The sequence below is a fragment of the Nostoc sp. genome, assembly GCF_036917455.1.
In the GTDB taxonomy this organism is placed as follows: Bacteria; Cyanobacteriota; Cyanobacteriia; order Cyanobacteriales; family Nostocaceae; genus Nostoc.
Map to the genome: position 1 here is coordinate 1 of NZ_JBALDK010000073.1, position 57,671 is coordinate 57,671.

A 57,671-nucleotide genomic window follows, 5' to 3' on the forward strand; every position below is an offset into this window, starting at 1 on the left:
GGTTTTAGCCTCATCCGATTTCAAGTCGGACGCAATCGACCACTCTGCCACCTCTCCAGTAAATCTGTCAAACTTGTGCCGTACCCTACTTTCAAACGCTATTTAGGCGCTTTTGTTGGTTAGCAAAAAAGCTGACAGATAATACTATACCCTATCATCTACGCAGATTGCACTACTGGATTTGATCGCTCATACAAAATTTCCTCTGAAGCCACCTGAAAGTCATTCCCCACCCAAACTAGGGAAACTTGCAAAACCACACCTGCCTCTAGGGTGACAATGGAAAAATTACGCAACTTCTCGCCGTCATTTTCCACAATCCTGGGGACACTAGCCGCATTTAAGTAAATTGTTCCCTCTGGACTTCTAAAGATGGGCTTGCGCTGCACCTTCTTGGTATGGCGTAAATCTCGGTGCATGTGACCAAATGTTACTAGGGGAATAGTTTTACCAGCAGTCAAGGCAAGAGATATCGCCTCGCCAAAATCTGGATCGCCAAAGTCGCCGCCAATTGGATGCCAGTCTTTGCCGCAGGGGTCTTCGGGGCGATCGCCTAACCCACTAGGCCCATTGTGACCCAAAAATATAATCGTCTCGTAAGCGGCGCTTTTGACTGCTTTGAAGATGCGATCGGCAGATTCTTCCAAACTCGTCACACCATAACGTTCTTTACAGATTTCCGCGAATTTCCACTCTGGGCCACCCCAAGTAAAGGGACGACCGCCCACTACAGTTAAATTCCAAGCGGGAAAATCCAGCTTACCGTAACCGACATGGGACGGGCCTAATAAATCTAGTTGTTCCTGTACCCAGTCTTCCTTAGAGCGGTCATAAGGAGCCTTTTTACGTCCCCATTCGGTGGCGCTATACCAGGCATCGTGGTTGCCCATTACGGCTGCTTTGGGAATATCGAGGGATGCGATCGCTCTGACCACTTCCACCGACTCGTTGCCAAAATCCCCGACAAACAGCACTAAGTCAACACCCAAATGCTTGAGTGCAACGCCATCTTCCACTTCCCATTGGTCGTGAATATCTCCAACTACAGCAATTTTCAGGGTTATCGATTGAGTTTCTTGACTGGTCATGCCACTTTCCTTGCCGTCTATCTCCAGGATATGAAACTCAGCCGGATTTGGACACAATCCCAAAATATCAACCGTCCACTATTTTTGGTAAAAACTACTATAATTGAATCCACAGGACATACATTTGCAACATAAAGCACCCTTAAACTGTGTTTACTACTGCACTAGCTCAACGAGAAAACACCCAACTGGGTGAACTACCACTAGATTTGTTTGCCGCCATTCAGAATCTTAAAAAAGAACTCAACGCAGTTATCCTGGCACATTATTATCAAGAGCCAGATATTCAGGATATTGCCGATTTTATTGGGGATTCATTACAACTAGCAAGAGCCGCTGAAAAAACCAATGCAGATGCGATCGTCTTTGCTGGTGTTCACTTCATGGCAGAAACCGCAAAGATCCTTAATCCCGATAAATTAGTACTTTTACCAGATTTGGATGCTGGTTGTTCTTTAGCAGATAGTTGTCCACCAGAAGCGTTTGCAGCTTTTAAGGCAGCGCATCCAGATCATTTGGTGGTGTCTTACATCAACTGCTCTGCTGATATTAAGGCGATGAGCGATATTATTTGCACCAGTTCCAACGCTGTGAAAATTGTGCAGCAGATACCAAAGGAACAGCCGATTATTTTTGCCCCAGATCGGAATTTGGGGCGGTACGTCATGGAACAAACGGGACGAGATTTGGTGCTATGGCAAGGTAGCTGTGTTGTCCATGAAACCTTCTCTGAGAAGAAAATTGTCCAGTTAAAAATTGCCCACCCAGAAGCAGAGGCGATCGCACACCCAGAATGTGAAAGTAGTGTATTGCGCCACGCCAGCTTTATTGGCTCCACAGCCGCTTTACTCAAGTATTGTCAAAGCAGCCCCACCAAGGAATTTATCGTTGCGACAGAGCCGGGAATCATTCACCAGATGCAAAAACTAGCTCCTGACAAGCACTTCATCCCTGCACCGCCGATGAATAACTGCGCTTGCAACGAATGTCCGTTTATGCGGTTAAATACCCTAGAAAAGCTCTACTGGGCAATGAAAAATCGTACTCCCGAAATTACCATGTCAGAGGATATCCGCCTTGCAGCACTGCGACCAATGCAACGAATGCTGGAGATGAGCGTGTAACTAGTTATTTTTATCAGATGGTAGAGACGCAAGATTGTTGCGATCTCTACCCATAAGTTATTTTTTCTAAGCACTTGCTATTTCTAAAAGGTGGTGCTAAGATTTTAAATCGTGAGACAAATCGGGTCGGTGTCCGAGTGGTTAATGGAGACGGACTGTAAATCCGTTGGCTAGCGCCTACGCTGGTTCAAATCCAGCCCGGCCCACCACTTACGAAGTTATAAGTTATAATGACTGGGTGAGCATCAAAACCCCCAGCATTTTAACTTTTAGCTGATAAAATTAGATCATAGTTTCGCCCGTGTGGCTCAGTGGTAGAGCACACCCTTGGTAAGGGTGAGGTCACGAGTTCAATCCTCGTCACGGGCTTTAGTTACTCAAAATTAAAGTTTTTATTCATATTAAGCTTGTAAAGCTACCAAAGGTTTTTGGAACTTACAAAATTTTTCTGCTTTATTTTCATGCATTGAGTATAAAAATAATGCTATTAATAAGTTTCTAAAATTTTGTGTGTACTACAAAAATGAGTTTAAGTATTTCCCTAGAAATATCTACAGTTTCAGACCAGAATCAATCTGCTCAAAATTTAGGGAATTGGGGTAATAAAATTATCCTTGGCGACTGTTTGCATATACTACAATCTGTCCCTTCCAATATTGTTGATCTTATAGTAATAGCCTTGGTGGTTAGGACATTAACAGATGATGAAACTTAGACACAAGAAGACTTTTCACCCAGTCCCCATCGCCCCTAATCCCCAGAGGGGGCCCCGAGTTCCCCAGTACCCAGTCCCTTGCTATATTGTCACCTCGCCTCCTGATGCTGATAGGAAAAAAAATACGTATGGAGGGAGGTTCATCCTGATAAATATGTGGAATGGTTTTTACCCATATCTCAGGAATTGAAGCGAGTTTTGAAGGATGATGGAACATTTATTTTAAACATCAAGGAAAGAGTTGTTTATAGCAAACGCCACACCTATATTTTAGAACTTATATTGGAGATGAAAAAACAAAGTTAGTTGCGGACAGAAGAATTTATGTGGCATAAAAGAAACTGTTTTCCTGGGAAATGGTCAAATCGTTTTCGTGATGCTTGGAAGAGATATCTACAGTTCAATAAATAAAAAATTTCATATTTACCAATTAGAAGTTAGCTGAAATTTTTCTTTGACCGGAGTAATGGAGAATCGTTAGTTAAGCGACGTTTTTCAACTTCGCTAACAGGAACAACAAATTGACTAAAGAGTTACTTTTCTAAGCGAACTGCATACCATTGCAAATATTGCCCAGTACCAATATCTAATTCGCAACTTGTGTCTAGTAAATACTGTGCTTGAGCTTCAAAAGTATCAAATTTTTGCACATCAGGTGGTAAGTCTTGACTTGTGAGCTTTTGGAGAGTTATTTTAAGTTTCTCTAATAACTCAGGCTGTGTTAAAAACTGTTCTTGTTGATTTGTTTCTAGAACAACAAAATTATCTTGGTGATACATTAATGGATCTGGCATTTTTAAGAATTTGGTAAATGTAAATATATTTTGATTGTTTTGTAAGAACTTCTGGTTGTTGGCGTGGTCAAAAAATGGCGATTTTAATTTTATATAGTGTCTGTAAATTAATTATAGTATTTAATTGTTGAAAATTATTGATCTGTATTTAGGATGTTTATCTAATTTTAGCTAATAAATTGCTGTTTTGAATTATTAAAAACTTATTGTTTTAATAATTCAACCCATATACTTACTGGAATTAAATAATAGTTTTTGCTAAACTTATTAAACAATAAAGAATAAATTAAAGTAAGCTTTGCACCAAGCAGAATACCAAGTTTATGTAATTATACTAAACTTTCATAGACCTTACCTAATAAACTAAATAAATTTGAGTCAAGTGAGAGTAGTATTTAGTATTAGCTATCTTCTAAGCGCACTTTGGCAATGGCTTTGCCCTGCCTCACGAGGTTTATAAACTAATTACAGAACTACATAATTAAGGTGTGTATTTGCAATTCTCAAAAAAACTGTAATTTAACTTTAACAATAGGGAAATATAAAAGTAACATTTTCTCCCATAATCAAAGCCGAACAAAAAGGTAACAATTGCCTTCGTGTTCCAATTATAGATTGTCTATGCAACTTAATTATCTACCGCTTACTTGGCTCAAGAACATTGAGCAGTCTATTGTCAAACAACAGTTGATTTTGAAGCCAGACACACCTTTGCCGCAAATCCTGGCATTGACGGAAAGAGCGATCGCCCCCATGCGATTGAGTTGTACAGCCTTTTTCAGAATAATCCCGCAATTGGAAGGCAACTCATGTCAGGCATAAGCCCATTTTCTGTTTCTAAGCAACCACCACTGATCTTAGTGGCTGATGATGACAAGGCCATCCGAGTATTGTTGCGTAAAGCTATGGAACAAGAAGGTTATCGAGTGGTTGAGGTCAATGACGGTAAGCAATGTTTGGATGCTTACGAGACTATCAGACCTGATATAGTTTTGCTAGATGCTATAATGCCTGTCATGGATGGCTTTACGTGCTGTAAGCACTTGCTCCAAATTGCCAGGAATAATTTAATCTCAGCTCTTGCAACCTTTGATACTGACTCGACCCTTAATAATACTGTCATCTCCAAAATATGGGAGCGTACTCCCATATTGATGATCACATGCTTGGACGATGAGGACTCTGTAAACCGTGCTTTTGATGCAGGGGCAACTGATTATGTTACTAAGCCAATTCACTGGCCTGTATTGCGTCAAAGGTTGCGGCGATTGCTACAGCAAGCGCAAGTATACAAGCAATTAGGGGCGGCAAACCAAGCTTTGCAGCACCTGGCCAATGTAGATGGCTTAACTGAGTTGGCTAATCGTCGCCGTTTTGACGATTATCTCAATACTCAGTGGATTAATCTCGTACAGCAGGGATCTCCTTTGTCAATGATTTTGTGTGATATCGACTATTTTAAATTTTATAACGATAAGTATGGCCATCCTGCTGGGGATATCTGTTTACAAAAGGTGGGTGCTGTTTTAAACATGAAGGCGCAAAAACATCAAGATTTAGTCGCACGTTATGGTGGCGAGGAATTTGCTGTAATTATGCCATACACCCATGCCTCTGGTGCAGTTCACGTGGCCGAAGTGATACAGGCGGGAATCAAGGATTTGCAAATTGTTCATGATGGATCTGCCGTGAGTCAGTATGTCACTCTCAGTATGGGGGTGGCGACTGTTGTCCCTACTTGGGAATCTTCACCTTCAGATTTAATTGTGCAAGCAGATAAAGCACTCTACCAAGCAAAGGCAGGAGGACGCGATCGCATTGTTTCAAGTGATTAATTGTCATTTGTCATTTGTGAATGACTAATCCTTACTTAAGAAGGATAAACTGGCAGTGTGAAGTGGAACCAGGCTCCGTTATTGGGAGCAGAGTCCACCCAAATTTGGCCATAATGTGCCAAGATAATACGCTGGCATAAACAAAGACCAATGCCGTAACCTTCTTTACCTTCATCCCGTTGCAGGCGGAAGTGGTTTTCAAAAATGCGATCGCGATTCTCTACAGGAATCCCAGGTCCAGTATCGCCAATACTAAACTGAACTTTTTGAGTAGTGCGGTGCAATCCGGCTACGCTAATCTTGCCACCTTCTGGCGTGTATTTTATGGCATTATCCAACAGATTCACTACCACTTGGCGGATGCGTTCTGGGTCAGCATATACATAAGGTAGGTCATTAGGAATATCTGTTTCTACCTCTTGGGCTTTGGCAGTGTAGCGATCGCACAATTCTTCGAGTACATCTAAAAATACTTTACCTAGTTGTACCTTTTGTGGTAGAACGGGAAACTCTGTATCTTTTCCACGACCTACCTGCAAAAGGTCGGCAATCATTCGGTCAATGATCTTAGTTTGATTGCGGGCTTGTTTTAATAAATGCGCCGTCATCGTTGGTTTGAGGCGCAGAAATTGCCCTGTCTCTAGATTATAATTAGATTGGAGGGTTTCAATTGCGATCGCGGCCGCAGTTAGGGGATTGCGAAGATCGTGCGCTAGCATAGCAATCACCCGATCTTTAAACTGTAGCTGCTCTTGGAGATTATCTTTTTCCTGTTTCAAGCGAAAAATTTCGTCTGAAAGTCGGATTAGTTCAGCAGAAACAGCAACTGAATGGATAGTGGATTTGGGTAATGTCACCCGACCATTTTCGTCCATACGTTCTTGCAAGTCTTCCTGTAATTTTGAATAAGCGTCTACAGCGACTTGCCAGCGAGGCCACCAGTTTTTCAATTGCGCTATGATATTACTCCCAGCTAAAACCTGCCGTGGTTCAGGATGGATTTTGATTAAAGCTGGCGTTGCTACCAACTTAAAGTGTTCTGCTAAGTAGGGTTGTTGTCCAACATCAATAATTTGAATTTCAAAACTATACTTAGCCTGCAATTCTTTTAAGTAAGCGCGTATTCGCTGCACCTGTTGTCGGGACTTTGGGCGACCATCGACAAATAGTAACAGCTGGAGTGGAGCCTCAGAATAAATAGGCTGATCCTGGGAAACTTGCATGTAATCGTGTTTCAGCACTGGTAACAACCCGGTGACGCTTTACAGAAAGTAAAATGGACTGACGGTTGTCAATGGTTGTTGTTTTCTCTTCAATTTAATATCTATTTTAGATTTTTAATCCTCTTATCAGTTGTGCGCTTTGACATAAGACATATCTTTTCAGCCTTTTGCGCTTTATTAGGTAACTTCGTCTCCAAAAAACACCCTTGTCCTTGAATCTAAGTCTTAATTTGCCCTAGATAAAAATTTTTCGCTAGAGCTAGCACGTGAAAAGCTTAATACTATGTCAAATCAGCTAGTCGATCGGCATGTCAATTTGAGTACTCGCTTTGAACAAGCCATCGCCCAACCAAACGCAGATGCTAATTGTATCTAATCTATCAGGAAGCTGTTGACTGTTCAGACCAAATTTATAGATGGTTATTCTCAACCGCCAGTGCATCAGATGAAGTGTTTTTTGCCTTTACCCAATCATTAGTAAGATTGAGAAAACAGCTATAGCTGACCTTTGCACTGCCTCTATAACTTGCGAAACATACTCTGTAGCTAGCTTTTATTTTAAGAACCGCTACCCTATCCCAGAAGAAAAGGGAGAGATTTCCTAAGAGAAAGCTTGGGATAACATTGAGGCGATCGCACTTTTAGAGTTAGTACTCACTGCTTTCGAGACTTCCAGGAAGCTCTTGACTGACAGGACAAGTAACACTTTCCCCAGGAAATCTATTTATAGATATAAGGGAAACTGCTGCGACACTTGACTGCTTTGCCTATAACCCCAGTCGCCAATAAGAACGAACTTACGCCAAGTTCCGGGAATTGCTTAACACTGGCACTTTCCAGCTATTGCCTTATTCAGCTTACCATCGTCAGATGAATAATTTCCAGAATCGATTGTAAGCCAATATTTAGCAAACTCTATTTGTTCCCCTCCTTGGGTTATGCTAAGGGGGGCTTTAGCCCTAGTCTATCACTTCAGTTGCTTGGCGATCGCATTAAGCTAGTGCATCTAGAAGTAGATCAAAGCTTTTGGTTGCTAAACTGTTCTTTGGCGAATTCTCACTCAGTTCTCCCCTCTGCCAATTGAATATTTCCAGAACTATCTAAAAAATGGATTCTCAATTTAGTACTTTAGCCCATTCTGGCTCCTGACTCCGAATTCTGTTTGATAAAACTCTTGTATAGCAAGTATTTCAGATTTATTTCTATTTTTTTTCCAAAAATGTTAGTTTGCCAGAATTTTAGGGAATTCTATAAATAAGCATGGGAATTATCAAAACCTAATGGCTGTAAAACAAAGACAATACGGTAGCTTTTGCTACCGTTTACTCATTTCTAGAGATATAATCTTTACCAACAGAGATATTTGCTAAGAATGAAGTGCTGAGTCGGTAGTGTCTTTGGATGATATTGAGAGGCAAAGGAGCAGAAAAGAGCCGGGAGAGAAAATTCCCAATGCCCAATTAATGAACAGTCTGCGCTAGGGTAGGAATTGAAACTCAATTTGTGATTTCCTGTGCTTCCCTGTAAACGTTCAGCTGTATTTCTAATTTGGGCTGTTCTACTGACTTCTTTAACAGCCTGTGCTAATAGTCCAGTCGCCAAAAATCTTGAGGAATCTTTGGCGGCAGATCCTAAGCTGCAAACCAATCCAGTTGTCTTTGAATCTCAGAGTAACCAACCACAAGCACAGTCAAACGCATCAGCAGTTCAGTTACCATCTGATTTTCCTAAAGATATCCCACTATATTCCAATGCCAAACTACAGGAAGTTACACCTGCAAGCGGCTCAGAAAACAAAGTCTCAACTCGCTGGTTGACTTCCGATCCCAGCAACTTTATTGCTAGCTTTTATCGCAGCCAGTTTCAAACAAATAACTGGCAGATTTTGCAACAGCCAACAGATGATGCGGGAGGCGCTTTTGAGGCACGTCGCAACGATTTGCTGTTGAAGGTTTCTATTCAGCCTAAATCAGTTACTAACGCCACACCCAATCAACCCCAAACCGCCACTGAATTACTGATTAACTACGTACCAAATAGTATTGTTACAGCACAACCTACCCCAACTATAAATTCTAACGAAACTAGTAACGCCGTTCCGCAACCAGGAAATTCACAGTTCATAGGCCCAGTACCACCTGCAAACTTAGCAGCACAGCCACCAAATACGGCTAATAACCCAACAACTCCTACAGCCACAGCCGAATCTCAGGAATTTAACGATCTGAATAAGGTACCGCAAGAATGGCGGCAACATATCCAAGACTTAGCCAAATTAGGTGTTTTGTCTATAGAGCCAGAGGCAACTAAGAGTAATTCTACTACCACAAATAACCAGTTTGAACCCGGTAAAATCGTTACACATCGGGAATACGCCCGTTGGTTAATTGCTGCTAATAATGCTCTGTATACCAGCAATCCAGCTAAACAAATTCGCTTGGCATCAGAAAGCATTCAACCCGTTTTTAGTGATGTTACCGCAAAAGACCCTGATTTTCCAGCAATTCAGGGATTAGCCGAAGCTGGGTTAATTCCCAGTCCTTTGTCTGGAGATTCTACAGTAGTTTTGTTTCGTCCTGATGCACCCCTAACACGCGAACAGTTGCTGCTGTGGAAATTACCTTTAGATACTCGCCAAGCTTTACCCTCTGCTAACTTAGATACGGTTAAACAAACCTGGGGTTTCCAAGATGCAGCTCGAATTGACCCCAAGGCTTTAAGAGCAGTGTTGGCTGATTACCAAAATGCTGAACAATCGAATATTCGGCGGGTATTTGGCTATACGACTCTGTTTCAACCCAAAAAATCAGTAACTCGTGCTGAGGCTGCTACAGTTTTGTGGTATTTCGGCACTCAGGGTGAGGGTGTATCGGCTGCTGAGGCTTTGAAATTAAAGCGAAGTTAAAGCGATATCTATCAAGGGTTACGCAATTCTGTTGCGGTTAGTTGATAGCCAGCCTGCATAAAAGTGGGCAATTCTATATCTAGGATGAAAACTTTGCTATTTCTTTTTTAATACACTTATTTTTATCAAGAAAATGTAAATCTAAGTATTTACAGCGTTTTTATTTGTGTATGATGAATTTTTAAGGCATAGTTAGGTGTAATAACGCAAATTAACTCATTAAATATGCCTGGTTTTGAAGTAACTCAAGAAAAGACTAGTTGTCATATTGCCCCTTGATTACTTTTAAACAGATTAAAAAATACCAGGGGTAAAAAAAATATGAAAAAACAAGCTGTAGCGGCAGGATTTGTTCTATTTTCTTTCATGTTGCCAACCAAAGCTTCGGCTGCGAGTTTTGATCAACTTTATGTATTTGGCGATAGTCTTTCCGATACAGGCAATATATACAATCTTACTGAGAAAGGATACCCTCCAAACCCACCTTACTTTGAAGGACGTTTTTCTGATGGGCCGAACTGGGTGGATTATCTTGGAGATCAGCTAGGATTAAAGCCTACTTTATTCACTACTATTCCTTCCGCACCTCCTACCCAAGGAATAAACTTCGCTATCGGTGGTGCTAGCTCTGGTTTAGGTAATGCTGTCCTTCCCGATCCAAATTTACCGGGAGTACTTGGACAAGTCCGTGATTTTGCTGAAACTTTGAAAGCAAATAATCAAACTGCTGATCCAAATGCACTTTATACAGTGTGGGGAGGTGCAAATGATTTGCTTTTTGCTAACTCCCCAAACTCGAGCAAGAATCCAATCAGTAATATATCCGTGGCGTTGAATACTCTCATCGGAGCCGGCGCAAAAAATATTTTGGTGTTTAATTTGCCAGATTTGGGACAGCTACCAGCAGCTAAAACCAATGGTCGCAACCCTACACTCCTTAGCAAATCGAGTAGCGAGTTTGACTTGGATTTAGCAAACACTGTGAGCGCTTTGAACCAAAACCCGAATCTCAACATCGTCTCTGTTGATATTTATTCTTTATTTAATCAAGCAAGTGCATTGGGTTTTACGAATGTAACCGAGTCTTGTCTATCTAGACCAGATATATGTGACCCAGGAAACAACAAGTTTCTTATCTGGGATGGTGTCCACCCAACGACGGCTGCTCATAAGTTAGTAGCAGACACTGCACTGGCTGCGATTGATGCTAAGTCTGTACCTGAACCCTCAATAAACTTGGGGATTTTAGCCCTTGGTGCTTTTGGTGCGGTAGGAGTGCTAAAGCGTCAACAAAAAAGGTCAGCACTTGTACCAGCAGGTCGCGTTGTTGATGCACAATTGTCTCATACAACAGTTGAAAATTAAACTAACTGTATTGATGTGGGATTACGATCGCTTATTTGAAATTATTGAAGAATTAATCATGCACCACTCTCCTAGTGGTGCAGAAGCTGAGATTAACCAGTTGTTGATGCAACGATTTGCGGCGCTGGGTGTACAGGTGTGGTGCGATCGCGCCGATAATATTATTGCGAAGATTTCAGGGAAAAATCCAGACCGGGCGATCGCCATTACTGCACACAAAGACGAAATTGGCGCAATTGTCAAGAGTCTCGGCGATCGAGGTCGTGTGGAAGTCCGTAAACTCGGCGGTTCTTTCCCGTGGGTTTACGGCGAAGGTGTTGTTGATTTATTAGGAGATAACGAAACCATAAGCGGTATTCTCAGCTTTGGTTCCCGCCACGTTTCCCACGAATCGCCCCAAAAAGTGCAGCAGGAAGATACCACTGTGAAGTGGGAAAATGCCTGGATTGAAACGAAGCTAACATCTGCGGAATTAGAAACAGCTGGCATTCGACCTGGAACTAAAATGGTAATCGGCAAGCATCGCAAGCGTCCAATTCGGTTAAAGGATCATATTGCCGGTTACACCTTGGATAACAAAGCCTCTGTTGCCATTTTGCTGGCTTTGGCTGAAAATCTGAAACAGCCAGTTGTTGATGTTTATTTGGTAGCTTCGGCTAAAGAAGAAGTAGGAGCAATTGGGGCACTATTTTTCACCCAAAATCAACGTTTGGATGCCTTGATTGCTTTAGAAATTTGTCCATTATCCGAGGAATATCCTGTTAAAGATGGGGAAAATCCTGTACTTTTATCTCAAGATGCTTATGGGATATATGATGAGGGGCTAAATGGACAACTGCGCCAATCTGCAAAGCAACTCGATATATCAGTGCAGCTAACGATACTGAGCCAATTTGGTAGTGATGCTTCCATTGCGATGAAATTTGGCCATGTAGCGCGTGCTGCGTGTTTGGCGTTTCCTACCCAAAATACACATGGCTATGAAATTGCTCATTTAGGAGCGATCGCTAATTGTATTGATTTGTTAAAAGCTTTCTGCGAAACTGAGTTTGAGTGATGTTTCCAAGCTTTGAATCGAAAGAGCCATCGTATATCAACCCAAAATAGCCAGAAAAAGGTTTTGCAAAGCCTGAAAGTCTGGCTCCCCAAGTCGCCCTAACTTTTTGATCGCTAGTCCTTTATCTATGGTAGTCAAAACTGGTTTGATAATTGAAGGTTTTAGAAGACCAGATGTTCGCCATTCAGTAATTGTGATTTCACCAAAGGAAGTCGCTGGATTTGCTTGACTGGTAATGGCTATCAATATTAAATCCGAACGCTCACGTTGATAGCTATTAGAACTCACAACTACTGCTGGACGTTTTTTAGTAGTAGTCTGGTCAGTAAAAGGAAATGGCACTAAAACAACATCACCAAATTCATAGTTTGTCATATTCTGCGTCATCAGGGTTATCCCAAATTTTGAGCAGAACTGGTTCAGAAAGTTTTGCTGCTGCAAAGGTAAGGTTATACTCTGTATTTTGCATATCCAGAGAATCAATAAAATCTTCAACCAGCAAAACTTGTTCGGGAGGCAACTTTTGAATTTTTCCAAGTAACCTTTGCTCTGAACTGCTATGAGCCTGCATTATTTAGATTCTCCTAACTTTGCTTGTATATTGAATTCATTATAGTTTTTGGTTGTCTCTACGAGGAAGGCGATCGCTAATTGTATTGATTTGTTAAAAGCTTTCTGTGAAACTGAGTTTGAGTGAAGCATCAAACCTCATTTACTAGGCACAATAAAATCTAGTTAATTGGAGTCATAGCTTGCTTGCTACACTTCGACATACTCAGTGCCACCGTAGGTATTGTTTTCAGACCCATCTGGCTAGATGCTTGATTTATATCAAACTCTAATAATATTGAGGAATACTTTCACTAAAGCCGATGATGGGATTTGAACCCACGGCCTGCTGATTACGAATCAGCTGCTCTACCACTGAGCCACATCGGCGTACACAATCTAAGAGTATAACATGATTTAATCATGGTAGATCAAAACCCTAAAAATCGCCTTAATCCCGAACAGTATGCCAGCCTGAAAGCAGAAATAGCCGCTCCTTATCGCGGGTTACGACAATTTTTCTATATCGCTTTCGGTGCTTCTGGTTCACTCGGTGCATTCGTCTTTTTCTTCCAAGTCCTTGCCGGACGCGATGTTGAGAGCGCTTTGCCTAATTTCGCTCTCCAATTAGGAATCGTTGCCCTAATGGTCTTCCTCTGGCGCTGGGAACAGCGTCGGCAACAACGCCCCCAATCGGGTAAAAATCCTAATTCCTGAAGGAATAAATTTTAACTTGCCACATTCAAATCCCACTAATTGAAATTCAAACTGGACATCGATGACTCTGTGTTAACGTTATCGCAACAACGCCCAGACTACGGCAATTTAAAGAACATTAATCAAACCTTTGAGAGTGGGGAAATAGTTCATCAATTAGATCGGTACTAAGCATAATTCTATCGTGAGTTACTGATTGCAAAAATTTCTAATAAACTAGAAATTCGTTGAAACGGGGTCAGCTATAGCAACAGTCTTGGTGGTTAGAACATCAACAGATGATGAAACTTAGACACAAGAAGACTTTTCACCCAGTCCCCAGTCTCTAGTCCCTTGCTATATATTTAAAGAACTCAAGTTTTATGTTTAAAAACCCCCAAAAATAATAAAACTCGCGAGATTGGAAGCACCAAACTAACAAATTATCAGTTTGGTGCTTCCAATTTGCTAACTAGGCATTTACTGGGCTGTTACCAAATAGGATGAAGGAATTGGTTGGGCACGTCCAGCATTGACGAGTGCCTGGTAAACAAAGGCAGCAACTTCGGCTCTAGTCGCCTGACGATTAGGATTGAGTTGCTTCACTGTGGGATAGTTAATTACTAATTGCCGTGAAGTTGCAGCCGCAACAGGTGCGATCGCATAATTAGGAATCTGGGCAGCATCAGTGTAAAAGGAAAGGATATTCTGATTACTTGCAGTTAAGCCCAAACCATTAGCTAAAGCGACTAATGCCTGCACTCTGGGAATTTGCTGCTGTGGCTTAAAAGTACCATCAGGATAACCAGAAACAAATTGACTCTGGTAAGCAGATTGAATTGCAGCGTAAGCCCAAAAATTTGTTGCTACATCTTTAAACTTGGTACCTGCGCGTTTGGCTGGTGGCGTTAAGGCTTTAGTGACAATAGTGGCAAATTGAGCGCGGGTTACAGGTTCATTGGGCTTAAAGCTGCCATCAGGAAAGCCAGCAATAATATTTTGGGAGGCTAAAGCTTCGATATAGGTTTTTGCCCAATAATTTGCTGGCACATCTTTAAAGGCGACAGGCCCTCCAGGGGGTACATCAACAGCTGCGGCAACAAAATCTACTGAGCCAAAAATCTTTTTCTGATCGATATCGTTGCCAACAGCTACAATTTTACTAGTTTTAGTAGCATTGTTTACATCATAACGAGTGTTGTTGCGGATAAGGTTGCCACCAGGATTTTCGTTAGTGCCGAGGTCGGGTAGAGCATTGACAGTCGCTACTACGCCATCGCGCTTATTATTCTGAATGACATTCTTACGTAATACGGGCTTGGCTGACTCTGAGATAAAAAGACCATCTTGGTTTTCGACGATTTGGTTTTCTGTAACTAGGGGTGTGGAAGTGCCACCGATCGCTAGACCAAAACCAGTATCCTGAAATAAGTTACCCCGAATTTCTCCTTGAGCAGCTTTAGCAATTGAAATCCCATTGCCTTTGTTTTGCACAAAGATGTTACTTTCAATTTTGGGATTGCCTGTACCTGTAACAAAAACACCTTCTCTGACACTGTTAGTAAAAGTACTGTTTTTGATAGTAGGATTAGTTGACTCTACCCATACACCTGTACCCCGACTATTTGGGTTGGTGACGCTTACACCGGTAATAGTGGTATCTTGTTCGGCAAGGATGGTAATGTCCTGTCTAGCAAAGGTGCGACTAGTGTAGAAACCTCCACCTGTAATTAATATTGCCTGACCTTTACTAGCATCATCACCCCGCAGTGTTACTCCTGGTTTAAGCAACAACGGAAAGGTTTCGCCACTTTCCTGGTTATAGTTCCCAGGTGCTAATTGAATAACTGCACCTGTTTGGGCTTGACTGAGAGCGAAACTGATGCTTTTGTAAGGTGCAGCTGAGGTTGTACCACGACCAGCACTATCTGCACCAGTTGCGGAATTAACGTAAATTGCTGCGGCGGTTGTCGGAACTTGCGCTGTGAGAGTTGGGGTAATACCTTTTGAGTGAGTAGCACCAGCGTTAACCTCACTCGGTAGTAGTATTGACCCGCTATAAACAACAAGCATTGCCGTTAATCCGGCTCCCAGGCGTAAAGTATATCTGAGATGACTGCTAGAAAGAAGGCGAAAATTTTTCGCTATAGAAATGTGAAAACCCCGATATTTCATTTTTTGAGTCTGTGATGTGCTTAATTATGGTATTTCGAACAAGGTTGAAGCTAGCAGCCTTGTAGCTACTATAAAACCCATGCAAAACTATACTGGATGATTATCACTGATTCAGCTAAATTCCTTAGATAGATCACAGAACTTATACATTTTAGGGGCTACCTCGCCGTAGAAGAATCAGTATTATTCACAGGACTTACGCAAACAATAGCCTAAAATAAAGATTTTCAGGTAAGGAAAATTTATGTAGACACAAAGTACCTACTCTACGAGTTCTCCAACGAAGTACCCACTTACTTATTGCCACTAACGCCTGTAGTTTTGCGTCAGTTCTAATTCAGAAGATTCTTTGGCGTGGCAAGATCCCAAAGCAATTTGTCAATATTTAACGGTAAACTCTGTATTTTTGAATAGAGTGATGAATAGTAAAATTATGTCAAGCTATTGATACACAGTCTTGGCAGCAGGCTTTATGAGCCGCGTTAGCAATTTCTGCAAATTAAGATAGGCAGGTGTTGCTGATTAAATTTATTAAGAATTATTTACACAAATAAAGTGGAAGTTGATGGCGATCGCTTAGAGGGTCTATACCGTCAACTTCCTCCCTGGCAAACATTATATTTAGTAAGCTAAAGTTTCTAAAGTTTCCCTTAGATACCGTTGTACCTGCTGTTCTAGGCGAATTCCGTGTAATTGAGCATCACGTTCTAGTTGCCAGCGTTGGAAACCAGAACTAGTGGATATAGCACATTTGAGGCTATACCAAATTTCAGTATCAGCAGAAAATTGGCGATCGCTAGAAGCTGGAATTTGAGCCATAGTTCCTTATTCCTTTGTTTTAACTTCAAGGGTAATTGGGTATTGGGCATTAACAATTCGTAATTCGTAATTAGGTTAAGACCTATAGAGAGGTCAGGGACTCTGACCCAACGCTTGCAGACTCACTCTAAGCGAAGCCATGCCGTAGGCTTTACGCTGCGCTATCGGTTTAATTACGAATTAGTAATTACATCATGGCTGTTATGAATCTGCATTAATCCTAAACAAGGATTGCAACAATCGGGGGACGATTTGATTAACCCGTACCCCTAGGATAGTAAAATCTTGCTTAATCTTTTCTAAAGATAATGGTTCAATGCCAGCGAATTCTGTGTCATTAGTCACTAAAACTCGCATTACACTCACAGGTATTTGTAAAAATAGATTACTTCCCAAAAAAGCTAACCCCGCAAGCACTAGTGCAACGCTGCGCCATTGAGGAAGAAATTTAGCCGAATTGGCTACTAATGGGGCAATTTGGTAGAGATGCCACAGCACCCAAACCGACAATACTGCTGCCACTAATGCCAGAATACGATTTAACTTTGTATTAATTAAACAGAGAATTTTTCGCTGCCGTTCAGTCAGATTTTCTGGCTTTAGGGCTATTCCTAAAAGAGCAAATATATAAAAAGGGCGACGTAACTGCATCCATAGCAGGGGGAGAATACCAATGGCAGCAACTAAAGATAGCTCCATCCAGACTGGCAAAAACGGCTCGCCTACAGACAAAAATAATAAGCACAGGACTAAAAAAACAGGCAACGTCGCTAATCCAGCGACGTGAATCCACAAAATAGGTTCAGAGCGAAATGAATGCATATTATAAAAGGTTGTGAGTTAAGAGTTAGGAGTTAGGAATTAGTAGCCTTTAACTCCTAACTCCTAATTTATTACTCCTAACTTCTAACCATTTTACCCTTAACACTATCTCGTTAAGGTGAGAGTGCGGCGCTTCGTAACCATCTGATAGGATTCGATGATGTCACCTTCAACCCAATCATTGAATTTATCCATACCGACACCGCATTCGTAACCGGCGTTAACTTCACGAGCATCTTCTTTCATCCGTTTTAGGGAATCAAGAACGCCTTCAAAGATCACCTTACCGCCGCGTCGCACCCTGACTTTGCAGTTGCGAATTAGCTTACCAGATTGAACGTAACAACCGGCAACAGCACCGCGACCTACTGGGAAGACGGCACGGACTTCGGTTTGACCCAAGGGTTCTTCCACCAACTCTGGTTCCAAAAGACCTTCTAAGGCATCTTGGATATCTTCTAGGAGTTTGTAAATGACGTTGTATTCTCGAACATCGACACCTGCTTCATCAGCGGCTTGTCTAGCGCCACTGGCAAAGGTGGTGTTGAAGCCAATAATTACAGCGTTACTGGCAGCTGCTAAGTCGATATCTGTCTCGGTGATTTCCCCAGCAGTAGCCAAAAGCATCCGAATTTGGACTTCGTTTTGCGGGATTTGCTTGAGCGCTCCCACAATGGCTTCCACAGAACCTTGTACGTCTCCTTTCAAGATCAAGTTGAGTTCTTTCAACTCGCCTTCTTGAGCTTGAGCCGACAGGGTTGTAAGGGTAACACGACCTTGTAACAAGCGGGATAGGCGTTGTCTATCGGCGCGATCGCTAGCGAGCGCTCTGGCTTCTTTTTCGTTCTGGAAGACCTCGAACTCGTCGCCTGCTGCTGGCACATCACTTAAACCTAGTACCTCGACAGCAAAGGAAGGAGAAGCGATATCTACTCTCTTACCTCTGTCATCTACCATCGCCCGGACTTTACCGAAGGCCGAGCCAGCTACTAAGATATCTCCCACATGCAGGGTGCCATTCTGAATTAGCAGGGTAGCAACTGCTCCCTTGGCTTTATCCAGGTGTGCTTCAATTACAGTTCCTTTGGCAGTACGATCTGGGTTAGCAGATAGTTCTCCAACTTCTGCTACTAACAGAATCATTTCTAAGAGCGTATCCAGATTTTCACCTCTGATGGCGCTCACCGGAACCATAATTGTCTCACCACCCCAGTCTTCTGAGGTCAGACCATACTGAGTGAGTTCTTGTTTAACCCGCTCTGGCTGTGCCCCTTCTTTGTCAATTTTGTTGATTGCAACAACAATTGGCACTCCCGCAGCTTGGGCGTGGCTAATGGCTTCAATGGTTTGGGGACGGACACCATCATCAGCAGCTACTACTAACACGGCAATATCTGTTACCCTAGCTCCTCTAGCCCGCATCGCTGTAAAGGCTTCGTGACCAGGAGTATCTAGGAAGACTATCTGCTGTGGTTTGCCCTCATGTTCTACATCCACATGGTATGCACCAATATGTTGAGTGATCCCACCAGCTTCGCCAGCAGCTACTTTTGTTTTGCGGATTGAGTCGAGGAGGGTTGTTTTACCGTGGTCTACGTGACCCATAATTGTCACGACTGGCGGACGGCGATGAAGATATTCTTGGTCTTCTGCGCCGACCATTTCCGTAATTTTCCGAGCTTCTGCTTCTCGCTCTACGGTTTCGACTTCTATTTCTAGTTCTTTTCCTACCAGGGTAATTGTGGGAATATCCAGATTTTGGGTGATACTCACGGCCATGCCTTTGAGGAACAGGATTTTCACAATCTCTGTATCAGGAACGGCTAAAACGTCAGACAGCTCTTGCACAGTTAATGGGCCTGTGATCGTCACCTTTTCGGGGCGATCGCGCTTTGTATCAGCCTCTTGTTGGCGACGATTATTGTGATGGTCGCGGCCAGAACCAGATTTAGAACCAGGTTTTCTACTTCCTCTAGCAGTTGGGGCGCTAGCAAGGCTTGCACCTGGCATCTGTACAGGTCGAGTCGCTTTTGGCTTGGGAGGGCGGGCGATGGAAAGGCTGACTTGGACGGTAGCTGGTGAGTCGATATCGTCATCATCCAGCAAATCTTCTTCAAATTCATCGTCTAGTATCGGCTTGATCCGCTTGCCTTTAACGCCAGCTTTAGCCTTCTCTTTAACTTCGTCGATTATTTCCTCTTCTACCCACTTTTTGCCGCCTTTGGTTGGACGAGGTGGACTTGGGCGTTTCAAGTCGAGGAGATCGGGTGGTGCAACTGGCTCATCACCTAATCCTTGAGATTTGCCCGCTATTCCTGACATCTGTCTTGGTGGAGTAGCGATCGGCATTGCGGCTGCTACACCTTCACCAGGACGTGCTGGTCTTGGTCTTGGCCCGTCTCCTATTGATGGTGCAGATGGTCTATTGACCCTCTGTTCTGGTCTGGTGGGTGCAGGGGTGGAGCGAGCCTGTCTTTGTGGTGCACCTGGTGCAGGCTGGTCAGTTGGGAGTTTGGCAACTCTCGGCTTAACTTGTTCGCGATCGCCCTCAACAGGTTTTACCCGTTGGTCGCGTTTGATGAGAATTGGTTTATCTGCTTGAGACACTTGCTCATCTTGCACCTCGGCAATTTCAGTTGCAGGTCTTGACGGAGGGGCAACTAATTGTGGTTTTTGAGGTTTTTCCGATTTTGGTCTGGGTGGAACTACTTTTTCCGGTTTTTGCGATGCTACTTTTTCCTGTGCCTGATTTTGATTAGGCGTTTGTTCCAAGTTGGTGACAGGAGGTTGCTCTTGAGTCTCAGATTGAGTCCGGGGCACAGGTCTAGTTGGTGCTGCCGGCTTCATGGGTGAGACTGGTGTAGCAAAAGGCCGTGGAGGTGAGGGAGGATTAGCTTCAGACAAGGCAGCTTGGGTATTGTTGGCAACTGACGCATCAGGGGCGTTGGAGGTAGTATTTCTCAATATTGTGGGTTTGCGTATTTCCAAAATTTGCTGTTTGTGGGGTGCAGCAGGTCGGTTACGTCCGCCGTTTGGTGGTGAATTTGGCTTATGGCTGGTTGTACCTAGTTCCTTTTTGGCCGACACATTCGTAGTTGCAAGCTTTTCTGCTGCCGCCCGGATGTTTTCTGCCTCGGATTCTGAAATCGTGCTGCTATGACTTTTGACTGAGATGTCGAGCTGCTCGCAAATTGCTAATAGCTCTTTGTTATCCAAATTCAATTCCTTTGATAATTCATAAATTCTAACTTTGCCGTTGTTCATCCACTCTTCCCCTTTAATTTACAGTTTTAGCGGATGGTTGCCTGGTTTGCGACATCTCCATCCTTGGATTACTGTTTTTAGACCGCCGTTTAGTTTTTGCCGGTGCCTCCAATCAGGAAAGAGAGATGTTTCGGTTTAATAATGGCATCCCCAGCAGTAATGATGGTTAAAGGACACCCATAAAAATTTTTTAAATAAAAGATTTTTATAGGAACCCCTGATGCCGAACTGCGCCTGAGCGCTACCAGGTTGCCATTTTGTAGTTTCTTGTTTTGTTGATTCTGAATCTTCCACAACACAATTGATTACATCTTGTTCTGGGAATCTTGCCTCGCCTCTCTTAATTATTGGAGAGCCGAATGGCTTTTACACCCATTTACTATTTTGGCACTAACCTTAACGATCGATAGGGGGTGTGATAAAAGCACGACTTCGGCTTTTGCACAATTCCTCTGGTGATAACGTCACAAAGTTGTTCCAATTAAATTTGGTTTTGGGTATTGCTGATGGCTAGACGTTGCGACAAGCTTTGGTACAGTGTTTCTGGCACTGATGCATGTAGCGATCGCCCTAGTCGATTTTTTTTCTGAGCTGCTTGTAAGCAACTCGTTTGCGGACAAATATAGGCGGAACGCCCCATGCCCCGATCTAATTGTACCTTTCCAGATGGAAAGACGCGGACAATCCGCCAAAACTCATCTTTTGAGCCTACTTTCCGGCAACTGATACAGCGCCGATAATTTGGTTTCATCAGTTTTGTGCGATCTCAGTCCAGCATTGTGGGTGTAAAAATAAGTTTTTTTACTATTTTTTACTTATACCAAGGTGTCTTTCAGGAAATAATCCTTCAGACTTGGACTACAATCCACATTATCAAAACTTTACAAGGTTGATCAATTACTCGTCATCGTTATTGTCAAAACTATCCTCTTCTTCTAATTCGTCCTGATTTTCATCCTCTAATTCTTCCTCAAAGTCAAGATCGTCTTGCTCTGACTGATATTTAGCCCTGACAGCTGTAAATTTCTCATCTTCTCCGGCATAGTCATATTTAGCTTTGTCTTTGATGTCTATTTTCCAACCAGTCAGGCGGGCTGCTAAACGGACGTTTTGTCCTTCTTTCCCAATGGCTAAACTAAGTTGATCTTCAGCCACGAGTACGTGAGTTTGCCGGGATTCTGGATCCATGAGGCGTACTTCATCTACCCGGGCTGGACTTAAAGCATTCGCGATGTATGTTGCTGGGTCTGGCGACCAGCGAATTACATCTATTTTTTCACCGCGTAATTCGTTGACTACCACTTGAATTCGCGATCCCCTGGCTCCGATACAAGCACCAACTGGGTCTACATCGCGATCGAGGGTATCTACTGCTATTTTAGTCCGGGGGCCGACATAACGGGAAGGGGGGTTTGCCTCCCTAGCTACGGCAACAATCCGTACCACTTCATCTTCAATTTCTGGGACTTCGTTGGCAAACAGATAAACCACCAAACCAGCATCAGCGCGAGACACAAGCAACTGTGGTCCTCGTTGCTGACCTTGGGAGACTTTTTTGAGATATACCTTGAAGGTGGCATTTGCCCGATAATTATCGTTTGGCAGTTGTTCCCGTTTCGGTAATTCGGCTTCCACTTCTGGCTGACCAAAGCCACTGCTAACTGCCAAAACTACTGATTGCCGCTCAAACCGCAAGACTCTTGCTTGCAAAACAGTTCCTTCTAAATCTTGGAACTCTTCTTGCACCATTTGGCGCTGTTGATCCCGTAATTTTTGCGCCAATACTTGCTTAGTTTGCATCGCTGCCATCCGACCAAATTCTCCTTGATCTGGAGTCACATCAAGCACCACAGAGTCCCCTAATTGCGCTTCGGGAGCTACTTGTTGAACTTCGTCTAAGGATATCTGATGGTCTGTGTTATTGACTTCTTCAACAATAGTTTTGGTGGAAAGAACGCGAAATCCCTCTCCGTCAATATCGAGTTCTACTTCAAAATTTTCAAAATAATCTTCGTCAAACTGTTTGCGCTCTAAATTTTGGGCGCGACGATAACGTTCGTAGCCTTTGAGTAGTGCTTCTCTAATAGCTGATTGAACTGCAAGACGGGGTAAATTCCGCTCACGACTTATACTTTCAATTAATTCTTTTAATCCAGCTAAAGTAACCATTGACATAAGCAATCTCCTTTAAAAATCAGGGACTGGGGACTGGGGACTGGGGACTGGGGACTGGGACTGGGACTGGGGACTGAAAACTACGCATTAAAGCCAGGGATTAGAGAATAGCTTTCCACTAATCCCTAACCTCTAGCCCTTAGTCCATAACCTCTAGCCCTTAGCTCGTAACCTCTAGCCTCTAGCCAAGCTGCTCTAGTCTGTAACTCCTAAGCCCTAGCCCTTTGTTTATCGGCACTCGTCTAGTTGCACCTTCGTAATTAGGGAGCGGGGAATTTCGACTACACGACCTTTTTGGTTTAAGTAAAGTGTTGTCTCATCCCGGCGAATCAACTGACCTATCCACTCTTGTTGTCCGTCGTAGGGGGGTGTTGTGAAGATAATGACAGGAAATCCTTTAAAGGAAATAAATTCCCTCTCCGTTAACAGTTGTCGCGAAATACCAGGACTAGACACTTCCAAGACATAAGCATCTGGAACGATTTCCGCAGCATCTAAAGAGGCTTCTAAAGCACGGCTCATCCTCTCACAATCATTCAATCCGGTGTCTTGCTGAGGATTGCGAATGTCTACCCGCAACACTGGTGGACTTTGGTGAGTGTGAAAAACCACGCCAACCACTTCCAATCCCAGTTCTTCTGCTACTGGTGTCGCCAAATCAATAATTTGTGGAACTAAAGGATGAGCCATGAGAGAATTCAATAAAAAAAGTGGGCGCTGACCCACTTCCTGCGATAGGTATATCTTCCAAGAAGTCTTGTGACGAACCAATGATGCTTCGCCCTCATACGAGTTTAGCGCATTTAATGGATAGTCGAGTATAGGGTATGGGGCATTGGCTACAATAGGCAGAGGGGCACTTAGCAGGGAGCAGAGGGGAAAGAGGTAATTTTTATTCTCCCCCTTGCCCCCTGCTCCCTGCTATCGGGCTTCTTCTACTCTCTCTACCCTTCACGTATTTCTGGAAGAGCGGTGCTTTTTTTAACCACTGATGGAACGGATGCTTGTGTGCGTAACTGCCTGGTTTGCTCGATAATTTGATCTATGTCTTCTTGGGACAAACGCTGAACGTAGTTAATTTTGATTTCCTCTAAGAAGTCAAAGAGTAAACTCTGAATTTCGGAAAGTACGTGTTTTTCCTTTATTTCAGATCCCAAGGCTTCGCTAAACCTTTGTACGAGTTGACTGGTAAGTTTTGCGCCAACAGGGTCTTCTACAGCGCTAACTAAAGTTTTGTAAAGATTAGTTGTGATTTGGGTCGCAAGTTGTTCGCTTAACTGGGTTTGGGCCTGTCCTACGCCAGGGAGATTCTGGAGGTTGCGGTAAATGGGGACTTGATGGAAGACGGTTTCGATATTGTGGTGCAAAATGGCAACGATCGCAGGTTGAATATCAGGTAACACGTGGTAAACAATTGTTTTGACCAAAAGACTGGCGATCGCTTCCACTTCATTCACATTATTAATATCTATGTAGGGACGTAAATTTTCTTGTTGTGAGAGCCACTGTGTTAACTCACCTCGCTGAATTGAGCCTTGAATCTGGTTAATTACCCTCACCACTACTACTTCTGTAAGTTCTTCAGCAAAATTGGCGACAATTCCCTGATGAATTTGCTTTCGCACTGGATGAAGATTCAATAAATGCGCTCGATCGAGGCGGACTAATACAGGTAAGATTCGTAGCCAACGCCAAAATGGTAGTATTAAAAATAGATCGTACCAACGCCACAATACTGCTTCAAACCAGCTTAAACCAGGATGTCGGCGTTTGATGAATAAGGTACGTCCCAGCAATTCTACGCCAAATAACATCACAAACGGTAAGTCAAGAGTCCAAAAATTATCAACAAAATCGCCATTTTCACCGATTTGGCGGTAGTAGTTTGTGGCAATCAAAGGGCGAATGCTTTCGTTAAAAAAATTTATTTCTTTAACCCAGCCATTTTGTGATAAGTAAGGCTGACTCCAGAAAGTGGCAAAGGACTGTTTTGCAGATTCGTTACCGATGTGCGATCGCATCCGCTTTTTGATTTTTTCTAGAGTACCACTCTTATTGGCTCCCGCAAACGGGTTGCTATCAATCATCTCGCTGCTAAGACGACTTATTTGTATTAGCCTGCTATTTACCTGAGACGACTCTAACCCTGTTTGTCTGACTTGTTCTTCTAATGCGTCTATTGTGTCTAAATAATTTTTTGTGTCTCGATGGGGTTCGATACCTTTTATTGGATCGTATATCTGAATAACTTGGGGAAGTTTTCGCAAGTAGAAATCTCGCCAAGGTACGTAACTTAAATTAAACAAAACTAAACCTAAATTTACAGTGGCAGCAATTGCCATAAATCTTTCAAACCAAAGATTCCGCTTTTTAGAAGATTTTATGTCTTTCATTTTTTGGATATTTAGAATATAAACTCTTTCATCTATTAATTTTCGTCTCTTTCTAACCAAGTACACGAATTTGCAGTTGAGTAGACTTCAGTATTCATGCATATATGAGCATTTATGTCAACTTGATATTAAAAGAGGGACTAGAGGCAATGAGCTTTACCCCATTGTTAATTGTTTTTTAACCCAAGTTGCGAGGCTTGGTTCGTATACCCGCGAATAACCTTCACCAAGGCTTAAGTTGACATCAATACATATATATGCATTTAATCTCGTAATTTAGTATTCAAAGGGTGTATTCGATTCAAATGATAACCTCTGGATCTCGGCTAACACAAGATACTTCTTTTGATAGATGACATAAATTGCTTTATATATATGTAGCTACATAGGCAAAATTTATTCAAAAATTATTTAAAAATCGTGAAAAAAGTTATTAAACAAACTTAAAATGCAGCTGTTAAGATTTATAATCCTGCTGATTTAATCCAAAGGAGTTTTAAATATGTGGTGTGGATTTGGAAAATCAAGCGCGACTTTTGCTGTTACTTGCCTGATAACAGCTAGTGTGGTAGTTGCAGACACAGGTTTCGCAGCTCCTCAACGTAGCTATACGCCCGAGCAATTCCGTGCTGTGTTGCGAGGATTCGGCTATAACGTCAAGGTAACGAATGGTGCTTTGACGGATGAGGAAACTAAAAAGGCAATTCGTGAATTTCAGACAGGTTATAAGCTAAAACCAGTTGATGGGATAGCAGGGCCAAAAACCCAAGCTTATGCTGCTAACATCGTTCAAATTCTGCACACAAATTTGAATGCAGTGGTGAAGCCTAATCCTCCCCTCCCACGCGATCATTTTTACGGTTCCCGCACCGAAGTAGTGGTGAAGGAGTATCAAAAGAAATATCAGTTGCAAGAAACTGGAATTGCTAATTTAGCACTCCGCCAAAAACTGAATGAAGAAGCCAAGACAGTCTTCAGTCAGCCAACGGCTACACCATCACCTACGCCGACTGCTAAACCAACGGCTAAACCAACGGCTAAACCAACGGTTAAACCGACGGCTAAACCGACTGCTAAACCGACGGCTACACCAATGGCTACACCAATGGCTACACCAATGGCTACACCAACGGCTACACCAACGGCTACACCAACAACTACGCCAACAGCTACACCAACGGCTACACCAACAGCTACACCCTAATCGCCACAAATAACCCCTACCCCAAAGCCCTTCAAGTCATCTGATTTGGTTTTTCTAAGGGTCTGCCCTTGGGTGTAGGTAGAATGGAACGGCGGTCATTGTAAAGTATGGGAATGTACTGCACACTGGGTCAGTCTCCTTGTGGCTGTGGGTACAAATCTATGAGATCGTAAATAGAATGGGGCAGTCCGACGGTTACGGGCAGCCCCATTTTTGTTGCTTCTTCAATGTAGGCGTGCCAGATCGTGACGTAAACGTGTATTTTCACCTTCTACTCTAGTCATATATGTTTTACTGACGATCCGATCTCCTGCCTCAAGAAAACTAGAGTCAACAATACATACATCCATCGGTAACATAAAAATAGCACTGCCAGTAGCAAACAATGCCGCACAAAGGTTTAAATGTTTCAGTACTATAGTCTCCTAAAACCCAAGCTAAAATTTCTTCTTTTAGCAAAGACGCTGCGCGATGACGAAAGTGGTTTATTACTGTGCCATAACCAAAACCCCTAATCACAGGTGTAGTGAAAGTATAAGCCGTTCGTACTCAGTAACTGAACTTCTCAAAAACTCCAAAATAAAGCTTAAAAAAATGACTAGAAAAATATTAACTGGACTGAGTTCAGCAGCCTACGAACACCCTTTCGATCGCAAAGCCTTGGCTTCTTTGCAAAATATGCCTGGTGTCTCCCTGCTACTAAAAAAAATTAACGAATACGGTATCGATCGCCTACTCAGATTACAAAGCCTTGGTAGTGAAATCAGAATTTCGCCCCGTAATTTTCCCCAATTACATCAAGCATTTGTAGAAACCTGCGAAATTCTTGATGTTGCTCCACTTCCTGAATTGTATCTGTTTCAAGGCACAGGCCACATTGAAACCTACATTGTTGGGGTGGAGAAACCCCTTGTTAGTATCAATTTAGATGCAATGGAGTGGCTTGACACGGATGAATTGTTTTACATTTTCGGACACGAAATTGCTCGGATCAAAAGTCAACACATGGTTTATCACCAAATGGCAATCGTGATGCCAACTTTAAAAAATTTGTTGAGCAGTACCACACTGGGGGTAGGTGGCTTGGTAGCTGGTGGAATGGAACTAGGTTTGTATAATTGGCGAATGATGGCTAGGTTTACTGCCGATCGGGCTGCAATGCTTGCGTGTCAAGATATTGACGTAGCAACTACTACACTGATGAAACTCGCAGGTATACCAGATGAGTACTTGACTACTGCTGTCATCGAAGATTTCGTTGTTCAAGCGCGTGAGTTTGCATCCAATAACTTTGATAGTGTGGATAAAGTCACTAAAATATTAAGCTATACAGAGTCTGGGCTTTCTTGGGTAGTTATGAGGGCTGGTGAATTATTAAAATGGGTTGATTCTGGAGCTTATGATAATTTAATTCAACAGAACAATTTAAACATATTAGAAAAATCAGAAGAATCAGAAGAAAAAGAAGAAAAGACACCAGAAGAGAAGGAAGGGTGGAATTTTTTAACTTCTTGGTGACTTAATAATTCGTAATTCGTAATTCGTAATTAATTATAGATACAAGCAAGTCAATATAATAATTACAAATTACGAGTTACGATCGCAGACAATTAAGCTAAACTTTTACGTCGCTTGGTTGGATAAAGTAGAGTTAAGAGTAACGGCTAATTTATCAGCAATTCCCGCAACCCAATTTTCATCTTGTTTGGTATAACTGCGAGGAGCATTCGCTCCCAAAATTAGCGCACCTTGGTTGCCAATCGGTTGACAAATTACACCTTGAGTATTCTCTGGCAAATAGTCAAATTCAAGCCTACCTGGATATATTTTTAGAGCAACTAGATAAATTGGCTTTTGTTTTTCGAGTACTTGTTTTAAGATTACTCCTGGTACAACTTCAGATTTAGTACCCAAAATACCGCGACGCAACAAAACTTTACCTTGATAATAAACCACTAGCGATCGCGTTACTGTATTAGTCAACAATAAATGAGATGCCCAGGCTAGCTCTGTTTTCACGGCTTCGGGTAAATCTGCTGCTAATACAAAACCTTCTTCTCCAATTAGTTCTACAATATCAGGCGATCGCGGCTGAACTTGCTGCCAAATTAAACCCGTTAAAATTAACACCGCACTCAAAATCACGCCCACCACATCACCACGCGATTGCGACTGGGTTAATTCCGGTGTCAATAAACGGTTAATCAGCAAAAGCACTGCGCCTAGCCCACCCACCACAATGGGTAGACGACGCAAAACTCGATTGTCATTGTCATTTGTCATTTGTATATTGGGGACTGGGGACAAGAGACTGGGGATTAGAAAGAATTATCTGCTACTCTGCTCCCCTGCTCCCCTGCTCCCCTGCTCCCCCTACTTCCCTCCCCCCTCATCTCTCACTCCTCCCCTGGTTCAATAATTCGCTGGAAAAGATAACCAGTACCCCGCGCTGTCAAAATCAATTCTGGGTTGCTCGGATCGTCTTCTAACTTTGCCCGCAAACGGGATATATGCACATCTACTACGCGGGTATCTACATGACGTTCTGGTGTATAACCCCATACTTCCTGCAAAATTTCCGAACGAGAAAAAGCTTCTCCAGAGCGACTGACTAACAACTCTAACAAGCTGAACTCCATACCTGTCAATCGAATGCGCTCATCGCCTTTGTAGACTTGTCGCTTATTCGTATCGATTTTAATATTAGCAACATGGATTACCCCAGAACTGGGAATTCCAGAAGCTCCGTTTTTGTCTACTCGCCGCAGTACTGAGCGAATCCGGGCTTCTAGCTCCTTGGGGGAAAATGGTTTAACTACATAGTCATCAGCCCCTAATTCTAACCCGGTGATGCGATCGGCGACATCACCCAAGGCTGTTAGCATAATAATGGGGACATCTGATTCTTTTCGTAATTCTTGACATACACCATAGCCGTCTAGCTTTGGCATCATTACATCTAAAACTACCAAGTCAGGCTCAGTTTTGCGAAAAGTTTCTAAAGCTTCTTCCCCGTCGCCAGCAGTCACTACATCGTAGCCAATCATGGAAAGGCGCGTTTCCAAAATCCGGCGAATGCTGGCTTCGTCGTCTACCACCAAGATTTTTTCTTTATGGCTTTCCAAGTTTTTCAATGCTCCTTGACTAAAAATTTACATGATTAATTTTTAATACCATAATATTAAGATATCATTCCATGAATTGATTTGGAAAAAGCTCTAAATACTACTATTATTGGTTTTTAGTTTTTCCCAAGAATTAAGTAAATATTAAGAATATTTAATAAGATTTAAGAATGGCAAAGCCAAAAACCTTTTTCACTTGTAACGAATGTGGAGCAGAATCGCCCCAGTGGTTTGGTAAGTGTCCAGCTTGCGGCACATACAACTCTTTAGAAGAACAGATCAGTATTCAGTCTTCAGTAGATGTACCCAGCCGGGGGGGAGTTAGTAGTTGGCAATCAGCTCAAGGCAATGGTAAGTCTCACGCTAAACCAGCTAAAGCACGAGCCTCCTTAACGTTCGATCAAATTACCGATCGCCAAATAGCTCGATGGGAGTCTGGTTATGGAGAATTAGATCGGGTACTTGGTGGTGGAGTTGTCCCCGGTTCTATGGTGCTGATTGGTGGCGATCCGGGTATTGGGAAATCAACTTTATTGTTGCAAGTATCAAATCAATTAGCACAGAAATATCGCATTCTTTACGTAACTGGTGAAGAATCGGGACAGCAGGTAAAATTACGAGCTTCTCGTTTGGGAGTATCAAAACCTCTAAGTGTGGTGAATGAAGAGGAGATAACAGTAGTAGTAGATCCGACACTTCCTATAGACCCTGACAGTATCGGTGCAGATTTATATGTACTGCCAGAAACAGATTTAGAAGAAATTTTACGAGAAATAGATTCTCTAAAGCCAAACGTGGCAGTAATTGATAGTATCCAAACAGTATTTTTCCCGGCGCTGACTTCAGCCCCTGGTTCGGTGGCTCAAGTACGGGAATGTACAGCAGCACTGATGAAGGTGGCGAAGCATGAAGATGTCACCATGCTGATTGTGGGACATGTCACCAAAGAAGGAGCGATCGCTGGGCCAAAAGTTTTAGAACATTTAGTCGATACGGTGTTGTATTTTGAAGGCGATCGCTTTGCCTCTCATCGGTTGTTACGAACAGTCAAAAATCGCTTCGGCGCAACTCACGAAATCGGTATTTTTGAAATGGTGGCCGAGGGATTGCGAGAAGTCTCTAATCCCTCAGAGCTATTTTTAGGCAACCGTGACGATCCCGCTCCTGGTACGGCTATTGTCGTTGCTTGCGAAGGCACTCGCCCGATAGTTGTAGAGTTGCAAGCTCTTGTAAGTCCCACCAGCTACCCATCACCCCGGCGGGCTGGTACTGGCGTAGATTACAACCGCTTGGTGCAAATCCTCGCCGTCTTAGAAAAACGGGTGGGAATTCCCATGTCTAAGTTAGATTCTTACGTTGCTTCTGCGGGTGGGTTGAATGTGGAAGAACCAGCAGTAGATTTAGGAATTGCGATCGCAATTGTTGCCAGTTTCCGCGATCGCATCGTCGATCCTGGTACAGTATTAATCGGTGAAGTTGGGCTAGGTGGACAAGTGCGATCGGTTTCCCAAATGGAACTGCGGTTAAAAGAAGCTGCTAAGTTGGGATTTAAAAGAGCAATCGTGCCAAAAGGGACAAAATTTCCCGACTTAAATATTGAGATATTACCAGTATCTAAAGTCATAGATGCGATTATCGCCGCCATCCCCCATCAAGAATTGACAGCCGACGATTTAGAACCCGATGAAGATGAGTAACTAATAGCTGTTTTGGGACTCTAAATTTCCATACCAACTTACTTACATAAATGAGATTGGTACTAATTTTTTGACTTGCAGCAGACGCAATGAGGAGCATTTTCAGCCTCTGGCTGGAAACAAGGTTTTAATACAGACTACTCATAGGGGCAAAGCATTGCTCCGCCTCTAACATATTGTTGCATCCAAACGAGAACTGCTACAGTCGCCCATTTGAGATAAAAATATGAATGGCACAATAAAACAACTTTAATAAAAAGTCAATAGCTCTTTATTTTCGTTAGAGTGGGATAACAATCAAAGTGTGAGGATTGATACTACATGCGAATCTTGTTAGTGTATCCAATATTTCCCAAAACCTTTTGGTCTTATGAAAAAATCTTAGAATTAGTTGATCGCAAAGTTTTATTACCACCTCTGGGTTTAGTGACAGTAGCCGCGATTCTGCCCCAAGAATGGGAATTCAAGCTAGTCGATCGCAATATTCGTGCAGCAACAGAAGAAGAGTGGGCATGGGCAGATGTAGTAATTCTCTCTGCGATGATTGTCCAGAAGCAAGATTTACTTGACCAAATCCAGGAAGCAAAAAAACGTGGTAAGTTAGTCGCAGTTGGCGGCCCCTACCCCACATCTGTACCTCACGAAGTTGAAAATGTTGGCGCAGATTTTCTGATTCTGGATGAAGGAGAAATCACTCTGCCCATGTTTATTGAGGCAATTCAACGGGGTGAAACTTCTGGAACTTTCCGCGCCACAGAAAAACCTGATGTTACAAGCACACCAATACCCCGCTTTGATTTATTGGAATTGGATGCTTATGACATGATGTCGGTGCAGTTTTCGCGTGGGTGTCCCTTCCAGTGCGAATTTTGCGACATTATTGTTCTCTACGGGCGCAAACCACGCACCAAAGCCCCAGCACAACTTTTAGCAGAGTTAGATTACCTTTACGAATTGGGTTGGCGGCGGGGTGTGTTCATGGTGGATGACAACTTTATTGGCAACAAGCGAAATGTAAAATTGTTGCTGAAAGAGTTAAAAGTCTGGATGGCAGAACACAAGTATCCCTTCCGGTTTGACACTGAAGCTTCAGTTGACTTAGCGCAAGACGCAGAAATGCTGGAGTTGATGGTTGAGTGCGGTTTCTCGGCGGTGTTTTTGGGAATCGAAACGCCGGATGAAGATAGTTTGCAAATGACCAAGAAGTTTCAAAATACTCGCAGTTCTCTAACTGAGGCAGTGCAAACGATCACCAAAGCTGGATTACGCCCAATGGCTGGGTTTATTATCGGTTTTGATGGCGAAAAAGCAGGTGCAGGCGATCGCATTGTCCGTTTTGCAGAACAAGCAGCAATTCCCTCAACTACCTTTGCCATGTTGCAAGCGTTACCTAACACTGCGCTTTGGCATCGCTTGAAAAAAGAAGGGCGACTGCGGGAAAATCAAGATGGCAACATCAATCAGACAACATTGATGAACTTCCTTCCCACCCGTTCCCTAGAAGAACTTGCCAGAGAATATATTGAAGCCTTTTGTACTTTATACGACCCAGTAAATTACTTAGATCGCACCTATCGCTGTTTCTTGATGATGGGTTTGCCAAGTTGGAAAGCGCCAGCAAAAATGCCAGAGTGGATTGTTGTAAAAGCACTACTAATTGTGATTTGGCGACAGGGAATTAAACGGGAAACCCGTTGGAAGTTCTGGCATCATTTGTTTAGCATTCTCAAGCATAACCCTGGAGTTATTGAGCATTACATCTCTGCTTGTGCCCATAACGAGCATTTTTTAGAGTATCGGCAAATTGTGCGCGATCAAATTGAAAGTCAGCTAGCTGAATATTTAGCACAAGGTGCTGAACAGCCTTATGTGCTAGTGAAGGAAAAAGCTGAAGAAAAAGCTGAAGCGGTAGTCAGTTAAGTGTTTTGACGACAGAAATTGACAACCCGCATTTCTCACAAGCTTGAGGGGCAGAGGGGCAGAGGGGAAAGAACTTAGTATTTGAACTCTCCTCTGCTCCCCTGCTCCTCTGCTCCCCTGCTCCCCTGCCTCTTTATTTATCTATCATGATCGCGTTCTAAATCATCAATAACTTTTTGCAAATACCACTCGTCTGACATCCCAGGAAAATAATCCTGCTTTTGCTGAATCAATCTTTCGGCTATTTCCCAATATCCCCCAACCATTCGCAGCAGTCGCTGATGTAACAGGTTATATTTTTGCTTTTTTGACTTCGGACTAAATTTTTGGATTTTTTCTAGGCTACTCAAGACTTGTTGATAATTTCCCCAGTCTTCTTGTTCGCAAAAGATACTCGCCGCCCGTTGATAATCTTCCACGGCGTTTTGAATTTCTTCTAAACAAGTATAGGCAATGCCGCGATTGTAGTAAGCTTGAGCGTCATTAGGATTTATTTGCAGCGCTTGGGTGTAATCTTGAATTGCACCGAGGTAGTTACCTGTTGTCCGATAGGCATTACCTCTGGCTATATAGACTAAGGCATCTTGTGGTTGCATTTGGAGCGCTTGGTTAAGATCCGCGATCGCACCTTGATGATCTCCCAAGATAGAACGGGCTTTACCTCGATTGCGATAGACAATGGCATCTTGAAAATTTAGTCGCAATGCTTGATTAAAATCTGCGATCGCTTCTCGATAATTTCCCATTTTACAACGCACAACTCCACGACAGCAGTAGGCTTGGGCATCTTGCGGATCGGCTTTTAATACCCAGCTTAAATCTGCCAGTGCCTCTTGGATATCTCCCTTTTCCGCCTTTTCTAATAATTGCGTGAAATAATTATTGGTGGATAAAATTGGCGCATTGGTAGAACGCGATTGCTCTACAACAGGTAATTCTTGGGGTTGTAACTGTTTAATTCGTTCCAGGCACAGGCGACAGTTTTCTTTATCCTGTTGTTCTAAATATAATTGTGCAGCTTTTTTAAAATTAGCGATCGCATCTTGAATATAACCCTGTTTGCGCCGCACCATCCCTCGCAGATTATAAGCCGCAGCATAATTCAGATTGAGACGAATAGCGCGTTCAACATCCTCCAGCGCCCCCGGTAAATTTTTCAGCGTCACCCTAGCTAATCCACGACAATAATAGGCTTCTATACTCTCAGGATTTAGCTTCAGGGCTTCGGTATAATCTGAAACAGCCTTAAGAATTGCTCCTGAGTCGTAATATGCTAAACCCCGTTGCAAGTAAGCTTCAGTAAAGTAAGGTGTCAGTTGTAAAGCATGGTTAAATTCCTCAATTGCTCCGGCGTAGTCTTTTCGCCTAGCTTTTTCCAACCCTCTATTGTAAAATTCGTCATTCATAGCATTTGTTTGGTTGATTCAGTTAGTTGAATTCCAGCAAGCTTGCTTTGTAGCCTAACTTATCCACTCACCCTTAATATTCTAAGTATTCAGCATGGTTTTGCTTCATTTCGGATTTGCAGTGAATTAAAACGAAGATACACCGGAAATTTTATAACTGGGATTCACCCAATTGAGTATTGTACACCTCCAGTTTGTGGAGTTAAATTTAGTACAAATTTCGACTCAAACTTTCATTAGTCCTATGAATGATAATTTCTACCAATGAAAATCAGAACTATCACAACAGGTATATCACTTCAATCTTTACAAGATCGGGAAAAAATTAAGCAAGCTGCTGAGTTTAATCAGCAAGCGCAGATTGTCTTTGAAAAACAAGGATATGAAGTACAAACAACTAGAATAGCTACTAATAGCTGGGAAGAATATTTGCAAGACTTGTCAAAAATTGAAATTCTCAATGAGATTCAAATTATAGAACAACTTTGCCAAACTTTGAATATCAGCTTTTTCAATATTGGTTATGCCAGTAAACCCGAAAATATAAATATAATTCCAGATATCAACAAAAATACATCGATTATTTATTGCTCAAGCAAAATTGGCAACAGGAAAACTGGTATAAACTTTGAAAATGCCAGAGAATCTGCCAAAGCTATTAAACGTGTTTCCCAAGAAACTGAAAATGGTTCTGGAAACTTTCGATTTTGTGTATGGGCAAACTGTCAGCCAGGTATCCCATTCTTTCCTACAGCCTACCATAGAGGCGATACATCTTTTGCTATAGGTTTAGAGTTAGGCGACTTGGTAATGCAAGCATTTTCACAAGATAAAAATATTATCACAGCAGAGCAAAACCTCCAATCGCTTTTAGAATTAGAATTAAATAAAATCGCCGTTATTGCTGAAAAAATATCTGATAAACTTGGGATTGTATATACAGGAATTGATACCTCTCTAGCTCCATCTTTAAATAAGAAAAACAGTATTGCTTTTGCTTATGAAAAATTGATGAGTGGCAAGTTTGGAGCTTCGGGAACTCTCACCATTTCTGGTATGCTGACTCGTGTATTGAAAAATGTCTCAGTAAAAATCTGTGGTTACTCTGGACTGATGCTTCCAGTTTGTGAAGATGTGGGACTAGCTACCAGAGCTAACGAGCAAACTTATGATATTACAAATTTATTATTATATTCAGCAGTTTGTGGCTGTGGACTAGATACAGTTCCGATTCCAGGTGATATAACCATAGAAAAAATTGCAGATTTATTAATTGATATGGCAACTTTGGCTATTAAGTTAGATAAGCCACTCTCAGCTCGATTATTTCCAATTCCAAATAAAAAAGCTGGGGAAATGACTACATTCAATTCCCCATATCTCGTAGATTGTAAAATATTTACAGTGAACTAAAATTATTCTGAAAGCAAACTAGGAGAAGTCAGGACAAAAACATCCCTACTTCCTTGAGCATCAATCTGTGGTTTTATCGGAGTGGTAAAGTGAAAAAAATCATGGTCATTTACCAATAATAGTTCTCCCGGATTTAGAACTTTGCTAAACACAGGTTTTTCTTTTTTGGCAGTATATAAATGTGTTTCTCCACCTTGAATATTATCTCTATATGCTGAAAATATGCCAATAAAATCAGTACCATCTTGATGGATACCTTCAGGTGCTGGATTACCCAAATTATCTGACGAACAAATAGTTCTAATTTGATGAACTCCGATTTCTGCTTCAGGATGAAGTTTACAAGAATCACTAAATGCTAAGACAAGATTTCTAAAAATATCAAGTTCTATGAGTGCATCATCTAATTCTGCAAACTCTCTTTTTATGTCACCCACTAATGGATTATACTCTTTACTTTGAAAAAGGTAGCCATGAGGTAATTTGATTAACTGGTTTCCAGAAACTGTAAACCGAGATAATCTTCTAGAACGATAGTTGCCTTTGATGTAAGGATCTATAGGCATATTACTAAAAAATGGCTTGAAACCTTCTGGCTCGATTGAATTTACTTTTCTGAGAGTAAACAGAAAAGCATATTCTAATTCCGTTGGTGTCCACACTTTTTGCATAGGATTTACCTCCTTGCACGTTGAAAGTCTCCCGGATTGTTTATGGGAGGCTGATGACACTTAGTATATGCTACTTTTTATTACTATGTTGTCAATTTAACTACAAAAATTGGCAATTTATGATATGTGAATTTACTTGATTTCTGTCATCTGGCAAAGTAGCTGCTGAAAAGATTTGCTGTTGGGAGTTAGGTGGGTAAGGAATCGACGTATATTTACTACCAGCAACAAGGTTTTATAATGATAGATTGGCTTTACCGTTACCCACCTTTGTATTCCGGCATTTTACTCAAGCGTTACAAGCGGTTTTTTGCTGACGTTCAACTTACTTCTGGCGAAATAGTGACAGCACATTGTCCCAACACAGGGCCAATGACTGGAGTATCAACTCTTCAAAGTGCTGTACAGCTTTCCAAAAGTGATAATCTTAACCGCAAATTGGCTTACACTTTAGAACTAATTCAGGTACATGACAATGAGCCAACTTGGGTAGGCATAAATACTTTTTTGCCCAATCGGGTGGTAAAGTTAGCTTTGGCAAGATACCTTTTCCCAGAATTGGCCAACTATAGCCAAATTAAGGGAGAGGTGGTTTATGGGTTAGATAAAAAAAGTCGAGTGGATTTTTTCTTGACGGGGAGTGATGAGGAACGCCCGATTTACTTAGAAGTTAAAAATACAACTTTGTCTGAGGGGAGATTAGCTTTATTTCCTGACACAGAAACTACAAGAGGACAAAAGCACTTGCGGGAACTAATGGCGCTGCTACCTGTAAATCGTGCAGTGATGCTTTACTTTATCAATCGTGGTGATTGTACAGAGTTCTCACCTAGCGATCGCACAGATCCTGTATATGGTAAATTATTGCGAGATGCGATCGCTCTTGGTTTAGAAGTCTTACCTTGCCGTTTTGACATTTCCCCCCAAGGTATCCGTTATTTGGGTTTGGCAAAACTAAAGATTTGATTACACCTAATTAAACAATAAATCCATCTAGATCCTGTCTAGATGGATTTGTTGGTAGTTGGTATTTACTGTAAAATATCCAACCAGATTGTAATTAAGATACGACTATAGGTAGTCACAGTCTCAGAAATAGCGTTTACTATTCTGAAGTTTGATTATGCAGGAATCAAAACTGTGTCAATTACGTGGATGACACCGTTATCAGCAGCAACATCTGCTGTTGCAACTTTTGCATCGTTGATTTTAACGCCATTAGAAGCGTCAATTTTTACATCTGAACCTTCAACTGTTTTAGCTGTCTTCAGTTTAGCTACATCAGCAGCCAGTACTTTTCCTGAGACAACATGATAGGTCAAGATTTTCTTCAGCTTGGGAATATCTTTCAGTAATGCATCTACTGTACCTGCTGGAAGCTTGTTAAATGCTTCATCAGTGGGTGCAAACACGGTGAATGGGCCATTGCCATTTAGTGTACCTTCCAGACCAGCCGCTTGGATTGCTGCAACTAGTGTCTTAAAAGAACCATTGTTATTAGCAGTGTCAATTATGTTGGCCATGTGCTTTACCTAGTTCTGTGTAACTTGTTACAAATTTAAACTATTTATTCATAAAATCTATCTATCGTTAGATGTATGTCAAATAAAATATTTTATTGATACTATAAAAGTTTATATATATTTTTATACAAACAGAGAATTATATGTATATGGCAATAGCCAAGGCTCCTTTTTCCTTTTTCTACACATCAATAGGTGCGATCGCAGTTCACTAGTAGCAACGCAGTCCTAAAACTACCAATAAAGTTAGACAAGTAGGATAGTTTTCTTGGTAATAATAAATTTTTAGATATCTATTCATTGTCTGATAGATTTACAAAAAACCTATATAAAACAACCATTTCAGGGTATCTCTAAAATTTAGATGTGCTTACTTAGCTAGCTTTTTGTCAGGATTTGCTAACCAAAATTGTTGGTAGTAAGTGTATTTAACTGATATTATTTCATCACTAAATACATTTCACTCGCTGTTTGTGTGATTCTACTTGGAAATAATAAACGGCTCATTACACCAATGCTTTTAGCAATTGCGATCGGCCATTTATTTCCAAGAATTTCTTGTGCGTAAGACTTACGCTAAACGCCTCTCTAACTCCCATTTATCCATATTCTCTACCTCTGCCATTTATATGCTTTTTCGCTCGCCTGTGCCTAAGTCAGGTATGTCAACAATCAAACTTTTAGGTACTATTTTCCCAAAACTATGAATTTCATGAACAGAAGAAGATTTATTACTTGGATGGCTACGGCAGTTACCAGCATGATGCTGGTAATAGGCTGGCAGTTTGTCAATTTATCACCAGCCGCATCTGCAACCAACGTTAACGTGTATGCGGCTGTCAGCTTAACGAATGCACTCAATAGCATTAAAACTCAGTTTCAAAATGCTAATCCAGGTATCACCATTACTTATACATTCGGTGCTTCTGGTACTTTGTATCAGCAAATACAAAACGGAGGTACAGCAGATATTTTCATTTCTGCTGCCAACGACCAAATAGATGCCTTGCAGAGTCAGGGTAAATTGGTTTCAGGTAGCCGTAAGAATGTTGTCAGAAATCGTCTAGTTTTGATTGCCCCGACGACATCTCCTAGTCCCGGTAGTGCTGCTCTCAACAACATCCCTGGTTTAACCAACGCTAATATTACAGGCATTGCTATAGGTGACTATACAGGTACTCCGCCAGTTGTACCAGCAGGGGATTATGCCAAACAAGTTCTTACAACACGAGGTATTTTCAATACTGTCCAGCCCAAATTGGTTCTCGGAAGCAATGTGCGTACTGTTTTAACTGGTGTTGAAAACAAAACTCTTAACAATAAGGTTATTGACGCAGGTTTTGTTTACAGAACTGATGCTCTTATTTCTAATAAGGTAAGAGTTGTAGACACTGCCCTCACCTCAGACAGCGAGGCTATTGTCTATCCACTGGGTATACTCACCAGAAGTACAGGTACAACTCGCACAGCAGCACAGACTTTTTCTACTTACTTAAGTGGTAGTACTGCCCAGAACATCTTCATAAACACCTATGGGTTTCTTGCACCTTAATCACCACAAAGCAAATCAAGTAGTCGTTGTCGTGAATTTTAAACTATTTGGAGTCATGTCTTGTGAAGCTCACTAAAAAACTCTCAATTACTGTATGTAGTTTGACCACTGCCTTAGTTAGTACTGCTGTGATTACCAATGCTTATAAAGCAGTAGCACAAACAGCAGGAGGACCAGAACTGATTACGAACGGAAACTTTGAAAGCGATCCTCTTATAGATCCTAACGATCCCACCGCTCCAAATCCTAATATTACAGGATGGACTAAGTCTGAGCCTTTCAATCCGGCGGACACACCTGGGGTTAATATATCGGGTATTAGAATTAGTAACTTTCCTAACTTTGGTAATCAAGGGTTATCGCTGAGTTCGATAGCTGGATCTCCTGAGATTAGCTACATATCACAGACTATCCCTACAGTTAAGGGTCAGTACTACACACTTACTTACTATTTCGCATCCATAGAAGAAGCACCTGATGTGAAAAATAAATTTCAGGTTTTTATTGGTGGGAAGAAGTTTGGTAATGAGAAAAATACTGCTTTTCAACCATACACGCCAACAACCATATCTTTCAAAGCGCAAGGAGAATCTACAGAGATAAAGTTTGGTTACAAAGTCAAGTATGCGTTTTTATTCTTGGATGATGTGAGTGTCAAATCTGTATCTGAACCTTAAGGATAAAACTATCGCAGGATGACTAAACCATAGACCTGCCATATCTGGCTCTATAGTGTCGAGAATGCCACTGAAATTTATCTGATAAAAAACTCAATCATGAGTTTACAAAGAGATTGTCTTAAAGTATATGAATCATCATTTATATCAATAGCAAACTCTTATAAACTAGAGTCAAATTTCAGCTTTGTTGACACTACTTAGAGCCAGCATAAATGTAACTATCAATTTGTTGCAATTGCCGTAAATTGGAATTATTTTGGAGTCAATTTTCATGAAATTAACTAAAAAACTTTCAATAATTGCTTTTGGTTTTACTACTACCTTAGCTAGTACTGCTGTGATTACTGGTACTTATATTCCAGTAGCGCAAGCAAATTACGATCATAACTGGGTTCCAGATCCTAGTGACATTGTTTTTAACGGAGGATTTGAACTTGACCCCCTCGTAGATCCTAACGATCCCACCGCTCCAAATCCTAATATTACAGGATGGACTAAGTCTGGTAATCCGATAGATATATCAGGGACTAGAATTAGCAACTTCCCTCAAAGTAATAATCAGGGTTTAAAAATTGGTGGATTTATAGACCTCAGCTACATATCACAGACGCTTTCTACAAAACCTGGTCAAGAATACGAACTGAGTTACTATTTAGCATCTATAGCTGAAAAACCCGATATTGATAATCAGTTTCAAACATTTGTAGGGGGAAAAAATGTTTTCGATCAAAAAAATATTGATTTTCAACCATACACGCCATATAAGTTCAATTTCACAGCAGACACATCATCCACAGAGTTAAAGTTTGGAGCTGTGGATAGACGCGCAATTTTATTCTTAGATACTGTGAGTGTTAAGCCTGTGCCCGAACCATTCAATCTGGGAGGAATAGCAATTGCAGGCTTGCTGGGATTATGGCTGAAGAAAAAGAAGGCAATTAGCTAGTGCATTAGAGCAAAAAAAGTAACCAGCCTTGTTTTCTAAATCCACTTACCTTGGAGAGATGCAAGGCGTGAACAATATAAAAGTGACTTTTTCGGATGTTCGCGCTTGCATCTTTAGAAGGAGAAGGTCAGTCAATTTTTTTATAGGTTATACACTGAAAATAATAGTCATTTTTCCCCCTATTGTAAAAGGTAAAAATTCAGCACTTAAAAGTAAAAATATAAAATTAATTTAGGATAATTGTTATATTGATTTATGAAATTTCCCCCTGATTATTTAATTATTCTGAATCCAGAATTATGACTCCTGAATCATTACTAAAAATCACAGATAATTTATTTTTTATATTTTAATTGTCATATCAGGCTTTATTTACCAATTTGTTTGGTAGTTATTCTATTGCTTACCTACTTTAATGGTACAATCTCATCATTCTCTCCCTTTTACTCTCTGTTTAAGTAAACATACTGGAAAATTATCAATTTCCATCGTCGGAAACGCTTTGGGTAACTCCGACTTGGTTTTTTGTTTCCATGTATCGATATATGCGAGTGATGGGATTTCATCTTAAACTATAACTTTCATGAACAGAAGAAGACTTATCGCTTGGATTGCTACGGCAGTCACCAGCATGATGCTGGTAATAGGCTCCCAGTTTGTCAATTTATCGCCAGCAAACTCCACAACTACCCTTAACGTGTTTGCGGCTTCTAGCTTAACAAACGCGATGAATGACATTAAGACTCAGTACCAAAGTGCTAACCCAAGTATTAATGTTGTCTATACTTTTGGTGCTTCTGGTACCTTACTTAGCCAAATACAAGCAGGAGCAACAGCAGATATTTTCATTTCTGCTGCCACCGACCAAATGGATGTCTTGCAGAATGCAACCCCAAGTAAATTGGTTGCAGGTAGCCGTAAAAACATTGTCAAAAACCGTCTAGTTTTGATAGCCCCTACGACAGCTCCTGTTAGTGCTGGTAGTGCTGCTCTAACTAGCTTCAATGGTTTGACCAATGCCAACATTACTGGTATTGCCATAGGTGATTACACAGGTACGCCGCCAGTTGTGCCAGCAGGAAATTATGCCAAACAAGTTCTTACTAGCCGAGGTATTTTCACTACTGTTAGTCCTAAAACATACCTCGCTAGCAATGTGCGTAATGTCTTAACTGCTGTTGAAAATAAAACTCTTGTAGTTGGAGGCGTAAGTAAAACTATTGATGCAGGTGCCGTTTACAAAACTGATGCTGCAATTTCTAGCAAGGTAAGAGTTGTAGAAACTGCCCTAACAACAGAGAGCGATCCGATTGTCTATCCACTGGGCATACTCGCCAACACTACAGTTTTATCGACAGCACAGAGTTTTTCTACCTACTTAAGTGGTACTACTGCCCAGAATATCTTCAAAAATACTTACGGGTTTATCTTGCCTTAATCACCACAAAGTAAATCAATCAAGTACTCGCTGTCGTTAATTTTGAACTATTTGGAGTTATGTCTTGTGAAGTTCAATAAAAAACTCTCAATTATTTTTTGTAGTTTGACTACTGCTCTCCTTAATGCTGCTGTGATTACCAATACTTATAAGTCAGCAGCACAAGCAGATGGAGCAGAACTGATTACCAACGGGGGATTTGAAAACGATTCTCTTGTAGATCCAAATAATCCCAATGCTACAAATCCTAATCTTACAGGATGGATTAAAAATGGCGATCCGGTAGATACGTCGGGTACTAGGATTGACAATTTTGCTAACAGTGGTAACCAAGGTTTATCGCTTGGTGGATTTTCAGACTTGAGCTACATATCACAGAATGTCCCTACAGTCGTTAATCAATACTACCGACTTACTTTCTATTTAGCATCCACAGAGGAAGCACCCGATCTGGATAATAAATTTCAGGCTTTTATACGTGAAAAGCCGGTTTGTACGAAAACAAATACTTCTCACCAACCCTACACACAATACACGTTTTATTTTCAAGCCAAAGAAACATCCACCGAAATCAGGTTTGCTTCCAGAGTCAAATATGCATTTTTATATTTGGATGATGTGAGTTTCAAATCTACAGATCAACTAGGGCAAAACTCTGTATGTGACGCTCCTGGGAGTTAATAAGCCACAGAGCGCGAGCTAACCATCACTCTCCTCTCTTAAAATCCCAAGCGATATCTGGCTCTATAGTGTTGAGAATGCCACTTAAATTTATCTGATTAAAAAACTCCATCATCGGTTTATGGATAGATTATCTATGGTGAATAGTAACTCTTATCAACATAGATAAAGTGTTTATTTTTTTTACACCAATTAGAGCCAGCATAAATGTAACTATCAACTTGTTTGAATTGTCGGAATTTGGAATTATTTGGAGTAAACTTTCATGAAGTTAACTAAAAAACTCTCAATTATTGTTTTTAGTTTTACCACTACCTTAGCCAGCACTGCTATGATTATCGGTACTTATATTCCAGTAGCACAAGCACAACAATATAATCCTAACTATGTTGTAGATCCTCAAGACCGTGTTTTTAACGGAGGATTTGAACTCGACCCCCTCGTAGATCCTAATAATCCCAACACTACAAATCCCAATATTACAGGATGGAATAAATCTGGCGATCCCTTTGATACATCAGGAATTAAAATTAGCAATTTTCCCCAAAGTGGTAATCAAGGTTTAGCGATTGGTTCATTTGTAAATCCTGCTTACATATCCCAGAATCTGGCTACGACTATCGGTAGTAACTATAATCTCAGTTTCTCTTTAGGAACGGATGAAGATAGCAGTCAAGTTGATAATATATTTCAGGCATTTATCGATGAAAATAAAGTTTTTGAGAAAACAAATAGTATAAATACTGCTGGAAATCCCTTCACACAATATGACTTGAATTTTGTTGCCACAAAATCATCTACAGAGTTGAAATTGGGTGGTAGAGCTAGTTATGGTTTTTTATACTTGGATAGTGTGAGTGTAAAACCTGTGCCTGAACCATCAGCTATTGGAGGAATAGCAGTTACTGCTGGATTATTGGGAATATACCTGAAGAGAAGGAAGGCAATTAGCTAAAAAGAATAGCTCTTTTTTGTCACTCTCGGAAAACAATAGAGCGTAGACGCATAGCGACTTGTCGTTAGACATCGCTACACAATCTTAATGGAAAAGGTGCGATCGCTCTATTGTTTCTATAGTTAACTCAAATTTGATAGTCTAATGCAACTAAAACTTTGCCACAATGCTGATTTGTGGGTACAGCTTCCGGCATCTTTTGTGGTTGTTTCTGATAGTACTAGCATTCAACTTTATAAAATCAATATAGAGGTATTGACAAATACAGTAGCCCTAAATTAGTTATGAGAAAATAATAAGGTTGTGAATATCACTAGGTATTGGGTGCAAAATGTGGAGGCGATCGCTAACTGAATTGAACGGAGTCTCTTAAAAACTTCGTGAAATAAAAAGCGCATTTACACACAAACTTATAAGGTAATTAAAATGACTTACGATTCAGAAGATGTACAAAAAATCCTTGAAATAGCACTAACTCGCAAACAAGAAGGTAAATTTTCACGAGAACAGCTTCTAGAAATGGCATCGGAGTTAGGTATTTCTTCTGATATTTTAGAAACAACTGAAAAAAAGTGGTTCGCTGAACAAGAAGAGGAACGTTCGCTACACACATTTAATACTTTCCGACGCAGAGGCTTTTGGACGCATTTTGTTTCATTCCTAGCGGTGAATTTATTCCTTATTATCTTGAATTTCATCACTAGTCCTAGTTATTTTTGGGCTATTTTCCCAGTATTAGGATGGGGGTTAGGACTATTTTTTCATTGGTGGGGTGTTTATCAGAGTAAATCAGAAGATTACGAAATAGCCTTTCAGAAATGGCGTTCACAAATTTAACAAAAAGTCAAGTTAAATTGCCATAATTTTTTGTGGCGATCGCTTCACGAGTCACTGTGGCAGAAGTTAAAATACCCTTCACAAGCTGTTCAACTAGGGGCAATTCATGAATTCCCCTAATAAAAAATCAGGGTTCCGGCTATTGCCAACCTCTTTAGGGAACTCCAAAAAATAAATTATCCCATTTCTAGACTTCACTACGACTGTCCTTCCCCCTTCCCCCTGCTCCCTGCTTCTAAATCTGGGGCATCCTGAAACTTGAGTAGTTCTACAATCACACCCTGTAATCTCTGTGTTTGCTAATTTGCCAAAATAGAGATGTAGGCTAGAAGAACTAGGCTTTTAGCATAGCTTGATTGCCTACACTCAGGAGCAAGAGTCGGCTGGTTTGAAATAAGTAAGAGGAAAGGAATATGGACAACAGCAACTGGTTGCAACAGTTAATGATGGTGGGTCTTGGTACAACGTCTTTAGTAGCAGACAAACTGCGCCAAGTTAGTGATGACTTAGTTAAAGACGGTAAGCTCAATCCTGAGCAAGCCAAGGCAGTTATAGACGATCTTGCCCAGCAGTTAAAGTCAGAGCAAGGAAACTTCGATGTCCAAATGCAACGACAAATGCGAAATATGATGCAAGATTTGGGGGTAGCTCGCCAGTCGGAAGTGGACGAACTGCGCGGTAGAATTGACCGTTTAGAGCGTCAATTACGCGATTTAGAAAATAAGCTTTGGCGTTAAGATGTCCTTTGTGATTTAAACTAATTGTGTCCTATTGGTAATCTTTTTGCCAGGATACCTAAGTAAGGAGAACTGATTTTGAAACCAATTTTCCTCAGCGTGGCGTTCATGCTGGTGTGTGTTGTGCTTTTGGTTGTAGGGCAAGTAAGCAGTAAACAGAATACTGCCATTGCTGCTCAGTTAACCCAAACGCCGCCAGAGGCCACAACTGTAACTGAAAACAATATCTTAATTGCGAGTAATGCTATGTCTGATGCTAATGCCGTAACCACTCCCTCTGGATTAAAGTATGTTGAGTTAAAAGAAGGGACTGGGGCAACTCCTCAACCAGGACAAACGGTTGAAGTTCACTATGTTGGCACCTTAGAAGATGGTACTAAGTTTGATAGTTCACGCGATCGCGGCCAACCCTTCAGCTTTAAAATTGGCGTTGGACAGGTAATCAAAGGTTGGGATGAAGGACTTAGCACCATGAAAGTAGGCGGCCGTCGTAAGTTAATCATCCCCTCTGAGTTAGGCTATGGCGCGCGTGGTGCTGGTGGCGTGATTCCACCTAACGCCACTCTGCTGTTTGATGTGGAATTGCTCGGAGTTAAGTAATAAACTAGGGCATTGGGCATGGGGCAGAATTAAAATTATCTCTTTTCCCAATTCCCAATTCCCATTCCCAATTCAAAGGCTAAATTTTTAAATTTTGAAACTTTGTAAACTGTGGATTAAATAAAAGTTTCGCAGTTCCTGTAGGCCCGTTGCGGTGTTTAGCTATGATTACTTCTGCAATGCCGCGATCGGGTGTATCGGGAGAGTAGTATTCATCGCGGTATAACATTATTACTAAATCCGCGTCCTGTTCAATACTTCCGCTTTCTCTCAAATCAGATAACATGGGACGCTTATTAGTACGCGCTTCCACCCCGCGACTCAACTGAGATAAAGCAATAATTGGTACAGATAATTCACGCGCTAAACCTTTAAGTTGACGGGTAATTTTTGATAATTCTTGTACGCGATTATCGCCTGCTCCTTCCATCAATTGTAAGTAATCTATTACAATTAATCCTAATTCAGTTCCAACTTCAGCTTGTAGTCTTCTTGCCTGACTACGCATTTGTGTAACTGTAATATTCGGCGTGTCGTCAATATAAATCGGCATCTCGGAGAGAATACCAATAGCACGGCTTAGAGGTTCCCACTGTGTTTGGCTGAGGCGACCAGTTCGCAGATAACTACTTTCAATTTGCGCTTCGCTAGCTAATAGTCGTTGCGTCAGTTGCTCTTTAGACATTTCTAAACTGAAAACAGCAACTGGTAATTTATAAGAAGCGGCAATGTTATGAGCAAGGTTTAAGCAAAATGCTGTTTTCCCCATTGATGGCCGACCAGCGACAATAATCAAATCAGAACGCTGAAAGCCACTGGTCATGGCATCTAAATCGTAAAATCCGCAGGGAATTCCAGGTAAAGCGATACCTTGATTTCTATCTTCAATATCCTGGAAATTATTAATTAGAGTATCAGAAATATGAACTAAACCCGATTGGGGACGCTCTTGAGTCACACCGAATACTTTCTGTTCTGCTTGATCTAAAACAGTTGGTAATTCCGTTTCTGTCTCGTAACCAAGATGTACAATTTCATTGCCAGCTTTAATTAACTGTCGCCGCAGGTATTTGTCCATTACCAACCCTGCTAAGGCATCGATGTTCACAGCTGACACTGTGCGGTCTACCAGAGTTGCTAATTTATTTCTGCCACCTATGCGAGCAAGTATTTCATGGTCGGTCAGCCAACTTGTGACTGAGAGCAAATCTGTGGGTTTACCTTGGGTGTGGAGCCTCACAGCTGCTTGATAAATATCTTTGTGAGCGCTAATGTAAAAAGCTTCAGGAAGGAGGCGATCGCTAACTCGACTAATCGCTTCTGGATCTAGCAAAATACCCCCCAAAATCGCTTCTTCCGCCTCAATATTTTGTGGGGGGAGGCGATCGCTACCATCGCCTTTAAAATTCAGTTCTTCAGCCATAAACGATTTTAGTTTTGACGATTTTGCTAGAGACGCGATTAATCGCGTCTGTAGAGGAGTTAGGAATATTATTCACTCCCTCATCCCCCTCATCTTTGCGTCCCCCTTCTGAGTTAACTAGCGACGACTTGAATATCGATTTGTGCTACTACATCAGAATGCAGCTTGATTTCGGCTTGATAAGTACCAAGGTGGTTAATATCAGGGATGGTAATTCCACGCCGATCCACTTCTTGACTGGTGGCTGCCTTAATTGCATCTGCAACATCTTGGGTGGTGATAGTACCGAAAATTGCTTCGTTTTCACCAACTTGCTTGGCAATTGTCAAGCTACCAACTTTTTCAAGAGATTCTTTTTGCTCAAGAGCTTGTTGTCTGAGTTCTAATTGCCGCTGACGCTCTTGCTCACGACGGCGTTCTACTTGCTTGAGAATACCAGGAGTGGCATTAGTTGCCAATTTCTGGGGAATCAGATAATTACGAGCGTAGCCAGGAGCGACTTCCACTAAGTCGCCAGATTTCCCCAGCTTGCTGATATCCTGATTTAAAACCAACTGTACGCGTTTCGCCATCGTTTTTCCTGTAAAATCTGATTAATTTGGGTAAGGCTTGATAGCTCACAATGTCACTGCTGTATTCCAAGCTTCTTTGCCTACACCCTAAAGCTTACAGATCGTAGCGAAAGGAAGGGTGCGATCGCAACTATTCCCACTAAAAAATTGAAGCAATGGGGAATGGGGCAGGGAGCAGGGGAGCAGGGGAGCAGGGGAGCAGGGGGACAAGGAGAATAACTATGCCCAATTTCCAATTCCCAATTTCCAATTCCCAATTCCTAAAAGTTATTTTTCATTTCCCGTATCCGCGCGAAGGTTTGCACCCCATCGCTACTCTTAACAGTTAATTGTAATGATGACTGATCCCAACGTAAAAATGGATTGGTGCGCTTCTCCACTCCCAGAAGCGAGGGGATGGTAGCTTCTCCTCGACTACGGTAAGCTTTTACTTCATTGAAGCGTCTTTGTAAGTCCGCGTTGTCACCATCTACAGTTAGAGCAAATTGCAGATTGTTCAAGGTGTATTCGTGGGCACACCAAATGCATGTATTATCCGGTAGAGAGCGCAGTTTGCTTAAAGAGTCTACCATTTGGGTCGGTGTTCCTTCAAACAAGCGACCGCAACCGCCAGAAAATAGGGTATCGCCACAAAATAAATCGCCTGTCTCACTAGCTTTTTCGGGGGGAAAGTAGTAAGCGATATGAGCGCGGGTATGTCCAGGAACGAAGATAACTTCAGCTATGCGGTCTGCAAACTGGACGCGATCGCCTTGTCGCAAAAATACTTGCTGTCCAGGAATTCTCCCACGATCCTCCGCTCCTCCATAAACTATCAGTTGGGGGAATTGTTCGATTAATTGTTTATTACCACCCACATGATCGTTATGGTGGTGGGTATTGAAAATTGCTACCAACTCAGCTTTTAATTCTGCTAGTTTCTTTAATACTGGTTGAGACTCGGCTGGATCGACAACAGCCGCGATATTTTGTTTCTCGTCATGCAACAAGAATATATAGTTGTCTGAGAGTGCTTCCAGACGGATTACCTGCATTATCTCTGCCTCTATTATTAGTAAAACGACTGGGAAAAACCAAACTATGTTAACAAAATTAAATTAGACTAAAACCCTCTTCCCTCGTGCCTCCTGCCTAATCCTGATGATAAATATTCACGGCAACCTACTTAAAACAGATGTTTGGTATTCAGTAACAAGGCAACTTGCACAAACCACATCCAGTATTTATACTTTATTCAATATAACTGTAATTTACTAGTAATTATAATATATACAAATATATTATTCTGGTAAATACACTTAAAATAACCAAAATAAATCGCAATTTCTCAGTGAATTTTCTCTGGTAATAACCGCAAAGACAAAGTTATATTCATTTTGTAATTTTCTGCTAAGGGGATACAAAAAAATTTATTTTTTGGATATATCTAATTTAATTGATTAAAATTAATTTTATGTGGATAATTTTGAATTTTGAAAGCTTTACCCAATATCATTAATTTTAATTTTTCCAGGCTTTATGTATGTTAGTTATTTCTGCAAAATCTGGACAGCTAGGAAACAGATTATTGTCATTTGCTAATTTTATAGCATTTGCAATTGAAAATAATCTCACAGTTATAAACCCAGCTTTTGAAGAGTATGCTGATTATTTTTTGTCAACTTCTCAAGACTTTTTATCTTGCTATCCTCCTCCAGTAGTTTCAATTTCAGGAAACAAATTACTACGCAAATCTTACTACAATTTTAATCGCTTTTTAGCTGAAAGCGGCCGCTTTCAGACAATTAATATTAAGCGTAATCAGCCTTTTAATTGGAGTAATTCAATTATTACAAAAGAGTTGAAACCAGGCTCTCTAAACTTTTTTCAAGGATGGATGTTTCGTGATGGATGGTTTGTAGACGATCTATCAAATCTCCAAAAACATGGAGAAAAAATTCGTGCTTACTTTCAACCTTTAAAGAAGTATCAGCTTAATGTAGCAAATCTAATATCACAGATACGTAGTGAGACTGATGCGATCGTTGGAGTCCATATCCGTCAGGGGGATTACCAAGAACATCAAAACGGCAAATATTTTTATTCATTTGAAGATTATTTAAAGGTTATGGAATCAGCTAAAGCACTATTTCCTAACAAAAAAGTGACATTTTTGATTTGCTCAAATCAGAAGCAAAAGGAAGATCATTTACAACATTTATCTTATGTTTATGGCAACAATCATATAATTGAGGATATGTATTCTTTAGCAGAATGTGATTATATTATTGGCCCGCCTAGTAGTTATAGCATGTGGGCATCATTTTATGGTAAGCGGCCTCTCTATATGATTAGGGATGTAAATAAAACCTTAAAAATCGAAGATTTTGTTCACTTTTATGAATGGCAAGGAGTTTTTTACCCTAACGAGGACTGGAGTAAAAGTGTTTGGGAATGGACACATTAAATTAGCTCGGTATACTAGGAACAAAAGTAATAATTATTTAAATTGTTTTATTTATGAAGACAGAAACTAGAGGTTTTATTACAATCTTAACCGGACTCTACTCTTTTCAAGATTGTATTCATTTTTTAGCGGCAGTTAGAAAATTTCATCAAGAGCCGATTATTATTTTAATTGACCAAGTACCAATAATTCTTTATCCTTTGCTCAAGGCATTCAAAAATGTAATTTTAAAGCCAGCACCTGCGAATGAAAATACTGTTTTAGCATCGCGGCAAGCAAAACTAGCTCTATATGCAGCTTCTGAGTTTGATAAAACGATTTACCTAGATTCAGATATTTGTTTACTTTCGGATATCAATGATGTCTTTGACTATTTAGATGAATATGACTTTTTGCTAACTGAAGATGTTCAACCTTCTATTTTAAAAGCCACAAATTTATTACGTGGTAAACAAGAAGACCTTTTGCCAAATGTTTTGCCAATTCTGCAATCAGTAGGATTACCATTACAAGCAGATAGTGTGCAATATAATGGCGGTTTTATGGCTTTTCGGAAAACAGAAGTAACCAAGATATTGTTTGAAGAATTTAAACAGTATTTTGAGATTGTCAAAAATAACCAAGATAAATTACTCCTAAAAGATCAAGGAGCTTTTGCTTCTGCGATCGCATCTGTACGTCCTTACATGAAAATCTTACCACCTACCTATAATTATCTCAGTAAGTGGCAGGATGCTTATGATATTCAGGATAAAATTAAAGTTCTTCACTGTACTTATCCTTATCGACCTCAGTATGCTAAAGATATTAGTCGTTCATTGTATACAAGGCTTTTCGACAGATTCGCTAAAGTATTTTTACCGAATCAAGTGACAAATCCTTGGCGAATTAAATAAAAACAAGTATAAAAATAGTGAAAAATTTTTCCAAGATATCGCTGTTGGTTTCTGATTTATCAAGTGCAGCTATTTTGCGTGCATACTTGATAGCAACAGCCCTGAGAAATTTAGAATATGAAGTTGAAATTATCGGTTTTTTATTTGGAAATAACTTATATCGAAATTTACCGTCAGAATTAAACGTTTATAATTTGCCAGGCAAAAATTTTCCAGATTTTTTTGGAGAAATTCAAAAAATTTTACCAAAAATTAATGGAGATATAATTTATGCAATAAAACCACAAATAGCAAGTTTTGGAGTTGCCTTATTAAAAAAAATCTTTAGCCGCAACCCGTTAATTTTAGACATAGATGATTGGGAACTCAGTTGGTATGGTGGCGACGACTGGCATTATAGCCTTACACCCAAACAATTAGCCAGAGACTTGTTGAAATCAAACGGCGCACTCAGAAATCCTTATCATCCTTTGTACGTGAAATGGATGGAAGGTTTGGTAAATCATGCTGATGCTGTGACAGTGCATACTAACTTTTTGCAGCAGCGTTTTGGCGGTACATTTGTCCCCAATGGTAAAGATACTACTTTATTCGATCCCTCTGGATATGATGCTGAGTCCAGCAGAAATCGTTATGGTTTATCTGAATATCGTATTTTAATGTTTCCTGGTGCGCCAAGACCCTATAAAGGTCTAGAAGATGTTCTCATAGCACTCGATAAAATTAATCAACCAGACTTAAGACTAGTGATTGTCGGTGGCAGTCCTTATGATGATTACGATCGACAACTTCAAGAAAAGTGGGGACGCTGGATTATCAAATTACCAAAGTATCCAGCTGATGTTATGCCCGATCTGGTAGCAGCTGCTCACATTGTAGTCGTTCCCCAGCGAGATACCCCAGAAACTCGCGCTCAATTTCCCCTGAAGTTGACAGATGGAATGGCAATGGCTAAACCTGTATTATCAACACGTGTTGGAGATATTCCCAAAATTTTAGGCGATACTGGTTATTTAGTCGAGCCTGCTTGTCCTGAACAGATTACTGAAAAAATTCAATTGATTTTTGAGAATTTAGAGTCAGCAAATCAGAAAGGTATTAAGGCAAGAGAAAGATGTGTGGAACACTATAGCATAGAGGCTATGGCTTCTGTGCTTAAGTCAGTAATTGCTCGGTTGTGAATATTTATAGGTTGTGATGCATTTAAAAAGGGATTTTCATTTCCTCTTTGTGCCAAAGCATCTCTGGTATTTTATCTGGAAAAATTTATAGAAACTGGTGTTATAGGTGTAGCTGTGCTTTTACGGAGTTGAGAGATGAAGATTATTTAGTTTGATTTATTTGAGAATTAGCTATTTTAGCAATTAATTGGTGAATAATATTAATAAGTGAAATTGGCATAAAAATATCCAATGTCTACCAGAAAACTACTACTAAGATTCGCTAAACCCTATCCAGGTTTGATTCTGCTGACAATATTGTTAGGATTTTCTGGAGCTTTATTTAATGGGATCAGCACAGCTTTAATTGTGCCAGTGGTTTTAAAAATTGTGGGGCAAGAAGTAGATTTAAGTACCGCCCCTCCCATCTTAAAAAGGTTGATATCTCCCTTTGATAATACTCCAGAAGCTTACCGAATAGGAGTAATGTCTGGGGCAATTATATTCACAATTCTTTTAAAGAATTTAGCTACTTATGCCAGCACATTAGCATCGAGTTCTTTAACCCGAAAGCTGACATCTGATATGCGCGAAACTGGCTTAAGGCTATTATTAGAAATTGATCTAGATTATTATGCAAAGACAAAGGTTGGTGATTTAATCAACCGTCTTGGTGGAGAAATTGGCAGGGCTGCAAGTGCTATAGGTAGTACGGTCAAGATAGTTATTCTGGTAATCACAGTTTTAGTTTTTGTCGCTTTATTGCTGTCAATTTCTTGGCAGTTAACAATTGTCGCTACGCTTTTGCTGTCCTTGGTGACGTTAGTAAATCAGTATGCCATTTCTCGATCGAGAACTTTTGGCAAACAGCTTAGTGAGATGTCTAGAGCATACTCAGTCTCTGTACTGGAAACTTTGAACGGAATCCGACTGGTAAAGGCGACTGGAAATGAACAAAAAGAATATCAACGGATTAAAAAATTAATTCGCGATCGCGAGTTAGCAGATTTTCAGTCTCAGGTTAATTCGGAAGTGATTACACCTCTGAGTGAGGTAATGGGTATTACAGCTTTACTGCTGATTGTACTTTTGAGCAAAACCTTCTTTGCTGACCAAGTTTCTTCTCTTTCTACCGTACTGCTGACATATTTATTAGTGCTGCTACGAGTGCTGCCATTAATTTCTCAGTTAAATACTATTCGCAGCAACTTTGCCAGTACCGCCGCTAGTGTAGATGTGACAAATGAATTTTTAAGCCTCCACGATAAACCTTTCATGGAGAAGGGTAAACTTCCCTACACAAAATTAGAAGAGGGAGTGTCTTTTAATTCTCTTTGCTTTGCCTACCCTGGTCATGAAAAGTTGGTACTCAAAGACGTAAATTTATATTTACCGCGCGGTACAACCTTAGCATTGGTAGGAGGATCTGGTGCTGGTAAATCCACTTTGGCAGACCTTTTGCCCAGATTTTACGATCCGATCGCTGGCAATATTACCATTGACGGCACCGATTTGCGGGAGTTCGATCTTATAACCGTGCGAAAGCGGATGGGCATTGTCAGTCAAGATACCTTTCTTTTTAATGACTCGGTGCAAAATAACATCGCCTATGGGCGTGCAGAGGCTAGTGAGGATGAAATTCTGACAGCAGCCAAGCGGGCAAATGCTTATGAGTTTATCAGCAAATTGCCTCAAGGATTTGATACCCTAATTGGCGATCGCGGCGTGATGTTATCTGGTGGACAAAGGCAAAGATTAGCGATCGCCCGCGCCCTCCTCCAAAATCCCGAAATTCTGATTTTAGATGAAGCCACTAGCGCTTTAGATACTGTTTCCGAACGCTTAGTACAAGCTGCACTTGATGATCTTAGCCGCGATCGCACCACTTTAGTCATTGCTCACCGCCTTTCCACGGTCCAAAAAGCCAATCAAATAGCCGTATTAGATCAAGGACAGGTAGTAGAAGTAGGAACCCATGACGAACTTTTACAAAAAGGTGCTTACTACTCACGCTTGTACTCAATGCAATTTGCAGAACGTCCTGAAACTGTTACTAAACACAATCAAAGTTTGCTCCGCATTTCTCACGAAATTCGGACGCAGATGAACTCGATGATTGGATTTCTCCGCTTATTACTTGATGATTTAGTAGACGATTCCCAAGAACGGCACGAATTAATAGAAGACTCTTATAAATCAGCTTTGAGAATTCTCAACACCATTGATGTTTTTGAGGATGTTATTAATTTGCAAATCAGTGGGCAAATGCTGTCAATCTCTGACCAAAATCAAAATATTATCAGTAAGCATTATCAAATTTTTAATCAAATTTCCGTTGAGTTTCGGACTTCTCTCAATCTTATCCTTAGCTCTCTCCGCTCTCTAGCTGATAACTTGACATACACCACAGAAGAACAAAATGGTTTAATTACTGAAAGTTATGAGTCGGCTATCTATCTGCTCGATGACTTAGGAAAATTTGAGAATAGTATTAATGTCTAAAGTTATGAAAAAGCCTCCTTTAAAACAGCACTATATTTTTTTTATTGGTGAAGAATTACCTCAGCCAGAGGCTCACCTAGTACAGTCTACAAATGCAGCTAATGCCGCCGCGAATTTGGGATACTCAACAGTTTTGGTATACCATGACAAAGCAGCAAAAGCTAGTAATTCAGTTAATTTATTACGTCCTTTTCAACCGATAAAAACACCAGTAGAACTTGTTCAATATTACAATCTCCATGACAAATTAAAAGTTGCTCCCTTACCAATGCCTTGGCCGATTGACCATTTTAGGAGCAAATTTACTGACTCTAATACCATTGCCAGCAAGTATTATTTACCATTTCATATACTTCCAACTACTAAACTTGTCCACAGTCGCAACTGGAATTTTATCAAAGCTGCCATCAAAAATGGCATTCCGGCAATTTATGAACACCACCACCATGAAGAGAAACCTTTTGAGCCAGAAATTGTTACAAATCCACTTTTGCAAATTGCTGTTACAGTTGTAGACACCATCCGCGAAAGCATGATTGAAAATGGGATGCCGCCAGAAAAAGTCATTAAGCTACACAATGGTTTTAACCGCTTATTTATGGAAAGACAACCAGAAAAAGCGGCAGAATGGCGGAAAAAATTGTTGCGAGACGAAAGCCAATATTTGGTAGTTTATGCGGGAGCTTTGCAGCAATTTAAAGGGATTGATGTACTAATTGATGTGGCTAATCAAATGCCTAATGTGCAATTTGCCTGTGCAGGTGGTAAGCCAGCAGAAGTTGAATACTATCAGCAATTAGTAAAAGAAAAACAGGTTCATAATATTAAATTTTTGGGCTATATCTTGCATAATGAGTTAGCATCTTTGCTACAAGCAGCTGATGTTTTAGCTCACCCTCATTGTTCGGGAAAAGCGGCAACTTTCACGTCTCCCTTAAAGCTATTTGACTACTTCGCTTCTGGAACTCCCATTGTAGCGACGGAAATTCCATCATTAGTTGAGTTTCAAAATACTCAGTCTATTACTGCTTGGTGTGAGCCAGATAATTCCAGCAAATTTGCCGAAAATCTAAAGCGGGTTTTAGAAACTCATCCCAGAAAAGTAGAGGGTTATCCAGATAGTATCGAGTTTGTCAAGCAGTTTTCTTGGGAAAATCGAGCGGCAAAAATCCTTAGTTATGTTGATGAATCTCTGCTTCCTCTATTTATCGCATAAAAAAGAATGTAGAAGACAAATGACAAATGACTAATAACTAAAATGACTATCAAAACTGTAGGTATGATTAGCAGCTATCGAGGTTTAGAAACTAGAGCCGATTGGCTATGGCAACAAACCCCGCATCAATTTGGAGTTTGGGGCAATATGCAAATGCAAGCACTAGCAACCAAGCCAGATTTTCTACTGATGTATCAATTTGATTTTCCCCAAGCAGCGCCACAAAAATCTTGGTTAGATAGTTTTCGCAAACAGCGCCAGAAATCAGTAGTAAATGTTGATTCTCTCCTGCGTGGTGTCAACAAAGAGCGAATTATTTATTTGTTAAGAGAACCGCCTTTAGATGAAATTGTCGAAATAACTAATCATAATTATCAACAAGCCCAGAAGTATTGCGGCTACATTTCTGGCCCCGATGATTTTGCTCCTACTCCTGACTATATGCCTGCTATTTGGTATCACTCAAATTCATTTCAAGATTTAAATGAAATGCCACCGCCTCAAAAGGTTGCTCCGTGTAGTTGGATTACTTCAGGTATTAACCGCACAGCCAAGCATCGCCAGCGTTTAGACTTTTTGCAGTCACTACAATCTAGTGGCATTAAATTTGATTTATATGGGCGCAACTTACCAGAATCGGCTAAGAAGTCAGGAGAACTAGGTAACAAATGGTATGGCATGGCTCCATACTATTACAATTTGGCAATTGAAAATTATGCTGATAATAATTGGTATGTGAGCGAGAAACTTTGGGATAGTTTACTTGCGTGGTGTTTACCAATTTACTATGGTGGCCCGGCTGCTGATAAATTATTGCCACCAGGTAGTTTTTTGCGGCTGCCTAGTTTAGATGAAAAAGGTATTGCCTACATCAAAGAGGTTACAGCTACACCTGATGCTTGGTATGCTGCCAAAGATGCGATCGCAGAAGCACGTCAAATCATTTTACATAAATTAAACTTGCTTAACTGGTTATCAAACTTTGTCGATCAACACTCATAAATTATGAATGGTATTTGTACCCTTGGCAATGATTATGTTTTCGATCAACTGGTGGCTTTGCTCAACAGTA

50 protein-coding genes, 3 tRNA genes and 2 pseudogenes (1 of these 55 running past the window's edge) are annotated in these 57,671 nt (G+C 40.9%); 31 read left to right on the plus strand and 24 right to left on the minus strand.

Annotated elements, in window-relative coordinates:
* Positions 1-158 precede the first annotated feature (158 nt).
* On the minus strand, positions 159-1,088 hold the full coding sequence (locus V7K42_RS08115) for a TIGR04168 family protein (protein WP_334915146.1): 930 nt from the start codon (positions 1,086-1,088) through the stop codon (positions 159-161).
* A gap of 149 nt (positions 1,089-1,237) precedes the next feature.
* Between V7K42_RS08115 and nadA the strand changes: the two genes are divergently transcribed.
* The 3 genes from nadA to V7K42_RS08130 all read left to right on the plus strand — a co-directional run bounded on the left by nadA (position 1,238) and on the right by V7K42_RS08130 (position 2,581).
* The gene (gene nadA / locus V7K42_RS08120; RefSeq protein ID WP_334915148.1) at positions 1,238-2,212 is read left to right on the plus strand and encodes a quinolinate synthase NadA; all 975 of its coding nucleotides are present in this window, start codon (positions 1,238-1,240) and stop codon (positions 2,210-2,212) included.
* Positions 2,213-2,335: 123 nt separating this feature from the next.
* Positions 2,336-2,421, plus strand: a tRNA-Tyr gene (locus V7K42_RS08125).
* An 88-nt stretch (positions 2,422-2,509) separates the two neighbouring features.
* A tRNA-Thr gene (locus tag V7K42_RS08130) sits at positions 2,510-2,581 on the plus strand.
* An 879-nt stretch (positions 2,582-3,460) separates the two neighbouring features.
* Here the strand turns inward: V7K42_RS08130 and V7K42_RS08135 are convergent.
* Positions 3,461-3,721: a chlororespiratory reduction protein 7 gene (locus V7K42_RS08135; protein WP_334915150.1), complete on the minus strand. Its 261-nt coding sequence runs from the start codon at positions 3,719-3,721 to the stop codon at positions 3,461-3,463.
* 621 nt (positions 3,722-4,342) lie between these two features.
* Between V7K42_RS08135 and V7K42_RS08140 the strand changes: the two genes are divergently transcribed.
* Entirely contained in the window at positions 4,343-4,543 is a 201-nt protein-coding gene (locus tag V7K42_RS08140) for a hypothetical protein (protein WP_334915152.1), read from the plus strand.
* The gene (locus V7K42_RS08145; protein WP_334915154.1) at positions 4,531-5,556 is read left to right on the plus strand and encodes a PleD family two-component system response regulator; all 1,026 of its coding nucleotides are present in this window, start codon (positions 4,531-4,533) and stop codon (positions 5,554-5,556) included. The genes V7K42_RS08140 and V7K42_RS08145 overlap by 13 nt, the downstream gene beginning before the upstream one ends.
* A 35-nt stretch (positions 5,557-5,591) precedes the next feature.
* On the opposite strand, the gene V7K42_RS08150 is transcribed toward V7K42_RS08145, so the two are convergent.
* Entirely contained in the window at positions 5,592-6,797 is a 1,206-nt protein-coding gene (locus V7K42_RS08150) for a histidine kinase (RefSeq protein ID WP_334915156.1), read from the minus strand.
* 1,495 nt (positions 6,798-8,292) lie between these two features.
* On the opposite strand from V7K42_RS08150, the gene V7K42_RS08155 reads away from it, so the two are divergent.
* The 3 genes from V7K42_RS08155 (at position 8,293) to V7K42_RS08165 (ending at position 12,106) form a co-directional block, all read left to right on the plus strand.
* Entirely contained in the window at positions 8,293-9,684 is a 1,392-nt protein-coding gene (locus tag V7K42_RS08155; RefSeq protein ID WP_334915157.1) for an S-layer homology domain-containing protein, read from the plus strand.
* Between the two features lie 321 nt (positions 9,685-10,005).
* On the plus strand, positions 10,006-11,049 hold the full coding sequence (locus V7K42_RS08160; protein ID WP_334915159.1) for an SGNH/GDSL hydrolase family protein: 1,044 nt from the start codon (positions 10,006-10,008) through the stop codon (positions 11,047-11,049).
* A 13-nt stretch (positions 11,050-11,062) separates the two neighbouring features.
* Positions 11,063-12,106: a M42 family metallopeptidase gene (locus tag V7K42_RS08165; RefSeq protein WP_334915247.1), complete on the plus strand. Its 1,044-nt coding sequence runs from the start codon at positions 11,063-11,065 to the stop codon at positions 12,104-12,106.
* Between the two features lie 36 nt (positions 12,107-12,142).
* On the opposite strand, the gene V7K42_RS08170 is transcribed toward V7K42_RS08165, so the two are convergent.
* The 3 genes from V7K42_RS08170 to V7K42_RS08180 form a co-directional block, all read right to left on the minus strand.
* Complete coding sequence (locus V7K42_RS08170; protein ID WP_334915161.1) at positions 12,143-12,481, minus strand: type II toxin-antitoxin system PemK/MazF family toxin; 339 nt, start codon at positions 12,479-12,481, stop codon at positions 12,143-12,145.
* The gene (locus V7K42_RS08175) at positions 12,468-12,677 is read right to left on the minus strand and encodes a toxin-antitoxin system, antitoxin component, Xre family protein (protein WP_334915163.1); all 210 of its coding nucleotides are present in this window, start codon (positions 12,675-12,677) and stop codon (positions 12,468-12,470) included. The genes V7K42_RS08170 and V7K42_RS08175 overlap by 14 nt, the downstream gene beginning before the upstream one ends.
* Before the next feature lie 296 nt (positions 12,678-12,973).
* Positions 12,974-13,045, minus strand: a tRNA-Thr gene (locus V7K42_RS08180).
* Between the two features lie 33 nt (positions 13,046-13,078).
* On the opposite strand from V7K42_RS08180, the gene V7K42_RS08185 reads away from it, so the two are divergent.
* The gene (locus V7K42_RS08185) at positions 13,079-13,372 is read left to right on the plus strand and encodes a DUF3493 domain-containing protein (RefSeq protein ID WP_334915165.1); all 294 of its coding nucleotides are present in this window, start codon (positions 13,079-13,081) and stop codon (positions 13,370-13,372) included.
* Between the two features lie 459 nt (positions 13,373-13,831).
* On the opposite strand, the gene V7K42_RS08190 is transcribed toward V7K42_RS08185, so the two are convergent.
* The 8 genes from V7K42_RS08190 to V7K42_RS08225 form a co-directional block, all read right to left on the minus strand.
* Entirely contained in the window at positions 13,832-15,526 is a 1,695-nt protein-coding gene (locus tag V7K42_RS08190; protein ID WP_334915167.1) for a DUF1565 domain-containing protein, read from the minus strand.
* Between the two features lie 621 nt (positions 15,527-16,147).
* Positions 16,148-16,345 carry a hypothetical protein gene (locus V7K42_RS08195; protein ID WP_012412012.1) on the minus strand — a complete coding sequence of 66 codons (198 nt, stop codon included), beginning with the start codon at positions 16,343-16,345 and terminating at the stop codon, positions 16,148-16,150.
* A gap of 201 nt (positions 16,346-16,546) precedes the next feature.
* Positions 16,547-17,167 (minus strand): low-complexity tail membrane protein, encoded by a 621-nt coding sequence (locus V7K42_RS08200; RefSeq protein ID WP_094331181.1) that lies wholly within the window; start codon positions 17,165-17,167, stop codon positions 16,547-16,549.
* Between the two features lie 105 nt (positions 17,168-17,272).
* Positions 17,273-20,431: a translation initiation factor IF-2 gene (gene infB, locus V7K42_RS08205; RefSeq protein WP_334915169.1), complete on the minus strand. Its 3,159-nt coding sequence runs from the start codon at positions 20,429-20,431 to the stop codon at positions 17,273-17,275.
* 481 nt (positions 20,432-20,912) lie between these two features.
* Positions 20,913-21,182, minus strand: a complete 270-nt coding sequence (locus V7K42_RS08210) for a YlxR family protein (protein WP_094331183.1) — start codon at positions 21,180-21,182, stop codon at positions 20,913-20,915.
* Between the two features lie 146 nt (positions 21,183-21,328).
* Complete coding sequence (gene nusA / locus V7K42_RS08215) at positions 21,329-22,606, minus strand: transcription termination factor NusA (RefSeq protein WP_334915171.1); 1,278 nt, start codon at positions 22,604-22,606, stop codon at positions 21,329-21,331.
* A gap of 228 nt (positions 22,607-22,834) precedes the next feature.
* Entirely contained in the window at positions 22,835-23,296 is a 462-nt protein-coding gene (gene rimP, locus V7K42_RS08220) for a ribosome maturation factor RimP (protein WP_334915173.1), read from the minus strand.
* Positions 23,297-23,550: 254 nt separating this feature from the next.
* Positions 23,551-24,999, minus strand: a complete 1,449-nt coding sequence (locus V7K42_RS08225) for a hypothetical protein (protein WP_334915175.1) — start codon at positions 24,997-24,999, stop codon at positions 23,551-23,553.
* Positions 25,000-25,501: 502 nt separating this feature from the next.
* On the opposite strand from V7K42_RS08225, the gene V7K42_RS08230 reads away from it, so the two are divergent.
* Positions 25,502-26,203 carry a peptidoglycan-binding domain-containing protein gene (locus tag V7K42_RS08230; protein ID WP_334915177.1) on the plus strand — a complete coding sequence of 234 codons (702 nt, stop codon included), beginning with the start codon at positions 25,502-25,504 and terminating at the stop codon, positions 26,201-26,203.
* A 31-nt stretch (positions 26,204-26,234) separates the two neighbouring features.
* Here the strand turns inward: V7K42_RS08230 and V7K42_RS08235 are convergent.
* Together V7K42_RS08235 and V7K42_RS08240 are read right to left on the minus strand one after the other, a co-directional pair.
* Positions 26,235-26,432, minus strand: a pseudogene (locus tag V7K42_RS08235) (SDH family Clp fold serine proteinase); the annotation flags it as partial.
* Positions 26,431-26,708, minus strand: a pseudogene (locus V7K42_RS08240) (IS1 family transposase); the annotation flags it as partial. The pseudogenes V7K42_RS08240 and V7K42_RS08235, both read right to left, overlap by 2 nt.
* Positions 26,709-26,797: 89 nt before the next feature.
* On the opposite strand from V7K42_RS08240, the gene V7K42_RS08245 reads away from it, so the two are divergent.
* Positions 26,798-27,721: a M48 family metallopeptidase gene (locus V7K42_RS08245; protein WP_334915179.1), complete on the plus strand. Its 924-nt coding sequence runs from the start codon at positions 26,798-26,800 to the stop codon at positions 27,719-27,721.
* Positions 27,722-27,826: 105 nt separating this feature from the next.
* Here the strand turns inward: V7K42_RS08245 and V7K42_RS08250 are convergent, their stop codons facing one another.
* Both V7K42_RS08250 and rpaB read right to left on the minus strand, forming a co-directional pair.
* Positions 27,827-28,486, minus strand: coding sequence for a cofactor assembly of complex C subunit B (locus V7K42_RS08250; RefSeq protein ID WP_334915181.1), 660 nt, complete (start codon positions 28,484-28,486; stop codon positions 27,827-27,829).
* 113 nt (positions 28,487-28,599) lie between these two features.
* Positions 28,600-29,328 carry a response regulator transcription factor RpaB gene (gene rpaB, locus V7K42_RS08255; RefSeq protein WP_012412029.1) on the minus strand — a complete coding sequence of 243 codons (729 nt, stop codon included), beginning with the start codon at positions 29,326-29,328 and terminating at the stop codon, positions 28,600-28,602.
* Positions 29,329-29,498: 170 nt separating this feature from the next.
* Here rpaB and radA point away from each other — a divergent pair, with 170 nt between their 5' ends.
* Both radA and V7K42_RS08265 read left to right on the plus strand, forming a co-directional pair.
* Positions 29,499-31,025 carry a DNA repair protein RadA gene (gene radA, locus V7K42_RS08260; RefSeq protein ID WP_334915183.1) on the plus strand — a complete coding sequence of 509 codons (1,527 nt, stop codon included), beginning with the start codon at positions 29,499-29,501 and terminating at the stop codon, positions 31,023-31,025.
* Positions 31,026-31,346: 321 nt separating this feature from the next.
* Positions 31,347-32,945, plus strand: a complete 1,599-nt coding sequence (locus tag V7K42_RS08265) for a B12-binding domain-containing radical SAM protein (protein WP_334915185.1) — start codon at positions 31,347-31,349, stop codon at positions 32,943-32,945.
* Positions 32,946-33,082: 137 nt separating this feature from the next.
* On the opposite strand, the gene V7K42_RS08270 is transcribed toward V7K42_RS08265, so the two are convergent.
* Positions 33,083-34,351, minus strand: coding sequence for a tetratricopeptide repeat protein (locus tag V7K42_RS08270; RefSeq protein WP_334915187.1), 1,269 nt, complete (start codon positions 34,349-34,351; stop codon positions 33,083-33,085).
* A gap of 264 nt (positions 34,352-34,615) precedes the next feature.
* On the opposite strand from V7K42_RS08270, the gene V7K42_RS08275 reads away from it, so the two are divergent.
* Complete coding sequence (locus tag V7K42_RS08275) at positions 34,616-35,764, plus strand: DUF711 family protein (RefSeq protein WP_334915189.1); 1,149 nt, start codon at positions 34,616-34,618, stop codon at positions 35,762-35,764.
* Between the two features lie 2 nt (positions 35,765-35,766).
* On the opposite strand, the gene V7K42_RS08280 is transcribed toward V7K42_RS08275, so the two are convergent.
* Entirely contained in the window at positions 35,767-36,435 is a 669-nt protein-coding gene (locus tag V7K42_RS08280) for a 2OG-Fe dioxygenase family protein (RefSeq protein WP_334915191.1), read from the minus strand.
* Positions 36,436-36,675: 240 nt separating this feature from the next.
* Between V7K42_RS08280 and sfsA the strand changes: the two genes are divergently transcribed.
* Positions 36,676-37,401 carry a DNA/RNA nuclease SfsA gene (sfsA, locus tag V7K42_RS08285; protein ID WP_334915193.1) on the plus strand — a complete coding sequence of 242 codons (726 nt, stop codon included), beginning with the start codon at positions 36,676-36,678 and terminating at the stop codon, positions 37,399-37,401.
* Positions 37,402-37,556: 155 nt separating this feature from the next.
* On the opposite strand, the gene V7K42_RS08290 is transcribed toward sfsA, so the two are convergent.
* Positions 37,557-37,958 carry a fasciclin domain-containing protein gene (locus tag V7K42_RS08290; protein ID WP_334915195.1) on the minus strand — a complete coding sequence of 134 codons (402 nt, stop codon included), beginning with the start codon at positions 37,956-37,958 and terminating at the stop codon, positions 37,557-37,559.
* A 739-nt stretch (positions 37,959-38,697) separates the two neighbouring features.
* On the opposite strand from V7K42_RS08290, the gene modA (V7K42_RS08295) reads away from it, so the two are divergent.
* The 9 genes from modA (V7K42_RS08295) (at position 38,698) to V7K42_RS08335 (ending at position 46,384) form a co-directional block, all read left to right on the plus strand.
* On the plus strand, positions 38,698-39,510 hold the full coding sequence (gene modA, locus V7K42_RS08295; protein ID WP_334915197.1) for a molybdate ABC transporter substrate-binding protein: 813 nt from the start codon (positions 38,698-38,700) through the stop codon (positions 39,508-39,510).
* 62 nt (positions 39,511-39,572) lie between these two features.
* Positions 39,573-40,187: a hypothetical protein gene (locus V7K42_RS08300; protein WP_334915199.1), complete on the plus strand. Its 615-nt coding sequence runs from the start codon at positions 39,573-39,575 to the stop codon at positions 40,185-40,187.
* A 274-nt stretch (positions 40,188-40,461) separates the two neighbouring features.
* On the plus strand, positions 40,462-41,136 hold the full coding sequence (locus V7K42_RS08305; RefSeq protein WP_334915201.1) for a hypothetical protein: 675 nt from the start codon (positions 40,462-40,464) through the stop codon (positions 41,134-41,136).
* Positions 41,137-41,719: 583 nt separating this feature from the next.
* Complete coding sequence (gene modA, locus V7K42_RS08310; protein ID WP_334915202.1) at positions 41,720-42,574, plus strand: molybdate ABC transporter substrate-binding protein; 855 nt, start codon at positions 41,720-41,722, stop codon at positions 42,572-42,574.
* A gap of 66 nt (positions 42,575-42,640) precedes the next feature.
* Complete coding sequence (locus tag V7K42_RS08315; RefSeq protein ID WP_334915204.1) at positions 42,641-43,255, plus strand: DUF642 domain-containing protein; 615 nt, start codon at positions 42,641-42,643, stop codon at positions 43,253-43,255.
* Between the two features lie 265 nt (positions 43,256-43,520).
* Complete coding sequence (locus V7K42_RS08320) at positions 43,521-44,210, plus strand: PEP-CTERM sorting domain-containing protein (protein WP_334915206.1); 690 nt, start codon at positions 43,521-43,523, stop codon at positions 44,208-44,210.
* Between the two features lie 426 nt (positions 44,211-44,636).
* Positions 44,637-45,047, plus strand: a complete 411-nt coding sequence (locus V7K42_RS08325; protein ID WP_334915208.1) for a 2TM domain-containing protein — start codon at positions 44,637-44,639, stop codon at positions 45,045-45,047.
* Between the two features lie 413 nt (positions 45,048-45,460).
* Entirely contained in the window at positions 45,461-45,784 is a 324-nt protein-coding gene (locus V7K42_RS08330; RefSeq protein WP_322645318.1) for a phasin family protein, read from the plus strand.
* Between the two features lie 78 nt (positions 45,785-45,862).
* The gene (locus V7K42_RS08335; protein WP_334915210.1) at positions 45,863-46,384 is read left to right on the plus strand and encodes an FKBP-type peptidyl-prolyl cis-trans isomerase; all 522 of its coding nucleotides are present in this window, start codon (positions 45,863-45,865) and stop codon (positions 46,382-46,384) included.
* A gap of 79 nt (positions 46,385-46,463) precedes the next feature.
* Here V7K42_RS08335 and dnaB read toward each other — a convergent pair whose 3' ends face one another.
* From dnaB to gloB, 3 genes are all read right to left on the minus strand, one after another.
* Positions 46,464-47,807, minus strand: coding sequence for a replicative DNA helicase (gene dnaB, locus V7K42_RS08340; RefSeq protein ID WP_334915212.1), 1,344 nt, complete (start codon positions 47,805-47,807; stop codon positions 46,464-46,466).
* A 113-nt stretch (positions 47,808-47,920) separates the two neighbouring features.
* On the minus strand, positions 47,921-48,379 hold the full coding sequence (gene rplI / locus V7K42_RS08345; protein WP_322645315.1) for a 50S ribosomal protein L9: 459 nt from the start codon (positions 48,377-48,379) through the stop codon (positions 47,921-47,923).
* 260 nt (positions 48,380-48,639) lie between these two features.
* A complete protein-coding gene (gene gloB, locus V7K42_RS08350) occupies positions 48,640-49,413 on the minus strand; it encodes a hydroxyacylglutathione hydrolase (RefSeq protein ID WP_334915215.1) in 774 nt (257 codons plus the stop codon).
* A gap of 488 nt (positions 49,414-49,901) precedes the next feature.
* Here gloB and V7K42_RS08355 point away from each other — a divergent pair, with 488 nt between their 5' ends.
* The 7 genes from V7K42_RS08355 to V7K42_RS08385 form a co-directional block, all read left to right on the plus strand.
* The gene (locus V7K42_RS08355) at positions 49,902-50,825 is read left to right on the plus strand and encodes an alpha-1,2-fucosyltransferase (protein ID WP_334915217.1); all 924 of its coding nucleotides are present in this window, start codon (positions 49,902-49,904) and stop codon (positions 50,823-50,825) included.
* Positions 50,826-50,878: 53 nt separating this feature from the next.
* Positions 50,879-51,721, plus strand: coding sequence for a hypothetical protein (locus V7K42_RS08360; RefSeq protein ID WP_334915218.1), 843 nt, complete (start codon positions 50,879-50,881; stop codon positions 51,719-51,721).
* A gap of 17 nt (positions 51,722-51,738) precedes the next feature.
* On the plus strand, positions 51,739-52,902 hold the full coding sequence (locus V7K42_RS08365) for a glycosyltransferase family 4 protein (protein WP_334915220.1): 1,164 nt from the start codon (positions 51,739-51,741) through the stop codon (positions 52,900-52,902).
* 231 nt (positions 52,903-53,133) lie between these two features.
* Positions 53,134-55,383 (plus strand): ABC transporter ATP-binding protein, encoded by a 2,250-nt coding sequence (locus tag V7K42_RS08370; RefSeq protein ID WP_334915222.1) that lies wholly within the window; start codon positions 53,134-53,136, stop codon positions 55,381-55,383.
* Complete coding sequence (locus V7K42_RS08375) at positions 55,376-56,599, plus strand: glycosyltransferase family 4 protein (RefSeq protein ID WP_334915224.1); 1,224 nt, start codon at positions 55,376-55,378, stop codon at positions 56,597-56,599. The genes V7K42_RS08370 and V7K42_RS08375 overlap by 8 nt, the downstream gene beginning before the upstream one ends.
* A gap of 42 nt (positions 56,600-56,641) precedes the next feature.
* Positions 56,642-57,601: a glycosyltransferase family 10 domain-containing protein gene (locus V7K42_RS08380; protein ID WP_334915226.1), complete on the plus strand. Its 960-nt coding sequence runs from the start codon at positions 56,642-56,644 to the stop codon at positions 57,599-57,601.
* 3 nt (positions 57,602-57,604) lie between these two features.
* On the plus strand, positions 57,605-57,671 hold the 5' end (the start) of the coding sequence (locus V7K42_RS08385; RefSeq protein ID WP_334915228.1) for an Npun_R2821/Npun_R2822 family protein. The gene runs 914 nt beyond the window's last position; 67 of the gene's 981 nt are visible here — the first part of the coding sequence; it begins with the start codon at positions 57,605-57,607; the stop codon falls past the right edge of the window.

What these genes read in the sequence shown, in the direction of transcription:
- V7K42_RS08115 (WP_334915146.1), bottom strand. Translation starts at nt 1,088, where the DNA reads ATGACCAGTCAAGAAACTCAATCGATAACCCTGAAAATTGCTGTAGTT.
- V7K42_RS08135 (WP_334915150.1), bottom strand. Translation starts at nt 3,721, where the DNA reads ATGCCAGATCCATTAATGTATCACCAAGATAATTTTGTTGTTCTAGAA.
- V7K42_RS08140 (WP_334915152.1), top strand. Translation starts at nt 4,343, where the DNA reads ATGCAACTTAATTATCTACCGCTTACTTGGCTCAAGAACATTGAGCAG.
- V7K42_RS08145 (WP_334915154.1), top strand. Translation starts at nt 4,531, where the DNA reads ATGTCAGGCATAAGCCCATTTTCTGTTTCTAAGCAACCACCACTGATC.
- V7K42_RS08160 (WP_334915159.1), top strand. Translation starts at nt 10,006, where the DNA reads ATGAAAAAACAAGCTGTAGCGGCAGGATTTGTTCTATTTTCTTTCATG.
- V7K42_RS08165 (WP_334915247.1), top strand. Translation starts at nt 11,063, where the DNA reads ATGTGGGATTACGATCGCTTATTTGAAATTATTGAAGAATTAATCATG.
- V7K42_RS08170 (WP_334915161.1), bottom strand. Translation starts at nt 12,481, where the DNA reads ATGACAAACTATGAATTTGGTGATGTTGTTTTAGTGCCATTTCCTTTT.
- V7K42_RS08175 (WP_334915163.1), bottom strand. Translation starts at nt 12,677, where the DNA reads ATGCAGGCTCATAGCAGTTCAGAGCAAAGGTTACTTGGAAAAATTCAA.
- V7K42_RS08185 (WP_334915165.1), top strand. Translation starts at nt 13,079, where the DNA reads ATGGTAGATCAAAACCCTAAAAATCGCCTTAATCCCGAACAGTATGCC.
- V7K42_RS08190 (WP_334915167.1), bottom strand. Translation starts at nt 15,526, where the DNA reads ATGAAATATCGGGGTTTTCACATTTCTATAGCGAAAAATTTTCGCCTT.
- V7K42_RS08195 (WP_012412012.1), bottom strand. Translation starts at nt 16,345, where the DNA reads ATGGCTCAAATTCCAGCTTCTAGCGATCGCCAATTTTCTGCTGATACT.
- V7K42_RS08200 (WP_094331181.1), bottom strand. Translation starts at nt 17,167, where the DNA reads ATGCATTCATTTCGCTCTGAACCTATTTTGTGGATTCACGTCGCTGGA.
- infB (WP_334915169.1), bottom strand. Translation starts at nt 20,431, where the DNA reads ATGAACAACGGCAAAGTTAGAATTTATGAATTATCAAAGGAATTGAAT.
- V7K42_RS08210 (WP_094331183.1), bottom strand. Translation starts at nt 21,182, where the DNA reads ATGAAACCAAATTATCGGCGCTGTATCAGTTGCCGGAAAGTAGGCTCA.
- nusA (WP_334915171.1), bottom strand. Translation starts at nt 22,606, where the DNA reads ATGTCAATGGTTACTTTAGCTGGATTAAAAGAATTAATTGAAAGTATA.
- rimP (WP_334915173.1), bottom strand. Translation starts at nt 23,296, where the DNA reads ATGGCTCATCCTTTAGTTCCACAAATTATTGATTTGGCGACACCAGTA.
- V7K42_RS08225 (WP_334915175.1), bottom strand. Translation starts at nt 24,999, where the DNA reads ATGAAAGACATAAAATCTTCTAAAAAGCGGAATCTTTGGTTTGAAAGA.
- V7K42_RS08230 (WP_334915177.1), top strand. Translation starts at nt 25,502, where the DNA reads ATGTGGTGTGGATTTGGAAAATCAAGCGCGACTTTTGCTGTTACTTGC.
- V7K42_RS08245 (WP_334915179.1), top strand. Translation starts at nt 26,798, where the DNA reads ATGACTAGAAAAATATTAACTGGACTGAGTTCAGCAGCCTACGAACAC.
- V7K42_RS08250 (WP_334915181.1), bottom strand. Translation starts at nt 28,486, where the DNA reads ATGACAAATGACAATGACAATCGAGTTTTGCGTCGTCTACCCATTGTG.
- radA (WP_334915183.1), top strand. Translation starts at nt 29,499, where the DNA reads ATGGCAAAGCCAAAAACCTTTTTCACTTGTAACGAATGTGGAGCAGAA.
- V7K42_RS08265 (WP_334915185.1), top strand. Translation starts at nt 31,347, where the DNA reads ATGCGAATCTTGTTAGTGTATCCAATATTTCCCAAAACCTTTTGGTCT.
- V7K42_RS08270 (WP_334915187.1), bottom strand. Translation starts at nt 34,351, where the DNA reads ATGAATGACGAATTTTACAATAGAGGGTTGGAAAAAGCTAGGCGAAAA.
- V7K42_RS08275 (WP_334915189.1), top strand. Translation starts at nt 34,616, where the DNA reads ATGAAAATCAGAACTATCACAACAGGTATATCACTTCAATCTTTACAA.
- V7K42_RS08280 (WP_334915191.1), bottom strand. Translation starts at nt 36,435, where the DNA reads ATGCAAAAAGTGTGGACACCAACGGAATTAGAATATGCTTTTCTGTTT.
- sfsA (WP_334915193.1), top strand. Translation starts at nt 36,676, where the DNA reads ATGATAGATTGGCTTTACCGTTACCCACCTTTGTATTCCGGCATTTTA.
- V7K42_RS08290 (WP_334915195.1), bottom strand. Translation starts at nt 37,958, where the DNA reads ATGGCCAACATAATTGACACTGCTAATAACAATGGTTCTTTTAAGACA.
- modA (WP_334915197.1), top strand. Translation starts at nt 38,698, where the DNA reads ATGGCTACGGCAGTTACCAGCATGATGCTGGTAATAGGCTGGCAGTTT.
- V7K42_RS08305 (WP_334915201.1), top strand. Translation starts at nt 40,462, where the DNA reads ATGAAATTAACTAAAAAACTTTCAATAATTGCTTTTGGTTTTACTACT.
- modA (WP_334915202.1), top strand. Translation starts at nt 41,720, where the DNA reads ATGAACAGAAGAAGACTTATCGCTTGGATTGCTACGGCAGTCACCAGC.
- V7K42_RS08320 (WP_334915206.1), top strand. Translation starts at nt 43,521, where the DNA reads ATGAAGTTAACTAAAAAACTCTCAATTATTGTTTTTAGTTTTACCACT.
- V7K42_RS08325 (WP_334915208.1), top strand. Translation starts at nt 44,637, where the DNA reads ATGACTTACGATTCAGAAGATGTACAAAAAATCCTTGAAATAGCACTA.
- V7K42_RS08330 (WP_322645318.1), top strand. Translation starts at nt 45,461, where the DNA reads ATGGACAACAGCAACTGGTTGCAACAGTTAATGATGGTGGGTCTTGGT.
- dnaB (WP_334915212.1), bottom strand. Translation starts at nt 47,807, where the DNA reads ATGGCTGAAGAACTGAATTTTAAAGGCGATGGTAGCGATCGCCTCCCC.
- rplI (WP_322645315.1), bottom strand. Translation starts at nt 48,379, where the DNA reads ATGGCGAAACGCGTACAGTTGGTTTTAAATCAGGATATCAGCAAGCTG.
- gloB (WP_334915215.1), bottom strand. Translation starts at nt 49,413, where the DNA reads ATGCAGGTAATCCGTCTGGAAGCACTCTCAGACAACTATATATTCTTG.
- V7K42_RS08355 (WP_334915217.1), top strand. Translation starts at nt 49,902, where the DNA reads ATGTTAGTTATTTCTGCAAAATCTGGACAGCTAGGAAACAGATTATTG.
- V7K42_RS08360 (WP_334915218.1), top strand. Translation starts at nt 50,879, where the DNA reads ATGAAGACAGAAACTAGAGGTTTTATTACAATCTTAACCGGACTCTAC.
- V7K42_RS08370 (WP_334915222.1), top strand. Translation starts at nt 53,134, where the DNA reads ATGTCTACCAGAAAACTACTACTAAGATTCGCTAAACCCTATCCAGGT.
- V7K42_RS08375 (WP_334915224.1), top strand. Translation starts at nt 55,376, where the DNA reads ATGTCTAAAGTTATGAAAAAGCCTCCTTTAAAACAGCACTATATTTTT.
- V7K42_RS08380 (WP_334915226.1), top strand. Translation starts at nt 56,642, where the DNA reads ATGACTATCAAAACTGTAGGTATGATTAGCAGCTATCGAGGTTTAGAA.